This window comes from Sulfitobacter sp. 1A10359, assembly GCF_043558145.1.
Lineage (GTDB): Bacteria > Pseudomonadota > Alphaproteobacteria > Rhodobacterales > Rhodobacteraceae > Sulfitobacter > Sulfitobacter faviae.
The window spans coordinates 1-54,916 of the sequence record NZ_JBIFGB010000009.1 but is presented as its reverse complement, the minus strand read 5'-3'; the positions used below and the strand labels follow the sequence as shown (position 1 = coordinate 54,916).

The following is a 54,916-nucleotide window of genomic DNA, read 5'->3' as shown; positions in this document are numbered from 1 at the left end:
CGCTGACAGATGAAGACAGACATGAGCAGCCGGATGATGGCGCGATGCGCACCGGTAATTTCTTTTCTCGGGTGTTCGAGGCGCTAAGCCCATCGGACAGTGAGGACGACACGCCAGAGACCTCGGCAGAGGCTGAGCGGCCCACGGGCCACGGCATGATGAACCTGCGCCGGATGCGGGTCGATGACGTGGCGATCCCAAAGGCGGATATCACCGCCGTGCCGGTCAGTGCCACGCTGGATGAGCTGGTCTCGGTCTTCAAGGAAAGCGGCATGACCCGCCTGCCGGTCTACGATGGCACGCTCGATACGCCCGTGGGCATGGTCCACCTCAAAGACCTTGCGCTAAACCACGGTTTCAATGGCAAAAACACCAAGTTTGATCTGCGCACCCTGCTGCGGCCCTTGGTCTATGTGCCGCCGTCGATGACCATCGGCGTGCTGCTGACCAAGATGCAGGCCGAGCGGCGGCATATGGCACTGGTGATCGACGAATATGGCGGTGTCGACGGGCTGGTGACCATCGAAGATCTGATCGAACAGGTCATAGGTGAGATCGAAGACGAACATGACGTCGACGAGGGCACCTATTGGACGGTCGAAAAGCCCGGCACTTATCTCGCGCTCGCCAAGACCCCGCTGGGGGATTTTGAGGCTGAGATTGGCCATTCCCTGACCGACCATGAAACCGTCGACGAAGAAGAGATCGACACGCTTGGCGGCTTGGTCTTCATGCTGTCGGGCCGCGTGCCTGCGCGGGGCGAGGTGGTCTTGCACCCCGACGGGCCGGAGTTCGAGGTGATCGACGCCGATCCGCGCCGTATCAAACGGTTGCGGGTCCGCACCCAAGGGGCCGGGGGATGAGGCAACGGCTGGCGATGCGGGGCCGGTTGCTGCTGGCCCCCCTCGCCGGGGCCATCGCAGCCTTCGGGCAAGCGCCTTATGAACTGCCTATTTTGCTCTTTGCCGGGCTGGTAGCCGCGTTCTGGCTGTTTCGCGCGCAGGCGGGCGGGCCGGCGCGGGCGGCGCTTTTGGGCTGGGGCTTTGGCTTCGGCTACTTCCTACATGCGCTGCAGTGGATCGTCTCGCCCTTCATGGTCGATGTGGCGCGGCATGGGTGGATGGCACCTTTCGCGCTGATCCTGCTGGCCGCTGGCATGGCGCTGTTCTGGGGGGTGGCTTTTGGCCTCGCCCGCTGGATCGCGCCGAAGCGTGGGCTGGCGCTGACTTGGGCGGCGGTGGAACTGCTGCGCGCCTATATTTTCACCGGCTTTCCATGGGCCATGCCTGCGCAGGCGCTCGTCGGTGTGATGTCCGGGCAGGGGCTTGCTTGGGTCGGCCCCTATGCGCTGAACCTCTGGCTTTTCGCCATCGCCGCGATCTTGCTGCTGCGCGGCCCTTTGAGCCTGCGGTTGGGGCAGGGGGCGTTGGCCTTGTCGACGGTGCTGCTGTTGCTGCTGCCCCCGCAAGCGCCGCCTGCGGTGCTGACCGAGAACGTGGTCCGTTTGGTGCAGCCCAATGCCGCGCAACGCGATAAGTGGAACCCCGATACCTTTGAATTCTATTTCTCCCGCCAGCTCGACTACACTGCCGCTGCGCCGCAAGACGAAGGCGCCGCCCCCGATCTGGTGATCTGGCCCGAGACCGCGATCCCATGGTCGTTGGACATGGCGGGCAGCGCCTTGGATGAGATCGGCGCAGCCTCGGACGTGCCGGTGGTGCTTGGCGTGCAGCGCCGGTCGAACATGCGCTATTACAACTCGCTTGTTGTGTTGGACGAAGGCGGCGCGGTCGATCAGCTTTATGACAAACATCACCTCGTGCCTTTTGGCGAATACATGCCCTTGGGGGATCTGATGGCGCGTTTCGGGATCCACGGCCTCGCCGCGCAGGAGGGGAACGGCTTTTCCAGCGGGCCGGGGGCGCAGGTTTTGGATCTGGGGCCGCTCGGCGCCGCATTGCCGTTGATTTGCTACGAGGCCGTCTTTGCCCATGATGTGAACGCCGCGCCAGCGCGGCCCGCATTCCTGATGCAGGTCACCAATGACGCATGGTTCGGCAAGGCCGCAGGCCCGCGTCAGCATCTGGTCCAAGCGCGGATGCGCGCGATTGAGCAGGGGCTGCCCATGGCCCGGGCGGCCAATACTGGCATCTCGGCGATGATCGACCCGCAGGGGCGGGTGATCGCTTCGCTGCCGCTCAATTCCGCGGGCTTCATCGACGCGCCGCTGCCTGCGCCATTGGCACCAACGCTCTACAGTCGCAGCGGTGATTTGCCTTTGATCCTGCTTCTGACCCTCTGCCTTGCCGGGCTTGCCGTGGCCCGCCGTCGCAGCCCGGGGAATGCCGATTGACCATCCACCAGCGGTTGTCTAAGCCGTTGGGAGAGCACCACAACGGCTTCCTGACGTGGTGCGTAATTTTTATTGGAGCACTACATGTCCCGTCAGAACTATACTTTCACTTCGGAATCCGTTTCCGAGGGGCACCCGGATAAGGTCTGCGACCGGATTTCCGATGCCATCCTCGACGCTTTCATCAGCGAGGAACCCGAAGCGCGGGTCGCCGCCGAAACCTTTGCCACCACCAACCGCGTCGTGATCGGGGGCGAGGTCGGGTTGGCCAACAAGACCAAACTGGACGAGTACCTAGCGGGTGTCGAGGACATCGCCCGCGCCTGCATCAAGGACATCGGTTACGAGCAGGATGAGTTCCACCACGCGACATGTGAGATCACCAATCTGCTGCACCCGCAGTCGGCGCATATCGCCCAAGGCGTCGATGCCGCCGATGGCAAGGAAGAGGGCGCAGGCGATCAGGGCATCATGTTCGGTTTCGCCACCGATGAGACGCCCGAGTTGATGCCCGCGCCGATCCACTACGCCCATGCGATCCTGCGCCGTCTGGCCGAGGTGCGCAAAGACGGGACCGAGCCGACCCTGCGGCCCGATGCGAAAAGCCAACTCTCGGTGCGTTACGAGAACGGCAAACCGGTGGGCGTAAGCTCCATCGTGCTGTCGACCCAGCATGAGAGCGAAAGCCAGACCAGCGCCGATATCCGCGAAATCGTGGAGCCCTATATCCGCGAGGTGCTGCCCGAGGGGTGGATCGACGCCGACACCGTTTGGCATGTGAACCCCACCGGCGTTTTCGTGATCGGCGGGCCGGATGGCGACGCGGGCCTCACGGGCCGAAAGATCATCGTCGACACCTATGGCGGGGCCGCTCCGCATGGCGGCGGTGCGTTCTCGGGCAAAGACCCGACCAAGGTTGACCGTTCGGCGGCCTATGTGGCACGCTATCTGGCGAAAAACGTCGTGGCGGCAGGGCTGGCGAACAAATGCACCATCCAGCTGAGCTATGCGATTGGCGTGAGCGAGCCGCTGTCGATCTATTGCGACACCCATGGCACCGGTGACGTGCATGACGCCGCGATCGAAAAAGCGATCCGCCAGATCATCGACCTGACCCCGCGCGGCATTCGTGAGCATCTGCAGTTGAACAAGCCGATCTACCAGCGCACGGCGGCCTATGGCCACTTTGGCCGCGCGCCCGACGCGGATGGCGGTTTCAGCTGGGAGCGCCGTGATCTTGTCGATCAGTTGAAAGCGGCTGTGTAAGTATTGAGGGGGTGGGCGACAGCGCCCCCCCTTTTCGCGGCGGGGGTCAGCCCCGTTTCGCCTCGACCAAGGCCACGGCGGCGGCCACCGCATCTTCAATCGCCATTTCCGTCGTGTCGATCTGCTTGGCATCCTCGGCAGGTTTCAGCGGTGCTTGGTCCCGGCTCATGTCGCGCAGGTCGCGCTGGCGCACGTCTTCCAACACATCTTCATAGCTGGTCTCGATCCCTTTGCCCGACAGTTCGGCGAAACGGCGCTGTGCGCGCACTTCGGGGCTGGCGGTGATGAAGAGTTTGACCGGCGCGTCGGGGCAGATCACCGTGCCGATGTCGCGCCCGTCGAGCACCGCGCCGCCCGCGCGGGTGGCAAAGCTGCGCTGGAACCGCACAAGGGCGGCACGCACCGCGGGGATCACCGCCACTTTGCTGGCCTCTTGGGCAACCTCGGGGCTGCGCAGAGTAGGGTCTTCCAGATCGACGGGGGCGAGGGTCTGGGCCGCTTCTTCCGGGTCCATCCCGGTGAGGGTCTTGGCCGCGACCGCGCGGTACAAAAGCCCGGTGTCGAGATGCGCAAAACCAAAATGCGCCGCCACCGCCTTGGCCACGGTGCCTTTGCCCGCCGCGGCGGGGCCGTCGATGGCAACGGTGATGCCGTTGGTTTTGTTATCCGTCATCGCAAATTCCTTTTGTTCCGGGCCCGCAGGCCAAGCAGCAGGGCCGCCGTGAAGCAGCCCGCCAGTATCACCCATTTCGCCTTTGTGAACAGGCTCGCCGTAGCGACGGCCTGCGCGGTGATCCGGTCCGGCCCCAATTCGACCAGCCGCCCGATCAGCATGTTTTCGGTGTAATCCGCCCCCAGATACAGCGCCACGGCCAGCGTCAGCCCCAAGCGCAGCCCGCCCACCGACCAGCGCCGGAACCACAGCAGGAGGGCCAGTGCCAAGAGGGCGGGAAAGGCGGTGTCGGCCAGCCGGAACTGGCCCAGATACAGCGCCGTCTGCTCGGGGCTGAGTGCTGACAGATAGGCGCGCGCCCCGGGCAGATCATAGCCCAGAAGCCGCCCGTCCAAGACGCCGATGCCCGCCGCGCGCAGATGTGTCTCGGCAAAGCCCGCAAGGGCTGCAAAGGCCAGTGCAGCGCAAAGGCTGAGCCAGATCAGCCGGTCGCCTGTCACGCAGGCAACCGTTCGACCTGCGCACCCAAGGAGGCCATCAGCGGCTCGAAGATCGGGAAGGAGGTGGCGATGGGTCCGCCGTCATCCACCTGTACCGGCTGTTGCGCGACCATGCCAAGGATCAGGAACGACATGGCGATACGGTGGTCGAGATGGCTCTGACAGGTTGCACCGCCGGGGATATTGCCGTGGCCCAGACCTTTGACGGTCCACCAATCCGGCCCGTCTTCGACCGCGACCCCATTGGCGCGCAGCCCGCTGGCCATGGCCTCAATCCGGTCGCTTTCCTTGACGCGCAGTTCCTTGACGCCGCGCATCACGGTCTCGCCCGTCGCACAGGCTGCCACGACCGAGACCACTGGGTATTCGTCGATCATGCTCGCCGCGCGTTCGGCGGGGACTTCGATGCCCTTGAGGTTGGGCGAGAATTTCGCGCGTAGATCGGCCACAGGCTCGCCGCCTTCGGTGCGTTCGTTTTCATAGGTCAGGTCCGCGCCCATCTCGCGCAGGGTGGTGAACAGCCCCGCTCGCGTGGGGTTCAACCCGATGCCGGGCACCAGCACGTCCGATCCGGGGACGATCAGCGCCGCGCAGACAGGAAAGGCGGCGGAGGAGGGGTCGCGCGGCACGTCGATATGCTGCGGCTTCAACTCGGGCTGGCCGGTCAGGGTGATGACGCGGCCCTCGTCGGTCTCTTCAACCGTGATCTCGGCGCCAAAGCCCGCCAGCATCCGCTCGGTATGGTCGCGGGTGGCCTCGGCCTCGATCACCACGGTTTTGCCGGGGGCATTCAGCCCGGCCAGCAGCACTGCGGATTTGACCTGCGCCGAAGGCACAGGCACGGTGTAGCGCACTGGCACAGGCTCGGCCGCGCCGACCAGCGTCATCGGCAGGCGGCCCCCGGCGCGGCCCACGGTTTGCGTGCCGAACAGCGCCAGCGGGTCAGTCACCCGCGCCATCGGGCGGCTGTTGAGGCTGGCATCGCCCGTGAAGGTGACCGAGATCGGAGAGGTCGCCATCGCCCCCATCAACAGCCGCACGCCGGTGCCGGAATTGCCGCAGTCGATCACATTGTCCGGCTCGGCAAAGCCGCCGACACCCACCCCGTGCACGGAATAGGAGCCGCCGCCGTGGTCGACGACCTCGGCCCCGAAAGCGCGCATGGCTTTGGCGGTGTCGAGCACGTCTTGCCCCTCCAAAAGCCCGGTGATCGTGGTCTCGCCCACGGCCATGGCGCCAAGGATCAGGCTGCGGTGCGAGATCGACTTGTCGCCGGGCACTTCGGCGGTGCCGCTAAGCGGCCCGCAGGCGCGCGATGACATGGGAATGGGGCTGCCGTGACTGGACATGAGGTACCTCTGATCTGCTCAAGGTTCCTATTATCGCAGGCGGGCGGCAGCGTCCATCGCCACGCGTGCGATGGATTGGAAACGGGGTGGTATCAGGCGCAAATACTTAGCGTTTGCGGAAGGTCAGGTAATGCGGGGTGCGCCCTTCGCGCAGCGCCTTTTGCTCATAGCGGGTCGAAATCCAGTCATCCCAAGGCGCGCGCCAATCGTCAGGCCCTTCGGCCAGCCAATCAAACCCATGCTGCGGCACCTGTTCGAGCGTCTGGCGAACGTAGTCCTCGATATCCGTCGCCACGCGGAAGATCGCGCCGGGTTTCAACACGCGGGCCAGCGGCTCCAGATGCTCGGGCGTGACAAAACGGCGGCGGTGGTGGCGGGTTTTCGGCCAAGGATCGGGATAGAGCAGGAACGCCCGGTCGATGGAGGCTTCGGGCAACACGTCGAACATATCGCGCACGTCACCGGGGTGAATGGCAAGATTGTCCACGCCCGCGCGCCGGATTTTGCCCAGCAACATGGCGACGCCGTTGATGTAAGGCTCGCAGCCGATGATGCCTACATCGGGGTTCTGCCCGGCCTGATACACCAGATGCTCACCGCCGCCAAAGCCGATTTCCAGCCAGACCTTGCGCCCGCCAAACAGCGTATCAAGGTCAAGGGGCCTTCGGTCGGGATTGCTCTCCCAATCGACGGCCCCCGGCGACAATGCGTCGAGGTCTTCGTCGATATAGGTCTTTTGCGACTTCTTCAGCGCTTTGCCTTTGAGGCGGCCATAGAAGTTGCGGCGGGGGCGTGTTGTATCACTCATGGCGGCTCATGTAGCGGCCCCGCCGCGCCACCGCAACATTCCTCTGCAAGGCTGGCGGCGAATAGGGGCGGGTTAACCATTTGTTAGGCTCCGTGGGTCTAAATGCCGAGGCAAAGCAGGGGGACGGCTGATGAGCGTGGCAAGGCGCGGAAGCGGTGCAGGCGATAGGGCGAATGGCGCAGCTGAGCCTTTGGCGGCGGCGCGCATCCTGATCGTAGATGACCAGCGCTTTGACCGGATGCGGATCAAACGGCTCTGCGGCGGGCTGGACTTTCCTGTCTCTTTGACAGAGGCGGAGAGCCTCGCCGCCCTCGGCCAGCAGTTGGATGAGGGGGCGTTTGACCTGATCTTGCTGGACTACAACCTGCCCGACGGGGATGGCCTGCGCGGCTTGCAGATGATCCGCGCCCATCCACACAACGGCGGTGTGGCCACGGTGATGGTCACCGGGACGGAGCAGAGTGACGTCGCGATCGAAGCGCTGCGCGGCGGTTGTAGTGACTATATCGCCAAGGATGAGCTTTCGCAAAGCACACTCAGGCGTTCTGCCTTTCACGCGCTTCACAAGACCGCTCTGCAACTGAGCGTGGCCACGCAGGAGCAAAAACGGACTGAGCTGCAAAGCGTTCTACGGCGGTTCACCGAGGAATGCGCGCAGGATATCAAGCCGATGGTGAATGAAAGCATGCGCGCGCTATGCGCCTTGGACCGGTCGAACCCCGCCGCCGTGGCGGAGGCGTTAGGAAAGGTCGACTACACTTTCTTGCGTCTGTGGGAGTTCGTTGAGGATCTTGCCAGCTATCAGGGCAGTGACCTTGCCGAACGCGATCTTGCCGATCCGCCGAAACCCGCGCCGGGGCTGGGCGCGGGCTGGGGCGGGCGAGCGGCGGCTTACCGCGGCAGGGGCCGTGCAGATCGCTAGGAAAAGGTTGCAGCGCCGCGATGGCTCTGATGCATTGTGGTGCCCTCTATCCCCGGGCGCGCTACGGAACCCTCGCCCGGCAGAACCCCGCATATCCCCCGGCCAGCACGCCATAGCCCTTGCAGGAGCGCCAAAATTCGCCTATACGCGCCTTGTCTAAGGGGCGGTTACAGCTTCGGACGCGATATAGCGGGCAGGGTCGGTACTAACCGGCCCTCTTTTGTTTGCGTTCGGCTGCGGGTCAACCGCTGTGCTTTTATGTCGGAGCTTCTCTGACAAGATCGGCACGGTGCCACCACAACGACCAATTGCAACTCCAGACCGGCGGAGACAACCGCGCGGCCAGAAACATTTGATAAGGATACGAAAAGCTACATGACCAAAGCAATGGACGAATTCGAAGCGCTTCTTAACGAGAGCTTTGAAATGGACACGCCCCAAGAGGGCACAGTCGTCAAAGGCAAGGTGATCGCTGTCGAAGCGGGCCAAGCCATCATCGACGTCGGCTACAAAATGGAAGGCCGCGTTGAGCTGAAAGAATTTGCTGATCCCGGCGAATCCCCCAAAATCGAAGTTGGCGACGAAGTCGAAGTTTTCCTTCGCCAAGTCGAAAACGCGCGTGGCGAAGCCGTCATCAGCCGCGAAATGGCCCGCCGTGAGGAAGCCTGGGATCGTCTGGAAAAAGCCTATGCCGCAGAAGAGCGTGTCGAAGGCGCGATCTTTGGCCGTGTCAAAGGTGGCTTCACCGTCGACCTCGGCGGCGCAGTTGCATTCCTGCCCGGCTCCCAAGTCGACGTGCGCCCCGTACGCGACGCAGGCCCGCTCATGGGTCTCAAGCAGCCGTTCCAAATCCTCAAGATGGACCGCCGTCGTGGCAACATCGTTGTATCGCGCCGTGCGATCCTCGAAGAGTCCCGCGCCGAACAGCGTGCCGAAGTCATTGGCAACCTGACCGAAGGTCAGACCGTCGATGGTGTGGTCAAGAACATCACCGAATACGGTGCGTTTGTTGACCTTGGCGGTGTCGACGGCCTGCTGCACGTCACCGACATGGCATGGCGCCGCGTGAACCACCCGTCCGAAATCCTGTCGATTGGCGAGACCATCAAGGTTCAGGTCATCAAGATCAACAAAGAGACCCACCGCATTAGCCTCGGCATGAAGCAGCTGCAGGAAGATCCATGGGATTTGGTTGGCGCGAAATACCCGCTGGGTTCCGTGCACAGCGGCCGCGTGACCAACATCACCGACTACGGCGCATTTGTTGAGCTGGAGCCCGGCGTCGAAGGTCTGGTCCACGTCTCCGAGATGTCCTGGACCAAGAAGAACGTGCACCCCGGCAAGATCGTGTCCACAAGCCAAGAAGTCGAAGTCATGGTTCTGGAAATCGACAGCGCCAAGCGTCGCGTTTCCCTTGGTCTCAAGCAGACCATGCGCAACCCATGGGAAGTCTTTGCTGAGACCCACCCCGAGGGCACTGAAGTCGAAGGCGAAGTCAAGAACATCACCGAATTCGGTCTGTTCGTTGGCCTGCCCGGCGACATCGACGGCATGGTTCACCTCTCCGACCTCAGCTGGGACCAGCGCGGCGAAGAAGCGATCCAAGACTACCGCAAAGGTGACGTGGTTCAGGCCGTTGTCTCCGAAGTGGACGTTGAGAAAGAGCGCATCTCGCTCTCGATCAAGAACGTCGGCGGTGACAAGTTCGCCGAAGCCGTGGGCGGCGTGAAGCGCGGCTCGATCGTGACCGTGACCGTGACCTCCATCGAAGATGGCGGCATCGAAGTCGAATACGAAGGCATGAAGAGCTTCATCCGTCGTTCCGACCTCAGCCGCGACCGTGCCGAACAGCGCCCCGAGCGTTTCTCGGTCGGTGACAAGGTCGACGTGCGCATCACCAACGTTGATGCGAAAGCACACCGTCTGGGCGTTTCCATCAAGGCACGCGAGATCGCGGAAGAGAAAGAGGCGGTACAGCAGTACGGTTCCTCCGACTCCGGCGCGAGCTTGGGCGACATCCTTGGTGCGGCGCTGAAAGGCGACGACGAGTAAGCATATTCCACGTTGAAGATGTGATCTTAGCGAAGGCCCCGCATGGCCACATGTGGGGCCTTTTGCTGTTCAGGGGGCGGGGTCGAATCGCGAAGCGGGTTTTGACCCTTATGCCCAATCCCTACGCGCCGTGGCCTTCAGCGGCGGCAGGCGGCGGAAAAGGGCCGAAATAACAGAGGTTTCGCTGCGAAAAATCTATCGCGGCGTTGGTGGAACACCTTCCCGTGTGGGGCGTTATTTCCTATAGTCGGATAAGACATCAATAAATTCTCGGGGGACGTGCCATGATCCGGTCGGAACTGATCCAGAAGATCGCTGACGACAATCCGCATCTTTATCAACGTGATGTTGAGCGGATCGTAAACACGGTCTTTGATGAGATCACGGGCGCCATGGCGCGTGGGGACCGGGTTGAATTGCGCGGCTTCGGTGCTTTTTCCGTTAAAAAACGCGATGCCCGTGTGGGGCGCAACCCGCGCACCGGTGAGACGGTGAATGTCGAAGAAAAGCATGTACCCTTCTTCAAGACGGGCAAGCTCTTGCGTGACCGGCTGAACGGGAAAAGCTGATGCGTTACATTCGTTATGCCTGCATCGCGCTTTTCGCGATTGCGCTGGTTTCCGTTGCTCTGGCGAACCGGAATATCGTGACACTTCAAGTGCTTCCGACCGAGATTTCAGGTTGGTTTGCCGTGAACCCCTCTATCGAACTGCCGCTCTTTATCGTGATCCTTGGCGGGATCATCGTAGGGCTTTTGGTGGGCTTCGTTTGGGAATGGATCCGCGAACATGGCCACCGGGCCGAACTGGCGCGGCAGGCGCGTGAGCGTCGTCGGTTGGAGCGTGAGGTGATCCGCCTCAAGGAAGAGAAGCATCAGGGCAAGGATGAGGTGCTGGCGCTGCTCGACGAAGCAGGCTAAACCCCACCCATGCCTGAGAACGTTAACGTAAAAATCTGCGGTTTGACCGACCCTGCCGATGTGCCCGCCGCCCTTTTAGCGGGCGCACGCACCTTGGGGTTTGTCTTTTTCGAAAAATCCCCCCGCCATCTGTCGCTGGAGGCCGCGGCGCATATGACCGAGGCAGTGCCTGACGGCATTTGCAAGGTCGCGCTGACCGTCAATGCCGACGATGCGGCGCTAGATGCGTTGCTGGCTGCGGTGCCCTTTTTGGACATGCTACAACTGCACGGCAGCGAAAGCCCTGCGCGGGTGGCCGAGGTCAAGGCGCGCTATGGGCTGCCGGTGATGAAGGCCGTGGGCGTGGCGGATCGCGATGATTTGGCGCTGCTGAACGACTATGTCACAGTCGCGGATCAGCTTTTGGTTGATGCCAAGCCGCCCAAGGATGCGGTGCTGCCGGGGGGCAACGGTTTAGCCTTTGACTGGCGGCTGATCGCTGGGCGGCGCTGGCCCAAGCCTTGGATGCTCGCCGGGGGGCTGAACGCCGAGAATGTGGGGGAGGCGATTGCCCTCACCGGGGCGCGACAGGTTGATGTCTCTTCGGGGGTCGAGAGCGCGCCGGGGGTGAAGAATGCCGAGCGCATTCGCGCCTTCTGCGAAGCGGCGCTGAAGTAAACTCTTCTAGTTCAAAAAAAAGGCCCGGTGGCGATGCCCCGGGCCTTTGTCGTTCTGGTGCCGTAACTGGCGATCAGATCGATTGATCGTAATCGCCGACGCCCGGCTCGGTGCGGATCACCGCATCGATATCGGCGAAGATCGCGCGCATTTCGGCGTCAGATTCGGGGCTTTCGCAGACCACGACCAGGTTCGGCGTGTTGGAGGAGGCCCGCACGAGGCCCCAGCCGCCGTTGTCGAGCATGACGCGTGCGCCGTTGACGGTAATGACCTCGGCAATCGCGCGGCCGCCGATCTTGTCCCCGGCATCGGCCTTGGCGGTGAGCTTCTCCACGATCCGGTCGAGGATGTCGTATTTCTCGGTGTCCGAGGCATAGGGCGACATGGTGGGCGTCGAATAGGTCTGGGGCAGGGCGCGGCGCAGGTCCGACATGGATTTGTCTGGGTTGCGGTCCATCAGCTTGCAGATTTCCACCGCGACGCGCATGCCGCAGTCATAACCCCGGCCAATCGGCTCGGCCAAGAAATAGTGGCCGGACTTTTCGAACCCCGCCAGCGCGCCCAGTTCTTTGACACGGCGTTTCATGTGGCTGTGGCCGGTTTTCCAATAGTCCGCCTTGGCCCCGTGTTTTTGCAGCTCAGGGTCCGAGGCGAAGAGCCCGGTGGATTTCACATCTGCGACGAAAGTGCTGTTTGGGTGCAGTTTGGCCAGATCGCGGGCCATGATGACGCCCATCTTATCGGCGAAGATTTCTTCGCCCTCGTCATCCACCACGCCGCAGCGGTCCCCGTCACCGTCGAAACCGAGCGCCAGATCAGCGCCGGAGGCGCGGACGCTGTCGGCCATGTCGTGCAGCATCTCCATGGCTTCGGGGTTTGGGTTGTAATGGGGGAAGGTGTAGTCGAGCGTGTTGTGGCTATCGACGACCTCGACCCCCAAGCGGCGGAACAGCTCGGGCGCGAAGGCCGACGCGGTGCCATTGCCGGTGGCGCAAACGACTTTCAGTTTGCGGGTCATTTTGAAGTCACCCACAAGGTCATCCAAATAGGCTTCGCGCACGCCGTCGACGAACTCATAAGCCCCGCCCGGACGCCGTTCACCACGGCCATTCAGGACGATGTCGCGCAGCTCGGCCATCTCGTCCGGGCCGTGGGTAAGGGGGCGCTGAAACCCCATTTTGACGCCGGTCCAGCCGTTCGGGTTGTGGCTCGCCGTGACCATGGCAACGGCAGGGGCATCGAGGTGGAACTGGGCGAAATAGGCCATTGGGGAAAGCGCCGGGCCGATATCCTTGACCGTGATCCCGGCCTGCATCAGCCCCAGCATCAGCGCATTTTTGATCGAGAGCGAATAGTCGCGATAGTCATTGCCCACGGCGATGACAGGCTCGATCCCGCGCGCATGCATCTGTGTGCCAAGGCCGAGGCCGAGGGCGGTGATGCCGGGCAGGTTGATGTCGTCGGGGTATTTCCAACGCGCGTCATATTCGCGAAAGCCCGTCGGGGTGATCATCGCATCGCGCAGAAATTCCCAAGTGTTCGGGGTCACGGTGGAGGCCGGTTTACTCACGTCAAATACTCGCTTTTTAAGATAAATTTAGAAAGTCAGCGGATGGCTTTTGGCCAGCGCGTCGAATTGCATCAGCAGGTTGATCAGCCCCGGCATCTGGTCGAGGTAGATCATATTGGGCCCGTCACTAGGCGCGCGGTCGGGGTCTTCGTGGGTTTCCATGAAGATCGCCGCAACGCCAATCGCCGCAGCACCGCGGGCCATGACGGGGGCAAACTCACGCTGGCCGCCCGAAGAGCCGCCCTTGCCGCCGGGCTGGGCCACGGAATGGGTCGCGTCCATCACCACCGGATATCCGGTTTGGGCCATCTGCGGCAGGCTGCGCATGTCGGCGACCAGCGTGTTGTAGCCAAAGGTCGTGCCGCGTTCGGTCAGCAGGATGTTGCGGTTCCCGGTGCTTTCGATCTTATCGACGATGTTCTGCATCTCCCAAGGGGCGAGGAACTGCCCCTTCTTCACGTTCACCGCCTTTCCGGTCTCCCCGGCGGCGAGCAGCAGGTCGGTTTGGCGGCAGAGGAAGGCGGGGATTTGCAGCACGTCGACCACTTCACCGACCTGTGCGCATTGCGCCTCATTATGCACATCCGTTAGCACCGGCACGTCATTGGCGCGGGCCACAGATCGCAGGACTTGCAGCCCCTTTTCGATGCCCAAACCGCGCTTGCCCGAGAGGGAGGTGCGGTTGGCCTTGTCATAGCTGCCCTTGAAGATGAACTGCGCGCCTGCGGCGTCACAGGCCTCTTTCAGAATGCCCGCCACCATCTGCGCGTGGTCTTCGCTCTCCAACTGGCAGGGGCCAGCGATCACGGTGAGGGGACGATCATTGCCGACGGTCAGATTGCCAATGCGCAGCTGGGTCATGAAGTTACCTGTTCTCTTAGAATGGACGCTGTCAGGGACAACATCAGGTAGATGCCTGCAAAGATAAGGAAAGCCAATATCGTGTTTTCGAACTTGCGGGGGTAGGTCGCCTCGTCCGGGGCCACGGGGTTGACCGCCACGGTGAGGTAGCGGACTTGCCGCCCGGCCTCGGTTCGGGCCTGTTCCATTGCGGTTTGCGCGCTTTGCAGCACCATGTCGGCAGAGGCCAGATCGGCCTGCGCAAGCTGTGCGGCGACCGCCTGTTGCGCCAGCGAGTTTTCGCCTTCGTTGGCGGCGGTCATCCGCTCGCGCAGTTTGGTGAGCTGTTCGCGCAGCCGTCGCACATCCCCGCGCGCGCCATCGACCTTGGCTTGGTTCGGGCGCTGGTTGTCGAGCAGGGCGGCGAGTTCGAGTTCCTTTTCGATCAAAAGGGTCTCGTAATTGGTGATCTGCGTGCGGATCGAGGCGATCATCGCCTCGGGGTCGACGTTGTTGTCGACCTGCAGTTTGATCAGCGCCTCCTGCGCCGCGCGGCGGTTCTCCAGCGCGGTTTCATAACCCTCCAGCGCGTCGCGCATCCCGTCTTCGCGCTTTTGCTTGCTCAGGTCATTCACCCGCTCTTCGGCATAGGTGAGCAGACGTTTCGAGAATTCTTCCGAGACCTCGGGATCGGCGGCAATCACCTCCATCCGGATCACGCCTTCGGTCGGGTCGTAGCCGATTTTGACGTTCTTCTTGTAGGTCTTATAGGCTTCTTCGTTGCTGGGATTTTCCGAAAGCCGTTGGATCGCGTCGATCTCAGGGTCGGCGAAATGGGCGCGAAACCCTGCGTCTGCGTCGAGCCGCAGCATCGCGTCTTTCGATTGCAGATAGGCCTGCGTTGCGATGCTGTCGGCGCTATTGGCGAATTGCGTGGGCAGAAGCCCGCCAAAGGGGCTGGAGCCGCCGCCACCTTCGTTCTGAATGATCAGAAACTGGCTTTCGGTGGCATACATCGGTGTGGCGATTTTGTAGAAATAATAGCCGGCGGCGATGGTCGGCAGCATGACGAAAAAGGCCAGCCGGACCAGCAGCATGGCCGCTTTGCGGCGGCGGCGGCGGGTGATGTCGCGCTGAATGTCCGAGATCTCGCGCTGGCGACGTTCGGCGGGGCTGACATCGGTCGAGGGCAGGCCGCGCGGGCCGCGGGGCGTGGTCTGGGGCAGTTGCACCTTCGGGTCGCCCGGCTGACCGCGGGTGGCGGGCAGGCCGCTGTCCGCCGGATCGCCCGACTGCGGCACCACGAGTTCCAGCATGTTGGACCGCTGAAACGGGTCGATCCCCTTGGCCCGCAAAAGGCGCACCGCGTCAAAATCCGAGGTCGGCGCCAGCCCGTGTTTCTGCGCCACCCGCCGCGCCATGCGCAATTGCCGGCCTGTCAGCCCTTCGCGGCGGATCGCGTCGATGTCCTGCTCGGCTGAGACTTCATTGGCGGAAGACACCTCGCCCGAGCGGGCGCTTTCGGAATGGGGGGCTTTGCCGCTGCGGGCGGCATGCTCCAAGGCTTCCTTGCTGTGCGAGGGTTCCACCTCGGTCGCATCGGCGACGGCGCGCAGTTTGGCCTTGCGCGCGGCCTTTTCGGCGTCGGTCTGGCCCGCCTGCGCCTTCTCGGCGCTGCTCGGCGCGGCGCTGCTGCCCGAGGGGGGCGGCGCCTTGCGGATGCGGAATTTTCTAGCCTTGGGTTTCGTAGTCATAGAGCTGTTTCGCTTCTTCCAAGGTATCGAACATATGTAGTTTGCCGTCCAAAAGGACAGCGGCGGAGCGGGCAAATTTCTCAAGCGTATGGGCCTGATGCGAGACGATGATGATCGTCGTGGTCCGCAGCCGTTCTTTCAGAATATCACCCGCCTTGCGGTTGAATTCCACGTCTGTCGTGCCGGGCATGCCTTCGTCAATCAGATAGATATCAAAATCCAGCGCCAACATCAGCGCGAAAGAGAAACGCGCCCGCATCCCGGCAGAATAGGTGCCGAGCGGCTGGTCAAAATATTCCCCCAAACCGCAGAGCCAGCGGCAAAAGCTTTCCACGTAATCAGGGTCAAGCCCATAGAGCCGCGCGATATAGCGGGCGTTCTCCATGGCTGAGACTTTATTGACCACGCCGCCCATAAAACCCAATGGAAACGAGATGTTGCAGCCCCGCCTAATCTCTCCTTCGTCGGGTTTTTCCAGTCCCGCCATCATGTTGATCAGGGTCGTTTTGCCGGTGCCGTTGGGGGCCAGAATGCCCAAGGAGTTGCCAAGCTCCACGCGAAAAGACACCCGGTCAAGAATGACCTTGTGCTGCGATCCCGTCCAAAAGGACTTGGACACATTTTCAAATTCCAGCATTCGCTGCTCCGGTTGGTGCTAAGCGGGGCGTCGCGGCGCCTCTGGTATCAGAGGTATCTTAACCGTTTATTCACGGAATTTGACCACAATATGTCGAAACGCGGGCGTTCGCTGGGGCAGAGTGCCGCGTGGGGCTGTTTGGTGGCGTTAAAACCTGCTGCCCGCAGGACGGGTATCCTGCGGGGGGGGGGGGAGCAAGACGGCAGGGCATATCAGTCTGCGCCCGTGCGGGGGTCAGTGCAACGTGTGGGTGCTCTCGGTCGGGGCCATCTCGCCGATGTAGCTGACGTTCATCAAGGCCGCCTGCGTGCGGTCACCGTCGATGTTTTGCACCGGACCTACCGGCACGGCGCTCATCAGGCCAAGCCGGGTCATCCAGCGGCTGAAGGTGGCGGGCACGATGCCCAGAACATGGCTGGCGCCCATGGCATAGGCGGCACCGGCCATCTGGTTCATCAGCATACGTTGTACGGCAATGCGGCGTTGGGCAGGAACGGCGCTGGTGAGGAACAAGCGGGTGGCTTCCCAGATGTCGTCGCGCACGGGCGCTTTGAAGAACAGCACGTCCTGCGGAATGTCCGGCAGCATCCCCAGTTGCGCATCGCGCAGCATGTAGCTGTATTGCGCGCAGGTCGAGGTGGTGGGCATCAGGCGGACCCCGCCCATGACCTCCCCATATTCATGCAAAACGATCCAGCGTGCGCGGGGCGTGTCGTATTGGTCAAACTCCATCCCATCAACCTGAGGGAGATCCCATTGCTTGTCGTCGATGAAGATTCGGCGCCGCGCCCGGAGGAAGTTAACGAATAATTCCCCGTGCTGATGCATGTTCAAAAATGACAAAGTTGTGGCACGCATATAGGGGTTGGCCCGCGCAAGGGCTTCGGGGCTATAGGGGTCAGTCTCTGTCGATTTGCTGCCAAGCAGCTTTCGCGGAAAGCAATTGTTCTTTACTTCCAACGCCTTAGCGTCCTGTGGGGTCAGTTCGGGAAGAACATCCTGCCAAGATTTTCCACTGAAGCTCCGTCCTTGCAGACTCATGTTGGACCTCAAAAATTCGCTGTAAAAATACCTCTTATCAAGAGGCTAACCTCTAGTTGCATGAAATGGCCATACTTATGTCCCATTTCCGGGTGTAGAAGGGAAGATGATCGCGTCTAACATGTGCTTCGATGCCGAAATGCAACATGTTAAGAGCGTTTGTCGGCAGAATGCCGACATTCGAGCAGCCGACCGAAGAAAACGAGAGCGATGTCGCAGGAAAAAGTAACATACGGCCCGATTCATACGCCGCATCTGGCAGACGCGACAAAGGTGCAGCAGATGCGGGATTATTCCCAAGTCGGCGTTAACCTGTTCTGGCAGCGGCAGATGATCTTTGCGGCGGCCATTTGCCTATCTGCGTTCTACTATGATCTGTGGCTGTCGATCTCGACCGTGATCCTGATCGCGATTTCCGAGACTTTCGACTATCTGCTTTTCCTGCGCATCACGCGTTGGCGCGGACGCAGCCCCCGTTTGGCGCGGCTGTTCATGAACCGCATCTATATTGGCACGGTGCTGAGCGCCGGGGTGATCAGCTATTTCGCCCTTGGGATCGCGCTTCAGCAGGGGGCGACAACGCATTTCCTGCCGCTGTTCTTCCTTTTCGCGGCCGCGCTTTTCGCCTCGATGAACAACCACCATATCCTGCCGGTGCTGATGCTGCGGCTTGCGATCTATGGCGCGACATTCCTCTTCATCCCGATCTGGGACATCGTGCGCACGGGGGCGAGCATCGAATCCGAGCTTTGGACCCAGTTGTTCACCGTGGTCTTCGTCCTCTATTTTATCGTCGATTGCTCTCGCATCTTCCTCAAGATGTACCGCACAAATCTGCGCCAACTTGAAGAGCTGAAGGTCGAGCATGAGAAAACCAAGATCGCGTTCAAGGTGAAGACCGAATTCGTCTCGACCATCAGCCATGAGCTGCGCACGCCGATGACCTCGATCAAAGGGTCGCTCGATATGGCCTGCGCCGGGGTTTTGGGTGAGATGACCCCGCAGATGGAGAAAGTTCTAAAGATCGCGCAGCGCAATTCGGCGCGGCTGACGTCGATCATTAACGAGATTCTCGACCTGCAAAAGTTCGAGGCGGGCAAGATCAGCTTTGATATCGAACCGCTTGAGGTGCAGACCATCATCGAAGACGCGATCGAGCTAAACCAATCCTTTGCAGGCAACCTTGGCGTGACGCTGCGCTATGCCAAACCGTCGGAGCCTGCGGGGATCGCCACGGATGAAAAGCGCCTGCAACAGGTGATGTCCAACCTTCTGTCGAACGCGGCCAAATTCTCGCCCGCCGGGTCGACGGTCAAGGTCACCTCGGTCAACCTTGGCGACAAGGTGCGGATCAGCGTGATCGACGAGGGGATCGGCCTGGCCGAATCCGAGCGCGAAAAGGTTTTTGACGAATTCTCGCAAATCGATTCCTCGGACCAGCGGGCCGTCGGCGGCACCGGGCTGGGGATGAACATCTCGAAACGGATCATCGAAGCCTTGGGCGGGCAGATCGACTATTTCAAGAACGACGGCCCCGGCACGACCTTCTATATCGATATGCCCTTGGGCAATGGTACGGGGAAGGAATTGCCCCATGGGATGGCCGTCAAAGACATGGTGAATGGCGAGGGGCCGATTGGGGATGAACCCTCCGAAAAGCCAGACGGAGAGCGCGCGGCGGCGTAAGTCGCGAGCGCCTCGCTGCCCGGCCTCTCGGCGCGGGCGACATCTGCCCTCACCCCAAAGACAATCTCAAACGGAAAAGGGGGCGGCATTTCTACCGCCCCCGCATTCGGGTCGCCAGTTTGATGCGGTCACGCGACCAACTGCCAGATCACACCCGCAAAGATCGCTCCGACGAAGGCAAAGCCGATGTAGGCGGCGAAAACACGCGGTTTGACCAGGGCCCAGACCGCGATGGCCGCCGGAATGCAGCTTACCCCGCCCGCCACGACAAAGGACATGGCCGCGCCTTGGGTCATCCCTTGCGCCAGCAGCGCGTCGATCAGGGGCACGGCGGCATAGCCATTCAGGTAGGCCGGTGCGCCCACGAATGCGCCCAGAATGATTGGCATGATCCCGGTGCCCCCCAAGACATTGGCGATCCATTCCGCGGGCACATAGGTCAGCATGAGGGCTTCGACCACATAGGCGAGGGCCAGCCATTTGACGAGGAACAGCGCGTTGGTCAGTGCGGTATCGGCAAAGCTCGCCCGGCGGTCGGCCTCTTGCCAGAACTTCCAAACCGGCGCGCCGGAGAACGGTTTGGCCGAAGAACAGCAGCTGCTTTTCGCGGGCTGGGGGCGCAGGGGGTCGTTGAAAATCGGCGTGCGGGACAGGGCCATGACGGTGAAACCCCCGAACATGCCGACGCCAAGCGCCGCGATGGTTTTCGCCAGGGCAAAGTCGAAGCCGAGCGTGCCTGAGGTGATCGCGAACATCGCCGGGTCCATCAGCGGGGAGGCCAGCCAAAAGGCCATCACCGCGCCGAGCGGGGCGCCGACGGCCAGCAGCGCGGCGATGAAGGGGATCACCTCACAACTGCAAAAGGGGGACAAGCCGCCAAGCGCCGCCGCCATCACCACCATCCGCGCCGGGTTGCCCTCAAACGCGCGGGCAAGCAGGCTCTCCGCCCCGCTGGCTTTGAGATAGGCCACGGCCAGCACCGCGAAGGCGATGAAGGGGGCGGTGTGCAAAAGCGCCTCAGACGCGAAGATGACCGTCGGCATGACCTGTGGCGGATCCAGCAGCGCGATCAGCGCCAAGAGCGCCAGCGTGATGCCCCAAGCGCCTTTCAAAAAGGCCAAGCGGTGCAGCGCGGGGAGGGTTTGTGTGGTATCAGCCATGGTTATGCTCCGTGCAGCCTTCGATTGCGTCTGCGCAGCATTCGGTCAGCAGGAAATTCGCCAACGCCTGCACCTCTTCATAGGCGACGGCGGCGCAGATGGTGCTGCGGCCTTGCTTTTCCTGTTTCACCAGACCGGCAGAGGCCAAGAGTTTTAGATGATGTGTCAGGGTCGAGCCGGTCACGCCGGTGCGTTCGCCCAGCGTGCCGATGTTCAGCCCCTCTGATCCGGCGCGCACCAGCGTGCGCAGCACCAGAAGGCGTTGTTCCGATCCAAGCGCCGCAAAGCTGCTGGCGGCGAGGGTGAGGGCGGGGGTTGCGGATTCTTGTTTCATGATTCTAGAAATATCGAAACGTCAGCGCGATGCAAGGTTTATTTCGATAATTGTCGAAGTGATGGCCCGCCGCCCTTTATCTTTTGGCCCTACCGCTTATCTCCTGCTCATGAAGGATATCCGAGATGATCTGGCGGCCTGCCGCCTTTGTGCCGAGCGTTTCGCCGTGACCGCGACCCAGCATCGCCCGCGGCCCATCGTCTGGTTCAAACCCGGCGCGCGGCTGCTGATCGCCAGCCAAGCGCCCGGTAAACGGGTGCATGAGGCGGGCAAGCCGTTCTGGGATATGTCCGGCACCCGCCTGCGCGACTGGCTGGGGCTGGATGAGGCGACATTCTATGACCGCGATAGGGTCGCCATCGTGCCGATGGGCTTTTGCTTTCCGGGCTATGATGCAAAGGGCAGTGACCTGCCACCGCCGCGTATCTGTGCGCAGACTTGGCGCGAACCGGTGCTGGAAATGCTGCCCGATCTGCGGCTCACGGTGTTGATTGGGGCCTATGCGATGAAATATCACCTCCCCGGATTTCGCAATGTGACCGAGGCCGTGGCGGGCTGGCGGGATCATCCGCCGGGGGTCTTTGCCTTGCCTCATCCGTCGTGGCGCAATACCGGATGGTTGAACAAGAATCCCTGGTTCGCGGAAGAGGTCTTGCCCCGTCTGCGCGCCGCCGTGTCCGAGGTGATGAATGACCGACCGCCAAACTGACCCCAAGACCGAGCCGACCCCGCTCGACCAAGCTCATGCTTCGATGACCTCCGCCCCCGACGACGACGCGGCGCGGCTGCGATTTTACGAACGTATCGCGGATGTCGAGCTTTTCATGCTGCTTGAGGATGAGCCGCAGGGCGATCAGATCAGCCCGGTGCTGCTTGATGATAGCTATGTCATGGTCTTCGACCGCGCGGCGCGGCTCTCGGCTCACGTGGGGGAGGCGTCTCCTTACGTGGCGCTCTCGGGCCGTGCGATTGCCGCGATGTTGGAGGGGCAGCCATTGGGCATGGCGGTGAACATCGGTGTGGCCCCGTCCGAGATCCTGCTGCCTGCCGAGGCGATGGACTGGCTGCGCGACACATTGGCCCATGCGCCGGGCGAGGTGGAGGCGGGCATCGACCGCGTGTTCCCGCCGCAGGGCTTGCCCGAGACGCTGATCGCCGCGATTGATGCGAAATTGGCGACGGCCACCGGCATGGCGGCGGGGGCCTTCCTTGTCGGTGTCGAATACAGCGGCGGCGGGCGCGGGCATCTGCTGGCCTTCGTCGGTGCGATCCCCCGCGCGCAAGACGCGCTGGTGCGCGCGGCGTCTGAGGCGCTGACCTTTTCGGGGATCGAGGCGGGGGCGATGGATGTCGGCTTCTTCGGCCCCAATGACGCGGTGGTCGAGAAGCTGGCCCGCATCGGCCTGCGTTTTGACCTGCCGCAGATGGAGCCTTTGCAGAATACGCCCCGGATGGCCCCGGGCAGCGATCCGGCGAAACCGCCGAAACTGCGCTGATCTAGGCCTCAGGCAAAGAAAGAGGCGGGCAGGGCACTCAAGCCCGCCCGCCTTTTTTTGTTTATCCTGACAGTCTTAGCGGCGGCGGTCGCGCCGGGCGCTCATCGGTTGGAAGGCGACGCCGACATGGGCCTCGCAATAGGGTTTGCCCTGCTGCACGGGCAGGCCGCAGAACCAGAAATCATCGGTCGCCGGGTCGCCCACGGGCCATTTGCAGGTGCGTTCTGTCAGTTCCATCAGGCCGATTTTTTTGGCCTTCTTCTCCACTTCGCTGACCTTGGCGAGCGCCTCTGGGCTGATCTCATTGGCCGAAGGCTGCGGCGGCAGGGGCTGGCCTGCGGGGATGATCTGCTTGCGTGCGGGCAGGTTGGGCTTGGGTGCCGGGGCTGCGGCGGGCTCTTCGGCTTCGGGCGCGGGGGCGGCCTCGGCCTCCGGCGCGGCTTTGGCGGCGGGCTTCGTCTTGGCCTCGGCCTTGGGGGCTGCGGGCTTGGCCTTGGGCTCCGGCTTGGCAGTCGCCGCCGCCGCGGCGGCGGGCGCGCCCGCGGTGCGGTTCGACAGGCCCAGACGGTGCACCTTGCCGATCACGGCGTTGCGCGTCACCCCACCCAGTTCCTTCGCGATCTGGCTGGCGGACTGGCCTTCGCCCCACATCTTTTTCAGTGTCTCTACGCGCTCATCAGTCCAGGACATACGGGGTTCCCCAGTTAAAAAGCGGCCCCCTAGCCCGGACCGCTTTGTCAGTGTATTGGCCCCCATTTTATCTTCTGGGGCCGCAGGTGCAAGCGCCGATGCCCCCCTCGGGGGCGGCGCAAGGCGATTGGGGCTTTACGTGGGGGATGAAGGGCGGCTATGCAAGAGCCATGATCAAATCTGCCGCATATTCCATCCGACGACGCTTCGTCCGATAACATGGTGCCCCCCCTTGGGGCGGCGTGATGGCCTGATCTCTCAGCCTGCGTGCTGCATCCTTTCAAAAACAAGCAAATCCCATTGACCCTGCGCCAGCCCCATGCCCTTTTACCGGCGTGACACGGCCCTCTTTCAAGGACAAACAGATGATCCCTTCCGTTCTGCCAACCTATAATCGCGCTCCTTTGACCTTCGTCAAAGGCGAAGGCACTTGGCTGATCGAGGCGGATGGGCGACGTTTTCTTGATCTGGGCGCGGGGATCGCGGTGAACGCGCTTGGCCATGCGCATCCGGCGCTGGTGAAGGCGCTGACCGATCAGGCGCAGGCGCTATGGCATACGTCGAACCTCTACCACATTCCGCAGCAAGAGGCGTTGGCCGACCGGCTGGTGGCCGAGACCTTTGCCGACACCGCCTTCTTTTGCAATTCGGGGACCGAGGCCTGCGAATTGGCTGTGAAGATGGCGCGCAAGTATTTTTACGAGGCAGGCCAGCCTGAGCGGGTCGAGATCATCGCCTTTAACGGGGCCTTTCACGGCCGCTCTTCTGCCGGGATCGCGGCGGCGGGGTCTGAGAAGATGACCAAAGGCTTCGGCCCGCAACTGCCGGGTTTCGTGCATCTCGACCTTGGCGACAGCGCCGCACTTGAGGCTGCCATCACCGACAAGACCGCCGCCATCATGGTTGAGCCGGTGCAGGGCGAGGGCGGTATTCGCGCCGTGCCGGATGCCGAGTTGCAGCAGATGCGCGCGCTTTGCGACGCCCACGGGCTCTTGCTGATCTGCGATGAGGTGCAATGCGGCGTCGGCCGGACCGGACGGCTTTTTGCCCATGAATGGGCAGGGGTAACTCCCGACATCATGATGGTGGCCAAGGGCATCGGCGGGGGCTTTCCGCTCGGCGCCGTGTTGGCCACGGAGAGGGCCGCATCGGGCATGACCGCAGGCACCCACGGGTCGACCTATGGCGGCAACCCGCTGGGCTGCGCCGTGGGCTGCGCTGTGCTGGATGTGGTCGCCGATGCCGCCTTTCTGGCCGAGGTGAATCGCAAATCGGGGCTGCTGCGTCAGCGTCTCGAAGGGCTGGTGGCTGAGCATCCGGAGGTCTTTGAGGAGGTGCGCGGCGCGGGGCTGATGCTGGGCCTGAAATGCAAGGTGGCGAATGCCGATGTGGTCGCCTCGGGCTATGCCCATGAGCTGATCACCGTGCCCGCCGCCGACAATGTGATCCGCCTGCTGCCGCCGCTGACCATTTCCGACGATGAGATTGCCGAGGCGGTGACCCGGCTCGACGCCATCGCGCGTGACCTGACCCCGGCCTGAGCGCCATTCACCCCAAAACATTCCTCGGGCTTTCAAGGCCGTGGCCTTGGACCCCGCAAGACAGAGACGACAGATGAACCATTTCCTCGATATCCACCAAACCGACCCCGCCGATCTGCGGCAGATCATCGACAATGCCGCCGCCATGAAAGCCGCGCGCAATGGCCGCCCGCGCGGCGCGCCGGATGATGACCAGCCGTTGAAGGATCACATGGTCGCGCTGATCTTTGAGAAACCCTCGACCCGGACGCGTGTCTCTTTCGACGTGGGCGTGCGGCAGATGGGTGGGCAGACCATGGTGCTTTCGGGCGCCGATATGCAGCTCGGCCATGGTGAGACCATCGCCGACACCGCCCGCGTGCTGTCGCGCTATGTCGATATGATCATGATCCGCACTTTCGAAGAGCAGACCCTGCTGGAGATGGCGGAATATGCCTCCGTTCCGGTGATCAACGGGCTGACCAACCGCACGCATCCCTGTCAGATCATGGCCGACATTCAGACCTTTGAGGAACACCGAGGCCCGATCAAAGGGCGCAAGGTGGTCTGGTCGGGCGACGGCAACAACGTCTTTGCCAGTTTCGCCCATGCGGCCAAGCAGTTCGACTTCGACCTTGTCTTCACGGGGCCTGAGCCGCTCGACCCCGAGCGCGCGCTCGACGGGCTTTATACGACCGAGCGCGACCCCCAGAAGGCCGTGGAGGGTGCCGATCTGGTGGTCACCGATACTTGGGTCAGCATGCATGATCCGCAATCGGCGCGCGAGCGGCGGCACAACCAGTTGCGCGGCTATCAGGTCAACGATGCGCTGATGGCGCTGGCCAAGCCCGACGCGCTCTTCATGCATTGCCTGCCTGCGCACCGCGATGACGAGGCGACAAGCTCGGTCATGGATGGGCCGCATTCGGTGATCTTTGACGAGGCCGAGAACCGTCTGCACGCGCAGAAAGCTGTCATGCGCTGGTGTCTGGGCGCATGAGCGACGACCCCCGCATCGTTGTTGCGGGCGCGGGGGCGGTGGGCTGCTTTGTCGGCGGGCTGCTGGCCGGGGCGGGCCATGCCGTGACCCTGCTGGCGCGGCCCCGCATTCAGGCTGAAATCCGCACCCATGGGCTGACCCTGACGGATTTCGGCGGCATGGCGCGCTACCTCTCGCCGGATGATCTGAACCTTGCCGGGGGTGAGACCTGCCTGCGCGATGCCGATATCGTGCTGGTCACGGTCAAATCGCGCGACACCGAAGACATGGCCCGGCTGATCGCCCGCCACAGCGCGCCCGGCGTGCAGGTCATCAGCCTGCAAAACGGCATGGGCAACCGCGCGGCCTTGGCCGAGCAACTGCCGCAGCATGATCTGCGCGCGGGGCTGGTGCCGTTCAACGTCGTGGCCATGGGGCAGGGCTGCTACCACCGGGCAAGCTCGGGCGATCTGGTGATCGAGGCGGGCCCGGCTGATCTGGCCGCGCGCCTGTCGCTGCCGGACCTAAAGGTAGAGGAACGCGCCGATATCACCGCCCTGCAATGGGGCAAGTTCCTGATGAACCTCAACAATGCCCTGAACGCTTTAAGCGGTCTGCCGTTGCAAGCGCAGTTGCAGGATCGGGCGTGGCGGCGTCTGATGGCCGATCAATGGGCCGAGGCGCTGGCGGTTCTGCGCGCCGACAAGATCCGGCCCGCCATGACCACGCCGATCCCGGCGCGGCTGGTCCCGACGTTCTTGCGCCTGCCGACGCCGATTTTTACCCGCGTCGCCGCCACCATGTTGCAGATCGACCCGCAGGCGCGGACCTCGATGGCGCAAGACCTCGCCGCGCGCCGCCCGACCGAGATCGACGCGCTCCAAGGCGAGGTGCAGCGCCGCGCAAGGGTGCTTGGCCGCGCGACGCCGGTGACGGATATGGTGCTGCGGGTGATGGGCTGGGCAGAGCTTGCGGATGAAGGGCTGCCGCATCTGCCGGTCACCGCCCTTCGGGCCGAAATGGCGGCAGGGCAGGACCGGCAAGAGGGGTGAGGCGCCCCCGCGCCTGACCTTAGTTCACAAAGGCGTTCAGCACCCAAAAGACGATGCCAGAGAGCAGCGCCGCTGCGGGCACGGTGATCACCCAAGCCGCGACGATCGTCATGAAATGCGAGCGGCGCACCAGCTTGCGGCGGCGGCGCTCTTCCTTGGCGATGCGCTTGACCTCACCGGTCTTGGCCCCGATCCGGCGCAGGCGCCGTTCCATATGCCATTCACGGTAAAAGCCCACGCCAAAGACCCCGCCCACGGCGATATGGGTCGAAGACACGGGCAGGCCGAGCCAGCTTGCCACGATCACCGTGATCGCCGCCGAAAGCGCCACGCAATAGGCGCGCATCGGGTTCAGCTTGGTGATCTGGCTGCCGACCATGCGGATCAGTTTCGGCCCGAACAGGAACAGACCGAAGGAGATGCCGAAGGCCCCGATGATCATCACCCATGTGGGGATGCTCACCTTATCCTCGAAACCGCCGAACTCGGTCGCATGGACGATCGCCGCCAGCGGGCCGACCGCATTGGCCACGTCATTGGCCCCATGGGCAAAGCTGAGAAGCGCGGCGGAGAGGACCAGCGGCAGGCCAAAGAGCGTTTTGACCGAACGGTTGCGGTTCTCCATCCCTTCCGAGGCGCGGCGGATCAGCGGGGCGGAAATGGCATAGACCACAAGCCCCGTCACAAGCCCGATGATCAGGGCGACCGGCATATCGATGCTGATGATCTTTTTCAGCCCCTTGAGCGCCAGATAGGCGGCAAAGACACCGGCCATCAGCCCCACCAGCACCGGCACCCAAGTGCGCGAGGCGGCGATTTTGTCGTCTTGGTAGAGGATGCGCGCCTTGATGAAGGCCAAGAACATCGCCGCCACCGCACCGCCCAGCACGGGCGAGATCACCCAGCTTGCGGCGATCATGCTCATCGAGCTCCAGTTCACCGCGCCAAGGCCCGCTGCTGCGATGCCCGCGCCCATGACGCCGCCGACGACCGAATGGGTGGTCGAGACCGGCGCGCCGACCCATGTGGCAAGGTTGACCCAGAGCGCGGAAGAGACCAGCGCGGCCATCATCGCCCAGATGAAGATGCGCGTGTCCGCGACACTCGCCGGGTCGATGATGCCCTTGGAAATGGTCGAGACGACATCGCCCCCCGCCAGCAAGGCCCCGGCGGATTCGCACAAGGCCGCGATGACGATGGCGCCGCCCATGGTCAGCGCATTGGCGCCGACGGCGGGGCCCATGTTGTTGGCCACGTCATTCGCGCCGATGTTCACCGCCATATAGGCGCCAAAGACCGCCGCGGCGATCACGACAAAGCTGGAGGGCTGTTGCCCGAAGATTACCGCCGCAACGGCACCTGCCACCACGATAAAGGCCAGCGCGATGCCCGGCGCCACGAGGGGGCGGGCGACATAGGTCGCGGCCAGTTCGACTTGCGAAATACGGTTGAGGTCCTTGTCCAGTGTCTTCCACTGGCTGCCCTGCGGTTCCGTTGCCATTCCTGTATGATCTCCGATCCTAACGTTCAGCGGGGGGTGACATAAGGCTACCGAGGGCGCAAGTCACCCTGTCACAAAATTGTAACATCCCGAAACGGGCAGGGGCGGCAATGGGGCAGGGGGGAAATGGCACCGGACAGCGGCCCGGCGCCGAAGGGGCTTAATGGAAGGCAGATAAGATTGCTTTAAGATCAGGCTCATCCACGAGTTCCGATGCCTCTTGCGGGGTGAACCACGCGCGTTTGCGCATGCCCGCTTCGGGGTATTCCTCGCTCAGATCGCGGACGCGGGTGAGGTAGACCTGTGTGGTCACGGGCACGGTCAAACCTTCGCCGAGACCCTTGTCATAGTCGAAAATGCCCATCGGATCGGATTCGATATCCGCATTGGTCACCCCGGCCTCTTCCCATGCTTCCTGCAAGGCGGCCCCGGCACCGTCCAACCCGTCGATCGGCCAGCCCTTGGGCAAAATCCAGCGGCCCGTATCGCGGCTGGTGATCAGCAGGACCTTTTTGCCCGCCTCGGTGTCGCGGTAGCACAGGGCGGCAACCTGCACACGGCGGGGACGTTTGAAAATAGGAAGGACCATATCCTCCCATGCGCGTCTAAATACTTGTGTCATTACAGAACTATGCCTCGGTCGGGTGTTTTTCTTGTTATCCGCACATTATATAGTCTTCCCGAACGCAAATCAAACTGCGGCCCGCCGGATAGGTGGGCTTGGCAGTATGACAGGCTAGAAATGAGGCATGATCGTTATGGCAACTGGCACGCAGGCGGACGGGGGCGCGGCACAGGGCGCAGGCGCCGATATCGGGGTATACGGTCTGGGGACCATGGGCTCGGCACTGGCGCTGAACTTGGCCGACAATGGATTTACCGTGGCGGTCAGTAACCGAGAGGCCGATTGGATCGCGCCGTTCCTTGACGAGGCCGGACCGCTGGCCGAGCGCCTGATCGGGACGGAGCGGCTTGAGGATTTCGTTGCCGCCATCGCCCGCCCGCGCAGCATTCTTTTCATGATCCCCTCCGGCGCGCCGGTCGATGCGATGATCGAGGCGATCAAACCGCTGCTGGATGAGGGCGACACTTTGATCGACGGCGGCAACGCCGATTTCCACGACACCCGCCGCCGCAGTGCCGAACTCGAAGGCACGGGGCTGCATTTCGTCGGCATGGGCGTGTCGGGTGGCGAGGCCGGGGCGCGCAATGGCCCGTCGATGATGGTCGGCGGCAGCGCGCATTCTTGGACCCAGTTCAAACCGATGGCCGAGAAGATTGCCGCGCAATTCGAGGGCACGCCTTGCGTGGCGCATCTCGGCCCCGACGGAGCGGGGCATTTTGTCAAAACGGTGCATAACGGCATCGAATATGCCGACATGCAGATGATCGCCGAAGTCTACGGCCTGCTGCGCGATGCGGGCGGGCAGGGCGCGGTGGAAATTGGCAATCTCTTTGCCGACTGGCGCAAGGGGCCGCTGAACTCCTATCTGATCGAAGTCTCGGCCGCGGCGCTTTTGTCGGTCGATACCCAGACCGGCACGCCGATGGTCGATGTGATCCGCGATCAGGCCGGGCAAAAGGGCACCGGGCGCTGGACCTTGATCGAAGCGCTCAAGATGGGGCAATCGGCCAATACCATCGAAGCCGCCGTCGGCGCGCGCGGTTGGTCGAGCGAGAAGTCTGTGCGCGAAATGGCCGAGCCGCTGTTGCCCGAAGGCGTGCAGGACGCGCCGCTGCCCGAAGAGGCGGATCTGGAAATGGCGCTTTTGGCGGGGCGGATCATCGGCCACGCGCAGGGCTTTCGCATCCTGTCGGCGGCGTCGGAGGAGTTTGACTGGTCGCTCGACATGGCGCGGATCTCCGAGATTTGGCGCGCGGGTTGCATCATCCGTTCGGCGTTGTTGGACGAGTTTGCCGATGCCTTCCGGGGCGAATTGCCCGGTGGACATCTGATCCTCGCCCCCGCCATGCGCAAACGCTTGGAAGAGAGCATTCCGGCGCTGCGCCGGGTGGTGGCGGCGGGCGCATTGCTCGGTGTTGCGTTGCCCGCGCTGTCGGCGGCGCTGGCGTGGTATGACAGCATGCGCCGGGCGCGCGGCACGGCGAATATGATCCAAGCGCAGCGGGATTTCTTCGGTGCGCATGGGTTTGAGCGGATCAGCGAAGAGGGAAAATTCCACGGGACGTGGACGCCTCTGCCGTAAGAGGGCTTATAGGTCCGGAAACAAGCCAAAGGCGCCGGACCATCGCCTGCCCGCCCGGTCGGGGAGGCGATTTCGCCAGGGGCGGTGTCCTCTAGGTAACGCGCTCCTGGGCTGCACGATAAAGTGGCACGAACCGACTGAAGCATCGCCACCCCCCGGGCAGCTGATGTTCCTCGTCACGCCTTAGCGAACGGGTCCACCGGATAGCTCACATGCGCCAAATATAACCCCTGCGGCGGGCAGACCGGCCCGCAGGCGGCACGGTCCTTTGCCGCGAGTGCTGCACCCATATCCGCCACGCTCCAAGACCCCGCGCCGACACGCTCGAGCGAACCGACGAAACTGCGCACCTGATTGTGCAGGAAGGACCGCGCGCGCACGTCGAAATGATACTCCGTCCCGGCCATGGTCTCGACCTGCGAAACCTGTAACCGGTCGAGTGTTTTCACCGGGCTTTCCGCCTGACAAACGGTCGAGCGGAAGGTGGTGAAATCATGTTTGCCCACCAAAAGATCCGCCGCCGCCTGCATGGCTGCGACATCTAGGCGGTGTTTGATCTGCCAGACCAGCCCCGCTTGATGCACCGCCGGGGCACGGCGGCTGAGAATGCGGAAGTGATAGCGCCGCTCAAGCGCCGAAAAGCGGGCGTGAAAATCCTCGGGCGCCAGCACGCAATCGGTGATCGCGATGGGCTGCGGCTTGAGGTGATAGTTCAGCGCCTCGCCGAGCCGGAAGGGCGACCAATCGCGGGACATGTCGCAATGCGCAACCTGCGCCAGCCCATGCACCCCGGTATCGGTGCGCCCGGCGGCGGCGATGGTGTGGTCACCGGGTTCCAGCTTGGCCAAAGCGGCCTCGATCGCGCCTTGCACTGTGGACTGGTCAACCTGACGCTGCCACCCGTTGAAGGGCGCGCCGTGGTATTCGATTTTCAGGGCATATCTGGGCATGACCGGGGCCTTAGCGCGGGCGGGCGCTTCTGGCAATCCCTGCCTGCCGACCCTATGTTGAGGCCAAAGAAAGAAGGACGGGCGCAGCTTTGGGTATCACAGGCATTGCCGACGGGATTTGGCGGCAGTTTGAGAATGTCACCGACACGGTGGGCGAGACGTTTTTCGAGCCGGTAATCCGGCTTGGGGTCACGGGGCTTGCGCGTTCGGGCAAGACGGTTTTCATCACCTCGCTGGTGGCCAACCTGCTGGACCGGGGGCGGATGCCGGGGCTGCTCGCGGCCTCTGAGGGGCGGATCGAAGCGGCGTTTCTGCAGCCCCAGCCCGACGATACCGTGCCCCGGTTCGAGTATGAGACCCACCTTGCCGCGCTGACCGGAAAGACGCCCCATTGGCCCGAAAGCACGCGGGCGATTTCGGAACTGCGGCTCTCGCTCAAGGTGCGGCCCAATGGGTTGCTGGCGGGCTTCCAAGGGCCGCGCACCTTGCATCTGGATATCGTGGATTACCCCGGCGAATGGCTGCTAGATCTGGCGCTGATGGATGTCACCTATGCCGAATGGTCGGCGCAGGTGATCGAACGGATCGCAAGCCGGGAGGAGGCGGCAGGCTACCGCGCGCTGGCTGAGCGGACCGATCCCCATGCCGAGTTGGAGGAGACCACCGCCCGCAGGCTTGCCGACAGCTTTGCCGACTATCTGCAAACCGCCCGTGCTAATGGCTATTCCGACTGCACGCCGGGGCGCTTCCTGCTGCCCGGTGACCTTGCAGGCTCACCGGTGCTGACCTTCGCGCCGCTGCCGGGATCGGAAGGCGCGCCGCGCAAGTCGCTGATCCGCGAGATGGCGCGGCGGTTCGAGGCCTATAAGAAACAGGTGGTGCAGCCCTTCTTCCGCGATCACTTTTCGCGGATCGATCGGCAGGTGGTGCTGGTTGACGCGCTTGGCGCGATCCACCAAGGGCCGCAGGCGGTCGAGGACCTGCGCGGCGCGATGGCCGATATTCTGGGCGCCTTCCGGCCGGGGACGAACAACTTTCTGACGACGCTGCTGCGGGGCAAACGGGTCGAGAAAATCCTTTTTGCCGCGACCAAGGCCGACCATCTGCACCACAGCCAGCATCCCCGGCTGAGCGGTATCATGCAGGCGCTGATCCGCGAGGCGCGGGACCGGGCGCAATATGCGGGCGCGGGCACGCGGGCCATGGCCATCGCCAGCCTGCGCGCCACGACCGAAGACGTGATGACCCATGGGGGAGAGCCGCTCGACGTGGTGCGCGGCACGCTTTTGAACGAGGATGAGACGCGCGGGCGGCAGGCGGCATTCTATCCCGGTGAACTGCCCGAAGACCCGGCCCATCTGCTGACCCCCGCACGGCAGGGCGCGCAGGAATGGCTGGGGGCGGATTATCAGATCATGCGCTTTGCCCCTGCGGTGTTGGACCTGCGCCCCGGCGATGGGCCGCCGCATATCCGGCTCGACCGTGCGGCGGAATTCCTGATTGGGGACCGGCTGTGAGTGCGGTTGTGACAGGCCCCGCCACCCTGCGCCCGGCGCAGCCCCTCGACGCAGGCGCCGTGGGCGGCATCATGAGCGATTTCGCCCGAAACACAGCGTGGTTGCCCCGCATTCATACCGGTGCCGAGGATATCGCCCATGCCGATGCGATGATCGCCCGGGGCTGGATCACGGTGGCCGAGCGGGAGGGCCGCGTGGCTGGTTTCGCGGCCTGCGAGGGCGGCGCATTGGACGCACTATTTGTGGCGCAATCGGCGCGGGGGCAGGGCATCGGCTCGGCCCTTCTGTGCGCGTTAAAGACGCGGCATAAGTCGCTGACCTGCTGGACCTTTCAGGCCAATGCGCGGGCCATCGCCTTCTACCGCCAACACGGGTTTGCCGAGACCGCGCGCAGCGATGGCAGCGCCAATGACGAAGGGCTGCCCGATTTGACATTGCACTGGCAAAGGGAGGCCGCCTGATGGCCCGCGGACCGATCCTGTTCGACCTTGAGGAAGACGCCAAGCCGCAGCCCTCGGTCGCCGATGCGCCGGCGGTGCCCGAGTTGGACGTCGAGGCTCCGCCGCCCAAGGGCCAAGCGATGCAGATCGCCGCCCGGCTTGCCGCGCGCAAACCGTCGCGCTTGGTGCGGCTGTTCTGGGCGCTGGCGGGGGCATTGGTCACGGCGCTGGTGTCGATCGCGGCTTGGACTTTTGTCACCGACCTGATGGCGCGCTACCCGCTGCTGGGCTGGGCGATGACGCTGCTGATCGGGGCGTTTTTGCTGGTCCTGCTGCTGCTGTCGCTGCGCGAAATGGCGGCTTTCGGGCGGCTGGCGCGGCTTGACGGGCTGCGCCATGATGCGGGCGAGGCGTTGGCGCAGGGGGATCTGACCGCCGCGCGCAGCGTCACGGACCGGCTTGAGGCGCTCTACAAGCACCGTGAGGATACCCGCTGGGGCCGCGACCGGCTGACGGAGCTGCGCGGCGATCAATTCGATGCCGAAGCGCTTTTGGGGCTGGCGGAGAGTGAGGTTCTGGCCCCGCTAGACCGTGCCGCCACCCGCGAGGTCGAGGCCGCCGCCCGGCAGGTCGCCGCCGTGACCGCGCTGGTGCCTCTGGCGCTGGCCGATGTCGCCGCGGCCCTTAGCAGCAACCTGCGCATGATCCGACGCATCGCCGAAATCTACGGCGGGCGCTCGGGCTTTTTCGGCTCATGGCGGCTGACCCGCGCGGTGCTGTTGCATTTGGTGGCGACGGGGGCCGTGGCCGTGGGGGATGATCTGATCGAGCCGCTCTTGGGCGGGTCCATCGTCGCCAAGCTGAGCCGCCGTTTCGGCGAGGGGCTGGTGAACGGGGCGCTGACCGCGCGCGTTGGCGTGGCCGCGATCGAGGTGTGCCGCCCGTTGCCCTTTGCCCGCGAGAAACGCCCCGGCGTGCGGGGCATCATCAAACGCGCGCTGACCGGGGTGCTCGGCGAGGGTTAACCGATCACGCTGCCTCAACCGCTTCGCGCACCGCGCGCAACGGGTGCTGGATCAGGCCGGGCCAAGGCGAGACCTGCAACCCGGGGGCATAGCCCCATCGCGCGCCCTCGGCCGCATGTGCCTTCGTCATCTGTGTGGCCCCGGCGTGGGTTTGATTTCCATCCGCAATGCCCTCGGGCAATGCCGCCTCGGGCAGATCGGTGAAACGCGCGATCCGGCGCAGGGCGCGGGAGGCGTCGGCAACGATATCCTCATAACGCAGAACCATCACCGCATGCAGATAGGGCAGGTCATCCAGCATCTGCACCTGTGCCGCGATCCAATGGTCGATCAACGCCTGCGCTGGCGCATGGACCCATGACGCGACCGAGGCGGCAACGGCCTCGGGGTGGCGCAGGACGACGATGAATTGCGACATGGGAAAGAGTTGCTGCATCAACCGCATGCGGGTCAGGTTCACCGGTGATTTTTCAACCCGCCAACGCAGGTCCGGGGCAAACCACGGCGCCCAGTCCTGCGCCAGCCGGGTCTTCGTCTCCAAACTGTTGAGCGGATGCGCCTCGGTCAGATGTTCCTCAGGGTTGGTCGCGAAATGCATGGGCCGCCCGGATTGCGCCGTATGGGGAATGGCCCCTTGCAGGTAGACCCCCTCATTCTCGGGCGCCGCCGATCCGGTGATGCCACCCGCGCCGGGCAGGGCATTGGCCAAGCGGTTGACCAGCGAGGTGCCTGAGCGGTGCAGCCCGCCGATGAACAGGTAGCGCGGGGGGATTTCTGAGGGCATCACGACGGCTCTGATTGGGGGAGAGAGAGGCGGGGTTCAATGGCAGGCAGCTAGGACGTCCAACCGCGCTGTCCAGCGATGTATGCATTAACATTTGTTATCGGAACGGATGGGCTGTGAGGGGGGTCACCCCTCCATAAGGAGACCCATTCATGTTCATTTGTCACATTGCCCTCGGGGGCTGCCTCACGGCGCCGTCTGTCAACTATGGCGTGACCGAAGATACCGGCGGTCACATCGCCTATATCTTGGGGGCGGCCCGCGCGCAGGCGGCGCGGGGCGATGTGGATGCGGTGCAGATCGTGACCCGTGCTTTCGATGAACCAAGCCTTGGGGCCGTGCACGCCCAGACCGAGCAGCAGGTCAGCCGCAGCCTGTCGATCCGGCGGCTTTGGACGGCGGAGCGGGGGTATCTGAGCAAAGAAAACCTCGCCGCGGAAATTCCCGCGCTGGTGGAGGCGTTCCTCGACGATCTGGCGCAGGCCAAACGGCTGCCGGATGTGATCCACGCGCATTTCGCCGACGCGGCGCAACTGGCGCTGGCGGCGCGGGCGCGGTTCGGCATTCCGGTGATCTATACCCCCCATTCGCTGGCCCTGAGCAAGTCAGGGGCAGAGGTGGATGCCGCCCGTGTCGCGGCAGAGCGGCGCGCGCTGTTGGAGGCGGATGCGGTAGTGCTGTCTTCGCGCGATGAGGCCGAGGTGCAGGTCGCGGCCTATGGGGCGGATGCGCAGGCGCGGGTGCACCGGGTCTCTCCGGGCGTATCGCTGCGCCGCCCGGCTGAGGCCGGGGCGGGCCGTGCGCTCTTGGCCGGTCAGTTGAGCGACCCCGACCGCCCCACGCTGCTCGCCGTGGCGCGCCCCGTGGCCCGCAAGAACCTTGCGACCTTGGCGCGGGTCTATGCGCAAAGCCCCGCTTTGCAGGCGCGGGCGAACCTTGTGATCCTCGCCGGCCAGCATGGCGATGCGCTGCAGGCGAATGCAGAGGCCCGCGCGGAGCTGATCCGCCTGCGGGAGACGTTAGAAGTGCCGGAACTGCGCGGAAAAGTGGCGCTGCCGCCGAGCCATACGCAGGGCGATGTGGCGGCCCTCTATGACCGCGCGGCGCAGACCGGTGGGGTTTTTGTTAACCTCGCACTGCATGAGCCCTTTGGCCTGACCATGTTGGAGGCGGCATCGCATGGCCTGCCGGTGGTGGCCACGCGCGAAGGCGGCCCTGCCGATATCGTGGCGGACCTTGGCCATGGTCTCTGTGTGCCGCCCTGCGATGGCGCGGCCATTGAGGCGGCGCTGTTGAAGCTGTTGGACGATCGCGCATTCTGGACTGAGGCATCGGAAGCCGGGCGTGCCAATGTTGGGCGCTACGACTGGTCGAAATGGGCCGAAGAGGTGCAGCACATCTGCGAAGATATCCGCCACGCCGCGCCCGTGACGACGCCTGCGCCTGTCCTGCTGGCCAGCGATATCGACAACACGCTGACGGGCTGTGCGCCATCCGCCGCCCTGTTCAACGCATGGATCGCCCGGGACCGACCGCTTTTTGCCGTGGCCACGGGGCGCAGCCTGCCGGAAGCACGCCGCATCCTGCGCGATTGGAACCTGCCCAGCCCGCGCGTCTTTATCACCTCTGTTGGGACCGAGGTCTATCTGCCCGATGCCGAGGGGCGGCTGTGTCTGGATGAGCGTTTCGCCCAAAAGCTTGACGCCGGATGGGACCGGGCCCGGGTGGAGCGGGCGCTGAAGGACTTCGGCTTTAACTGGCAAGCGCCGGTTGAGCAGCGGCGGTGGAAGCTCAGCGGTTTTGGTGACATGCGCACCGCGCGCCGGTTGGAGCGGCATCTGGCGCGGCGCGGTGCTGCGGCGCAGATTGTGGCCTCGCATGGGCGGCTGATCGATGTTCTGCCCTTGGCGGCGGGCAAGGGGCCTGCCGTCTGTGCCGCCGCGCGGCGGTTGGGCATGCCGATGGACCGGGTTGTCGTGGCCGGGGACAGTGGCAATGATTTCGACATGTTGCAGGCGGTGGAGGATGGTCCGGGCCGGGGCATCTTGGTGGGCAATGCGATGGACGGGCTGCGCGAACGTCTGAGCGGCAAACGGCTCTACCACGCCCGCGCGGCCCATGCGGCTGGGGTCTTGGAGGGGTTGGAGACTTTCGGCTTTGCCCTCAACGCGATGGAGCCGCCGGTGAAGATGGTGGCGCAATGACGCGGCCCATCGGTTACTTCGTCCACCATCAGGGGCGCGGCCATGCGGAACGCTGTGCTGCGGTCGTCAACGCGCTGCCCGAGAGCCAGCCGGTGACCGTTTTCTGCGCGAAACCGGATATTTTCCCCGCCTTCACCCGGGCGGTGGAAGTCATCACCCTGCCATCGCTATTCGAGGCGACGGGGGCCGAGGACATCAACGACACCACCAGCGCGCCGGATACGGTGCATTGCGCACCGCTTGGCTGGCCCGGCATCCGGCAGGCCATGGCGCAACTGGCCGCTTGGTTCGCCAGCGCCAATCCGGTGCTGATGATCAGCGATGTCTCGGCAGAGGTGGCGCAGCTTGCGCGGATCTGTTCGGTGCCGCATGTGAAGGTGCTGCAACACGGTCAACGCGGTGATCCGGGGCATCAGGCGGCCTATGACGGGGCGGTCGGGTTGCTTTGTCCCGCCGCCATGGCGCTGGCGCAGCCGGATTGGCCCGCGCGGCATATGGAAAAAACGCATTTCGCCGGCGGCTTGGGCGTCGATGTAAAACGCCCCGATCCGGCGCGGCGCGCGATGTTGCGCGAAAGGCTTGGCGTCGGGCCAGAGCAGCGCATGGTGCTGGTCATGTCGGGCGGGGGCGGCACGGGTTTCGCCTCCGCCCCCTTCGGCATCGCGGCGCGGGCGATGCCCGAGACGGCTTTCATCACCATCGGGCGCATGGCGCGCGATTGGCATGCGACCGAGCCTGCCAACCTGCGCCATCACGGCTGGGTTGATAACGCGGCGGATTATCTGGCGGCGGCGGATATGGTCGTGGCCTCGACCGGGAACACCACCTGCCACCAGATCCTAGCGGCAGAGACACCATGGCTCGCCGTGCCGGAGTGGCGCTATTTCGACGAACAGGTCGAAAAGGCCGAGGCGCTAGCGCGGGCGGGGGCGGCGCATCACCTGCCGCATTTCCCGTCTTCCGTCGCGGCATGGCGCCGCGCGATTCAAGACACCTTCGATGCCCATGACCCCGCCCTGCAACGTGCCTTGGTCAATGAGGATGCCGCCACAGAGACGGCCAATTGGCTGATCGGCCTGACCGAGCAGCTGCTATCAGAAACACCCGAAGATACCGGAGACTTACATGACGTCGTTCACCCCATCCGTGCCTGAGAATACCACAGTTAGCGCGCTGACGCTCGCGCGGGGGCGGGCGGCGCATCTGCGCAATGTGATCCTTGGCCTGACCCGTCAGACCCGGCAGCCGGATGAGCTGGTGATCGGGGTCATGCAGGACACGCTTTACGACGACCTGCCGCAGACCGATTTCCCGATCCGGCAGGTTCAGGTGACGGGCAGCGAATTGCCCCTCTCACGCGCGCGCAATACCGTCGCGGCAGAGGCCAAAGGCGACTGTCTGGTCTTTCTCGACGTGGATTGCATTCCGGCGCCGGAGCTGATCGCCGATTATATGGGCTATGCGGTGCCGGGCAACGGGCTGATCATGGGCGAGGTCAACTACCTCCCGGCGGGAACCGCCACCGAAGGTTGGGATTATCCCAAACTGGAAGCCGTCGCCGTGCGCCATTCCGACCGTCAGGGGCCGCCTGCCGAGGGGCTGAAACGCTGCAACGATTACCGCTGTTTCTGGTCGCTCAACTTTGCCATCCACCGCGAAGATTGGGACCGCTCCGGCGGCTTTGACGAGCGTTTCACCGGCTACGGGGGGGAGGATACCGACTTTGGCCGAGAGTTGGACGAACGCGGCGTGCCGATCCACTGGGCGAAGGGCGCGAAGGTCTTTCACCAGCATCACCCGCATTGCATGCCGCCGATCCACCACATCCCGTCGATCCTGCGCAATACCGAGATTTTCGCCGATAAATGGGGCCATCGCACCATGAACCACTGGCTCACCGCCTTTCGCCTGATGGGGCTGGTGGGGAGCGACGGCGACGCGCTGGTGCAGTTGCGCGAGCCGGATGCGGATGACTTCGCGCTCTGCGAGCAGCAGTCGGACCAGCCTTACGCCAATACCGCTCGGGTGTTGCGTTATCTGCGCGGCGAAGAGCGGATCGCGGCGGAATGACCCTGCGCACCGCCATCGTCGGCCATATTCGCCACCCCATCGCCGCCCCCTTCAAGGGCGGCATGGAGGCTTTTACCCACGGTCTTGCCCGGATCTTGGCCGAACGCGGGCATGAGGTGACCCTATTGGCCAGCGAGGACAGCGCGGCGAGCCTGCCGGCGGGGGTGAAGCTGCTGCCGATCTGTGACGCGCATTATGACGCGCGTTTTCCGTGGCATGATTTTCACGGGACCGACGCGCTGAACGACCACCTCGACGCCTGCTATGCCCGCGCCGCGCGGCTCTTGCTGGAGGGTGGCTTTGACGTGGTGCACAACAACGCGCTGCACCGCTTCCTGCCGCGCCTGTCGCGGGCGGAGCGGCTGCCGATGGTGACCTCGCTGCATATCCCGCCGTTCAAAGTGCTGCGGGGCGCGCTGATGGATGGGGCGGCGCCATGGCATCTGTCCTCTGTCGTCTCGGCCCGGCAACGCGGCATCTGGTGGCCCGAGGGCGCGCCCGACACGGCGCATGTGGTGCACAACGGGATTGACCTTGACGAATGGCCACAAGGCGGGCCGGGAGATGGCAGCGCCGTTTGGGCGGGGCGGATCACCCCGACCAAGGGCACCCATCTGGCGGCAGAGGCGGCGCAGATCGCAGGGGTGCCCCTGCGCATCTACGGGGTGGTCGAGCATCAGGACTACTTTAACGATATGGTAAGACCGCATCTTTATGGCGATGTGGCCTATGTCGGGCATCTGGAAACGGCGGCGCTTGGGGCGGCCTATGGGCGGGCCTCGGTGGCGCTCTTCACCCCACAGTGGGAGGAACCTTTTGGCCTCGCCGCGGTGGAGGCGATGGCGACGGGCCTGCCTGTTGCCGCAACCCCGCATGGCGCAGTTGAGGAGGTGCTTGGCGAGGCAGGTGTCATCGCGGCGGAAGATAGCGCAGTTGCCTTGGCGCGGGCCTTGCTACAGGCGCGCGATATCCCCGCCAAGGTGCCCCGCGCCCGTGTGGCACGGCTCTTTGATGCGCAGGCGATGGTGACGAAGTTCGAACGGCTCTATCACGCGGCCCGGGCGCAGAGGGATGTCGCGCTGCCGCGTAAAACCTATCCGGCGATTGCTTTGCAGGTGGAAGGTGCGCCGCAGCCTCTGGCAGAGGCGGGTTAAAGCGCCGCTTCGGCTTGGGGCATATAGAGGTAGGCAGGCTCGAACTGGCCGACCTTATGCAGCCCCGCGCGGTCGTTAATCAGAAGTTTGCCGCCCGTCACAGCACAGCAGCCATGTTCGCGCAGCTCACGCAGGGTGCGGCTGACATGGACCGAGGTGAGGCCGGTGGCATCGGCGATATCGGTCTGGCGCAGGCTGAAGGGCAGGCTCTGACGCTCCATCCCATGGGCGGCGGTCATGCGGGCATCGAATTCGCTCAGGAAATTCGCTACCCGCGCCAGCGCGCGCATGGCGCTGTTGCGCATCACCCAATGGCGGTGGATGGAGGCATCGACCAAGGTCATCAACCAGAGTTTCCGGGCCATCTCAACATCGCCATTGAGCAATTCGCGCAGCGGCTCATGCGAGATGATGGCGACATGGGTATCGGTCAGCGATATCACATCATGGTCGAGTTGCTTTAGCGGGAAGGCGTGCAGATCGACAAACTCGCCGGGGAATTGGAGGGCGACGAAGGTGCTGCGGGCACGCTGTCCGCGCGGCACGCTGCGGGCGATCAACCCATCGAGCAGCAACAGGCTGTGATCCAGAAAATCCCCCCTGCGACTGATCACGGTTCCGGGCGTGAAACGCTCGTGCTGGGTCATCAGCGGGGCAAGCTTGGCCCATTGCGCGCCGCTTAGATGGTCGACCATGCCTGACGGTTTTACGGCCATATCGTGATAAAAGGTGTCTTTGATGGTCACACGCAGGTCTTTCTGCCCATTAGAATTGTCGCGGGTTCCCCAAAACGGAGCCCGCGGAAATAAAGCTTTGTCGAATACCTTATGATGCTGTTTTCGCCGAAAAATTCAAGCGAAGGCCGGGGATCATAAAAAATGTTAAGTCCGGCGGGCGGCGACTCTGGCGGTGTTTTCAGCCCGATTGTCGCGCGTCTTCCGGGGCTTGTCGGGGCAGGGGGGGCTGTTTATAAGCGGGCCCATGACACGCCTCACCGCGATCATTATTCGAATTATATTCCCGGCGCTCTGAGCAATTGAGACGCCGGGCCGAGGTGCTTGAGCCATTCGCACCGACCGAGATTGAATAACCCCCCAAATGCCTAAAGGACGCCCCCCATGTGCGCCGAGACCCCCGACTACAAAGCCACGCTGAACCTGCCCAAGACCGATTTCCCCATGCGCGCCGGATTGCCCAAGCGCGAGCCCGGCTGGCTGGAGCGTTGGGAAAAGATCGGCGTCTATGACCGCCTGCGCGAGAAAGAGGGGCGGGAGCCTTTCACCCTGCATGACGGCCCGCCCTACGCCAACGGCAACCTGCACATCGGCCACGCGCTGAACAAGACGATCAAGGACATGATCGTCCGCTCCCACCAGATGATGGGCTATGACGCGCGCTACATCCCCGGTTGGGATTGCCACGGCCTGCCGATCGAGTGGAAGATCGAAGAGCAGTACCGCAAGAAGGGCCGCGACAAGGATCAGGTGCCGATCAACGAGTTCCGCGCCGAATGCCGCGACTTTGCCGCCAAATGGGTCGACGTGCAGCGCGAGGAATTCAAGCGGCTTGGCATCACCGGCAACTGGGAAAATCCCTATCTGACCATGGATTTCCATGCCGAGCGGGTGATCGCCGAGGAATTCATGAAGTTCCTGATGAACGGTACGCTCTATCAGGGCTCCAAGCCCGTGATGTGGTCGCCTGTCGAGAAGACGGCGCTGGCCGAGGCCGAGGTCGAGTATCACGACAAGGAAAGCTTCACCGTCTGGGTCAAGTTCAAAGTCGTGGGCACCGACAGCGAGTTGGATGGCGCCAAGGTGGTGATCTGGACCACCACGCCTTGGACCATGCCCTCGAACAAGGCCGTGGTTTACGGCGAGGGCATCTCCTATGGCCTTTACGAGGTCACCGGCACGCCTGACGAATGCTGGGCCAATGTCGGCGACCGCTACCTTCTGGCCGATGATCTGGCCGCCGACGTGCTGGGCCGGGCGCGGCTGGAAGATGGCATGTGGCGCCGGGTGCGCGGCGTGAGCAATGACGAGCTGGCCAAGGTCTCGCTCCAGCACCCCTTCGCGGGGGCCGAGGGCGCAAACGGCGAATGGGACGACCTGCGCGATTTCCGCGCCGCCGATTTCGTGACCTCGGACGAGGGCACGGGCTTCGTGCACTGCGCACCCTCTCACGGTCTGGAGGAATACGAGCTCTACCGCGATCTCGGCATGCTGCCGCAGGTCATCACCTACAACGTCATGGAAGATGGCCGCTTCCGCGACGATCTGCCCTTCTTCGGTGGCAAGGCGATCCTCAAGCCGAACGGCAAGGAGGGCAACGCCAACAGCGCCATCATCGACAAGCTCGTGGAGGTCGGCGGCCTGCTGGCGCGCGGCAAGATCAAGCACAGCTATCCGCACAGCTGGCGCTCCAAGGCGCCGGTGATCTACCGCAACACGCCGCAGTGGTTTGCTGCCATCGACAAGGAGGTCGGTGACGGTCTGGACCAGAACGGCAAGACCATCCGTGAGCGCGCGCTCACTTGCATCGACAAGGTCAATTGGGTGCCGAAATCCGGCCGCAACCGTCTCTATTCGATGATGGAGGCGCGGCCCGACTGGGTGCTGAGCCGCCAGCGCGCCTGGGGCGTGCCGCTGACCTGCTTCGTGCGCAAGGGCGTGGCGCCCACGGACGAGAACTTCCTACTACGCAACGACGCGGTGAACCAGCGCATCGTCGAGGCTTTCGAGGCCGAAGGCGCGGATGCCTGGTATGCCGAAGGCGCCAAGGAGCGTTTCCTTCAGGGCATCGTCGATCCGGCGGAATTCGATCAGGTGACCGACATCCTCGACGTTTGGTTCGACAGCGGCTCGACCCATGCCTTCACCCTGCGCGACCGCGAGGACGGCACCGAGGATGGCATCGCCGATGTCTACATGGAGGGCACCGACCAGCACCGCGGCTGGTTCCATTCCTCGCTGCTGCAATCCGTCGGCACCACGGGCCGCGCGCCCTATCGCAACGTGGTGACCCACGGCTTCACGCTGGACGCCAAGGGCATGAAGATGTCCAAGTCCATCGGCAACACCATCGTGCCCGAGAAGATCGTGCAGCAGTATGGCGCCGATATCCTGCGGCTCTGGGTGGCGCAGACCGATTACACCGCCGACCAGCGCATCGGGGATGAGATCCTCAAGGGCGTCGCCGACAGCTATCGTCGCTTGCGCAACACCATGCGCTACATGCTGGGCGCGCTGAGTGACTTTTCCGAGGCGGACCGGGTGGATCCGGCGGAGATGCCGGAACTGGAGCAGTGGGTGCTTCACCGGGTGGCGGAACTCGACAAGGTCGTGCGCGACGGTTTCGCGCGTTTCGACTTCCAAGGCGTGTTTCAGGCGGTGTTCACCTTTGCCACAGTCGATCTCTCGGCCTTTTACTTCGACATCCGCAAGGATGCGCTTTACTGCGACGGCGACACCCTGCGCCGCCGCGCCGCGCGGACGGTGCTGGATATCCTCTTCCACCGTCTGACCACTTGGCTGGCCCCGGTGCTGGTCTTCACCATGGAAGAAGTCTGGCTGGAGCGCTTCCCGGGCGACGACTCCTCGGTGCATCTGGTCGATATGCCCGAGACGCCCGAAGCATGGTTGAACCCGGAACTGGCGGCGAAATGGGCCAAGGTCCGCGCCGCGCGCCGGGTGGTGACCGCAGCGCTTGAGGTGCAGCGGACCGAGAAGGTGATCGGCGCCTCGCTCGAGGCGGCCCCCGTGGTACATGTCGACGACGTGGCGCAGCGCGAGGCGCTGGAGAGCGTGTCCTTCGAGGATGTCAGCATCACCTCAGACATCACTGTGACCGGCGATCCGGCACCTGCGGAGGCTTTCCGCATGCCGGAGACCGATGGCGTGGCCGTGGTGTTCGAAAAGGCCGAAGGCGCGAAATGCGAGCGCTGCTGGAAGGTGCTGCCGGATGTCGGCACGCATGAATATCCCGGCGTCTGCGGGCGCTGTGATGAGGCGGTGCGCGAGGCGCTGGCGGAAGCCTGAGGCTTTCTAAGAGACTGATAAAACGGGCGTCGGGAAAACCGGCGCCCGTTTTTCTTTGTCAGGTCGCCAAAGCCCCGCCCGTGGGAACCACGGGCAACGCCCTCCCTCCCCCCGGAGGGCGATTTTGCAGCGTTTGCGCAATTCGCACCTTTAGCGTCTCTTGCAAGTCCACACCCGCAAGATAGGGCGTATCGCCCCCCAGGGAGGGCGATCCCCTCAGCGCTCTTTCGCAGGCGTGAATTCTGGCGCAGAGTAGGGCGATGAAACAGGCCTCTCTCTCCACGCCCTTCGGCGATCTAATCGTCACTGAAAAAGACGGCGCGATCACGGCGCTCGGCTGGGGGCTGGCGGCGGGGCAAGACCGCTCGGAGGTGCTCGACACCGCTCTAAGGCAGATTAACGAATACGCCACAGGCCAACGTCAGCACTTTGACCTGCCGCTGCGCGTCACCGGTAGTGACTTCCAGCGTGCGGTCTGTGCTGCCATCGCGGCCGTTCCCTTCGGCCACACCCGCACCTACGGCGAGATCGCTCGTGACCTCGGCGTGCCAGCGCAGGCCGTGGGTGGGGCCTGCGGCGGCAATCCGATCCCGATCCTCGTCCCCTGCCACCGCGTCATGGGCGCCAAGGGGCTCACTGGCTTCAGCGGCGCGGGCGGGGTCGAGACCAAGGTCGCCCTGCTGCGCCATGAAGGCGCGGCGGGGCTGTTGATTTGAGGAGCTAAGGCGGGTTCAGTCGTCGCCCGAAGGGATCAATTGCTGCGCGGCACCGGCGCAGATCAGGTAGACCGAGGTGATCACCAGACCCCAATGCGCCCAGCTTTCGGGGTGGAAGTTCACCCAAGCGGACCAGCCTGCAAAGAAGGTCCATGCCAGCGCCATGGGCAGCGTCGCGGGACGCCAACGCTCGGTCCGGACGGGGTGGACGAATTTGATCGGCAGAAACATCGCTGCGGCAAGGATCGTGACCACGATCAGGCTGATCCACCACTCGGGCTGCAAGGCAAAGAGCACCAGCACCAGCATGTTCCAGCAGCCGGGGAAACCTTTAAAGGAATTATCCTTTGTTTTCATTCGCGTGTCAGAGAAATACATGACACTGGCGAAGGTGATGATAATGATCATCGCCCAACCGCTCCAGCCGTCCATCAGCCCCGAGGTAAAGAGCGCGAAGGCCGGGATGAAGACATAAGTCAGATAATCGATGATCAGATCCATCAAGACGCCATCAAACTCGGGCGCGTTGGTCTTCACGTCATATTTGCGCGCCAGCGGCCCGTCGATGCCATCGACGAAAAAGGCGATCACCAGCCATAGAAACATGAGGTCCCATTTCTCTTCCACGGCGGCAAGCATGGCGAGCATCGCCAGCACTGCTCCGGTGGCAGTGAAAAGGTGAACGAAAAGGGCGCGCATCTGTATGGTCATGCGTCTGCATCGCAAATCCATCGAGGGGATGCAAAGGAAACTCTGGCCCGAGCGGCAAAAACCAGCGTAGCAAAGGCGGCGCAGGGGCGGGGCGGTTGACGCGATCGGCGGCGGGCGCAGGAAATATGACCAAGTCCCGCGCTTCGGGTTGACGGCTACCGCGATTCCCCTTAAAGCCAGCGAACCAATTCAGGGTCGGCTCTGCGCGGCCCCCACGTTATGTGTGTTTCCGGATCGCTGGAAGGACACAACAGCAAAAGGATGAACCCATGTCGCGCCGTTGCGAATTGACCGGAAAAGGCCCGATGACGGGCAACAACGTAAGCCACGCCAACAACCGTACACGCCGTCGGTTCCTGCCGAACCTCAACGACGTGTCGTTGCAGTCCGAAGCACTGGGCCGCGCGTTCAAGCTGCGCATCTCTGCCGCAGCCCTGCGCAGCGTTGACCACCGTGGTGGTCTGGACAAGTTCCTGGCAAAAGCCAAAGACGTTGAACTGTCCGACAACGCGCTGAAAATCAAAAAGGCCATCGCGAAATCCAGCGCGACTGCCGATGTGCTGAGCTAAGGCTTACCGCATAGAGATTGGGGCCTCGATCCGAAAGGATCGGGGCCTTTTTCGTTTTGGTCTTAGGAATTTGTTAGGGTTTCCGGCCTATCAGGGGCTAGGGCCGTGGCGGCTCGGGGTAATTTTCTTGCGCAGGGGCATGTTTTTATTCGGGAAACCTTAGACAGGCGCGCTAATTGATCTTCCGACAATTGTTGTTCTGGCCATGCTACCTGCCGAGCGGGGTTCAGACAGTGCATCAAGATCGGAGACTCCATGACCGACCCCACACCCGGCACGTCCAGTTCCACTACGCCACCCGATACGAATGAGATTGAGACTGATTTCGAGGTCGGCCAAGACAATATCGACGGATCCCTCGGCCCGTTGGGTTTTGACATTCATAACCCGGTCTTCATGGTCTCGGGCCTGACGGCGGTGGCCTTTGTGCTGCTGACCATGCTCTTCCCGGATCAGGCCGGGGTGGTCTTCCTCGCCGTTCGCGATTTCGCCACGACCAAGCTGGATTGGCTGTTCATGATCATCGTGAACGTCTTCGTTCTGTTCTGCATCGCGCTGATCTTCATGCCGATTTCGAAGGTCAGGCTCGGCGGGCAAGAGGCCGTGCCGGAATACTCCTATCTGGCGTGGTTCGCCATGCTTTTTGCCGCGGGCATGGGGATTGGCCTGTTGTTCTTCGGTGTGCTCGAACCGGTGTACCATATGAACGTCTCCGGCCCGCTGGGGGTGCCCCTGCCGATTGCCGAGGATGGGTCGATCATCCCCGAGAATGTGGAGGCTGCCCGCGCCATGGGTCTTGCGGCGACCTTTTATCACTGGGGGCTGCACGGTTGGGCGGTCTATGCGATCATGGCGCTGGCCTTGGCGCTCTTCACCTATAACAAGGGGCTGCCCTTTTCGATCCGGTCGTGCTTCTACCCGCTGCTGGGTGATCGGGTCTGGGGCTGGCCGGGGCATATCATTGATATTCTGGCGGTTTTCGCGACGCTCTTTGGTCTTGCCACATCGCTTGGCCTTGGTGCGCAGCAGGCCAATGCGGGGTTCAACTTCGCCTTCGGGCTCGAGATTTCGACCAATGTGCAGGTGATCATCATTCTCTTGGTGACCGCCGTGGCGCTGGTGTCGGTCTGGCGCGGGCTGGACGGCGGGGTGAAGGTCCTGTCGGAGGTGAACATGATCGTGGCGGTCCTATTCTTCCTCTTCGTGCTTTTCGTCGGCCCGACGCTGGTGGGGCTCGACGGGTTCTGGACCGGTCTGTTGGCCTATACGCAAGAGATCATCCCGCTCTCCAATCCCTTCGGTCGGGAGGATGATTCCTACCGCGAAGGCTGGACCGCGTTCTATTGGGCGTGGTGGGTCTCTTGGGCGCCTTTCGTGGGCATGTTTATCGCGCGGGTCTCGCGCGGGCGCACGGTGCGGGAGTTCATCATCTGCGTGTTGTTGATCCCGTCGCTGATCATCTTCATCTGGATGGGCGTCTTTGGCGGCATCGCGATTGACCAGATCCTTGCCAGCCCTGAGACATCGCTGGTCAAGGCCAATGTGATCGACAGCTATTCGCCGGAACTCTCGCTGTTCGGGATGCTGAATGAGCTTCCCTTTACCAAGATCGCCTCGACCATCGCGATCCTTCTGGCGCTGGTGTTTTTCGTCACTTCCTCGGATTCGGGGTCGCTGGTTGTCGATACGATCACGGCGGGGGGCAAGATTGACGCCCCGGTGCCGCAGCGCATCTTCTGGTGCATCGTCGAAGGGTTGATCGCCATCGTGCTGCTGATCGGCGGCGGGTTGTCGGCGCTGCAGGCCGGGGTCACCGCGACGGGGGTGCCTTTTGCGATCCTGATGCTGTTGATGTGTTACACGATCTACAAAGGGTTGCGCAGCGAACCGCGCTGACGGCCCGTGGCGCGCCGGTGACTAGCGGCGCGCCTCAAGCACTTCGGCCACCCATTCCGGCACTGTCTGGCTGGCGGGCCCGATGCGATGTTCGGCGAACTGATTGCCCACGGCAGAGCGTTCGAGATTGAACTCAATCGTATGCGCCCCGGCACGGCGGGCCTCGGCGACGAAACCGGCAGCGGGGTAGACATTGCCCGATGTGCCGATGGCGACAAAGATATCCGCCTCGGCCAGATGATCGAAAAGCGCGTCCATCTCATAGGGCATTTCGCCGAACCAGACGATATCGGGCCGCGCGGCGGGGGCACCGCAGGCGGGGCAGGGATCGCCCGGTGCCATGACCATGGGCGCGGGCCAGCGGTGATCGCAAGCGGCGCAGAGCGCGCCTTTGAGCGCGCCATGCATATGCATGACCTGCTGCGACCCGCCCTGTTCGTGCAGATCGTCGACGTTTTGGGTAATCACCACCACCTCGCCGTGCAACTCGGCCTCCAGCCGGGCAAGGGCGCGGTGCGCAGCGTTGGGGGCCACTTCGGCGGCCTGCGCGCGGCGGGCGTTGTAGAAGTCGACCACCAGTTTGGGGTTGCGGGCGAAACCTTCGGGCGTCGCCACGTCTTCGACCCGGTGCTGCGCCCAGAGGCCATCTGAGGCGCGGAAGGTCTCAAGCCCGCTTTCGGCAGAGATGCCCGCGCCGGTGAGGATCACGATCTTGGTCATGGGGCATTATTCTCCGATAGGGTCCATGTCTTCAAGCAGGTGAAAGCCGTCGGCCAGCCAGGGCAATTGCGCGATGGCGGGGGCGATCATATGGGTCTGCATCAACTGCCGCAGGGTCTGGGCGATGTCGCGCGGCACGGGGCCGGACCATTCCGCGCCCGCGAAGAGAGAGATGGTGCGCGCAGGCGGTTGGGCCTGTGCCGCCGCGGGCAGGGGGTGCGCGGCGAGGCGGTCGTGAAAACGGGCGGCGCGCATGTATCCCAAGGGCGTGGTCATCGCCCAGCCGATGCCGCGGGCCACCATGGCCATCAGGGCCAGATGGCTGCCAATCTCGAAACGGGCGGGCAGGTTGTGTCTCTCTGATGCAAGATGCGCCTCGATCTGCCGCGCGATCAACTGATCGGCGGCATAGCGCAGGAAGGGCAGATCGGTGGCGCCGCGCAGCAGGGCGTCGGGATCGGCAGAGGTGCCCGCGGGGGTGACGAGGATAAACGGATCGCGGGCCAGCGGATATTCCAGAACCCCCGCCATCGGTTCGTCGATCTGCGCCGAGAGTGCCATATGCAGGCTTTTGTCGCGCAGTGCCCCGGCCAATTCATTGCTGCCCGCGGTGATCATCCGAAAGCGGCAGCCGGTCAGGCTGTCGCCAAGGATCGTGGCAAGGCGCGGGGTCAGGTCATCGTCGAAATCGTCGATCACGCCGAGGTTCAGCGCCTCCAGATGGGCCAAATCCATCACCGTGACTTCGCTCTGCGCTTGGCGCAATTCGCTGAGCGCCTGTTCGGCCCGGCGCAGGAACATCTGCCCGGCTGGGGTCAATCGCATGGGGCGGCGGGTGTGGTCGACCAGTTCCGCGCCGATGGCCGCTTCGAGGTTGCGCATCTGCTGGCTGACGGCGGGCTGGCTGAGCCCCGTGGCCTCGGCCGCCTGCGCCACCGACCCGCTCCGCGCCAGCGCCTCAAACACTTCGATGCCCCGCAGGGTGATGCCCTTGTTCAGCATATGGTCCCATCTCTTTCGGATCTTGTGAAACCCCGCGCGGGTCAGGTCAAGCCTTTGCCCAAGCGAGCGGCAGCCTCTCGGGCGGTTCCACGAAAGCGGTGCTGCCGGTCTTGAAGCCATCGGTAAAGCTGCGCAGACTGCGCGGAAACTAGGAGCCATTCAAATGAAGATCGCCACAGCCGCCTATCCGCTCGATGTTCTGACATCATGGGCGCAATACGAAGACAAACTGGCCCATTGGGTCGCCGAGGCGGCAGTGCAGGGGGCGGAACTGCTGGTTTTTCCTGAATATGCGGCGATGGAACTGGCGACGCTCGACGGGGCCGAGGTGGCGGGCGATTTGGAACGGTCGCTCTTTGCGGTGTCGGACAAGCTTGAGGAGGCGGAACGGCTGCATGTGAAACTCGCCGCCGAGCATAACGTGCATATCGTGGCCGGCTCAGGCCCCGCAGCGACTGAGAGCCGCCCGGTCAACCGTGCCCGGCTGATCACGCCCACGGGGCAGATCGGCGTGCAGGACAAGCAGATCATGACCCGTTTCGAGCGCGAGGAATGGGGTGTGATCGGGGGCAATGCGCTTCAGGTCTTTGACACGGCCATTGGCAAGATCGGGATTCTCATCTGCTATGACAGCGAGTTTCCCCTGCTGGGCCGTGCGCTGGCGGAATGTGATGTGATCTGCGTGCCCAGTGTGACCGAAACGCTCGCGGGCTATTGGCGGGTGCGCATCGGCTCCATGGCGCGGGCGCTTGAGAATCAGTGCATCACCGCCATGTCCTCGGTCGTAGGCAAGGCCGATTGGTCCGAGGCTTTGGGGCAATCCTATGGCGCGGGCGGGATTTTCTGCCCCCCGGATCGCGGCTTCCCGCCCACGGGGATTTTGGGCATGCGCGAGGTTAACGCCCCCGGCTGGACCGTGGCGGACGCCGATTTGGCGCAGGTCGCCGAGGTGCGCGCGGATGGCATCGTGCTTAACCGAAGGGACTGGCAAGACCAGATTGGCCGCGACGGAAAGGCGATAAACGTCGCTTTGCGCTGAATCCCCCTTGAAAAAGCGCAAAAATGCGCCCATTTAAGCCTGCGCCCTCGTTTTGGAGGGTTTTGTGCTCAAGGAGAGACCATGGCCAAGGAAGATACGCTCGAATTTCCCGGTGTCGTGAAGGAACTCCTGCCTAACGCGACGTTTCGGGTCGAGCTGGAAAACGGCCATGAGATCATCGCGCATACGGCAGGCAAGATGCGGAAAAACCGCATCCGTGTTCTGGCTGGCGACAAGGTTCAGGTGGAAATGACACCCTATGATTTGACCAAGGGTCGGATCAACTATCGCTTCAAGTAAGCGGCACCGCGTTCGCGCGTTGCGCGGCGCAGGCGGGGCCGTGCGCGGCCCCGACCGGGCCGCCGGCCTCAGGCAAAGAGGCCCATAAGATGCAATTCATTCTTGGATCAGGATCGCCGCGCCGGTTGGAGCTTTTGGCCCAGATCGGCGTGACCCCCGATGCCATTCGCGCCCCCGACATCGACGAGACCCCCCATAAGGCCGAGCTGCCGCGCCCCTATTGCGCCCGAATGGCGCGCGAGAAAGTGGCGGCGGTGCCCGCGGGGGCGGAGGATATCGTGCTTTGCGCCGATACCACCGTGGCGCTTGGCCGGCGCATCCTCGGCAAGCCCGAGGATGAGGCCGAGGCCGAAGCCTTTTTGCGGCTGATGTCGGGCCGTCGGCATAAGGTGGTCACCGCCGTCGCCGTGAAGCGCGGCGAAAAGCTCTGGCAGCGTGATGTGCAGAGCAATGTGAAGATGAAATCTCTGTCCGAGCCCGAAATTCGCCGTTACCTCGCCACCGGCGATTGGCGCGGCAAGGCGGGCGGCTATGGTATCCAAGGCCCCGCGGGCGCGCTGATCCCATGGATTAGCGGCTCATTCACTGCAATCGTCGGCCTGCCATTGGCCGAGGCTGCGAACCTGCTGCAAGCCGCAGGTTACCCATTTGACGGAAGGACGCCATGAAGGGCCGTACGATTATTCTCGACCATCTCGGTGATATCGAGGCCGCCGCCCTGATGGTGGACGGCAAGCTGGATGATTTTCTGATCGACAGTGACGGGCCGCGCGTCGGCACCGTTTACCGCGCGATTGCGGATCGTCCGGTGAAGGGGCAGGGGGGCATGTTCCTCAAGACCCCCGATGGCCCGGCGTTCCTGCGTCAGATCAAGGGGCTGGCCCCGGGTCAGACGATTCTCGTGCAGGTCTCGGGCCATGCCGAGCCGGGCAAGGCGATCCCGGTGACCAATAAGCTGCTCTTTAAGTCGCGCTATGCCATCGTGACGCCGGATGCGCCGGGGCTGAACATCTCGCGCAGCATCAAGGACGAGGAAGAGCGCGACCGGCTGCTCGAAATCGCCCATGAGGTGGCGGGCGGGGCCGATCTGGGCTTGATCCTGCGGTCCTCCTGCGCCGGTGCCGATGCGGAGGATATCGCCGAGGATATCGCCAATATGCTCAGCTTGGCGGATACCGTGGCCAATGATGACGCGCAACAGATGGAGGTGCTGAGCGAAGGCGATGGCCCGCATCTGCTCGCTTGGCGCGATTGGACCGCGCCCGCCGAGGTGGTGACCGAGGTCGGTGGTTTTGACGACCACGGCGTTCTGGAAGAGCTCGACCGCGTGGCCTCGGCGCAGGTGCCGCTCGGCGGCGGCGCGTCGATCTTTGTGGAGCCGACACGTGCGCTGGTTGCGGTCGATGTGAACACCGGCAACGATGCCTCGCTCGCCGCCGGGGTGAAGGCCAATATGGCCTGTGCCAAAGCGCTGCCGCGTGCCCTGCGTCTGCGCGGGTTGGGCGGGCAGATCACGCTCGACCTTGCGCCCATGCCCAAGAAGGACCGCCGGACGTTTGAAAGCGCCCTGCGCGCCGCTTTCCGCGCCGACGATGTGGATACGACGCTGGTCGGCTGGACGCCTCTGGGCCATTACGAGCTGCAACGCAAACGCGCCCGCCCGGTGCTGGCGGAGGTGCTGACAGGGGCAGGCCAATGAGCTGCCCGATCTGCAAAGCCGAAACCGTCAAGGCGCATCGCCCCTTCTGCTCGCGCCGCTGCGCCGACATCGATCTGGGCCGCTGGTTCAACGGCAGCTACGCCGTCCCCTCGCGCGACCCCGAAGACGTGGAAGCCGCCATCGACGCCGCCGAAGCGCCACAAGACCGCCCCGCAAAGCCCCATTAACACAGTAAAATTCGCGTTTTTTGAAAAGAAGTGGGTTTCAGGGCAAAATGGGGCTGGACACCCCGCGCCACAGGTCCTAGAACCCGCTCACCCGACCTTGAAAGAGGTGACCCGTGCCCGGGTAGCTCAGGGGTAGAGCAGTGGATTGAAAATCCTCGTGTCGGTGGTTCGATTCCGCCCCCGGGCACCATTTAACTCTCCAGATATTACTGATTGGCCCAATAAAATAAGGGACTTTGGCCTATTTCTGCCGTTGCAGAGGCCTGGTTTGCTACAGGAATTGCTACAGTAGGCGCTACGGTTACCAAGTCTTCTATAGCGAGGAATGGGAGGCTTTTTGGTCGCCTCTCGAAGTGGAACTGCTAAGTAGTCATTTGCAAGGACCTTCCAAGGGGGAGGGGCGTTCGGCCAGGCGGCCGGGCAAGAACCATTGCGGATCCGTCTGAAAGTCCGCGTAGATCCCGTGGTATCTGCACTGACCTCTGCGGTCCGGGGCAGATTTGGCTCGGCTGGTAGGGGCCCAAGAAAAAAGGGCCTCAACCTTCAGTGTACGAACGACAAAACCCCTTTGACCGCGGTCTGACCCCTCATGTGACTGTAGTTGTGTCACGCCTGTGACATCTTCAGTAAGTCTTTTGTGGCAGGCTTGAGTTGTATGTTCTCGGCCGTCTTTCGGAACGGCCAAGTAATGCTGCATTGCCTAATCTGGCGACACAGGTGTGCCAATCAGGTATATTCGCCGCGGAGGTCCGCAGCGATCCGTTCCCCTTCCAGCATGTTCTGGACCGCCGCTAACCGCGCGGCGAGATCCCTCAGACGGCTACGCAGGTCGATAGCCGCGAGACCGTAGGGAGCCACGACTCTCTCTTCGCTCGGTGGATTGATGTCCCATTCCTCGGCTGGGATGTAATGAACCGTCGTCGCAGCCAGGATGACCGGTTCGAGGCGCTCAGACAGCTCTTTCACAGCAAGATGTTCGCCCTTCTTGAAGATGGTGAGGCCTTCAATCCTGTCTCTCAACGCCAGCACATCGGCGAGCAGCAGTCCATCGAGCGCCGCGGTTACGTCAGCCCGGGTTATCGCGTCCAGCGTCTTAGCCGTGGTGTCGAGGGCAGCTTCGATTTGCGAGGTAAGGTTGTCCTGCAGCATAGGGGTCTCGTTCATTTTAGTTCCTCTTAGTGTTCGCCGGAGAAAGACTGATCCGCACAGGCCTCTTCGAAGGCCTGTCGGAGTTCATTCGCCAGTAAGGAGATTTCTTCGACCTGCGGTGATGCGGGGTCGAGTGCTGCGTAATAGGCAGCTTCGGGGCGGAGCGGATCATGCACATGTGCCAGAGTGAGAAGATCTTGGAGAGCGGACACTTCGCGACCGGCGCGACCGTGCAACGAGTTTTCGGTCCAGAGCGTCTCGAACAGACACTGAATCCGTTTAAGCCAGGGCCGCCCGCCCAGTAGGAGGGCCGCGTTCTGAAGAGCCTCGGCATTTTCTTGGATAAAATGGTGAACGCACGTAGGTCTGGTGGGGATATCGAACATCTTGTCTCCTCGGATAATGTCCTCAGCGGAGCGCCTCGGACGACAAGAGCCGGAGCTTCTGCATGCGGAAGAAGCTGTTCGACTGCCTCCCGGAAGTTGGGGGAACTCAAGGATCTGATACGAGCTCCCTAATCTTCGGTGTTGGCAAAGAAGACATTGGCCAAAAGCTTTAGAACCGAAGGGCTACATTGCAAATTTTTAAAATTTTTTCTGCAATTGTCTGAAAAATTATGATTTTTTGATCATAAGTTAGCAAGTATAGGTGTGAACCAGTTTTGGTTCCTGAAGACTACAAACTATCAGGGGTTGCGCGGTGTTGATTGTCACTGAGAACTGACCCGGTAGCCCCATAAATTGTCACTGAGAATTGACCCATGTGAACACACTTCCC

52 protein-coding genes, 1 tRNA gene, 1 pseudogene and 1 riboswitch (1 of these 55 cut by a window edge) are annotated in these 54,916 nt (G+C 63.2%); of the genes and pseudogenes, 32 read left to right on the top strand and 22 right to left on the bottom strand.

Annotated features, from left to right (window positions below; translation table 11 throughout):
* From ACGYK2_RS15935 to metK, 3 genes are all read left to right on the top strand, one after another.
* Positions 1 to 863 carry the 3' portion of a hemolysin family protein gene (locus tag ACGYK2_RS15935; RefSeq protein ID WP_067261410.1) on the top strand. It extends 40 nt beyond the left edge of the window, so the window shows 863 of its 903 coding nt (coding positions 41-903); its start codon lies off the left edge, out of view; its stop codon occupies positions 861 to 863.
* On the top strand, positions 860 to 2,353 hold the full coding sequence (gene lnt, locus ACGYK2_RS15930) for an apolipoprotein N-acyltransferase (protein ID WP_271689433.1): 1,494 nt from the start codon (positions 860 to 862) through the stop codon (positions 2,351 to 2,353). Before ACGYK2_RS15935 ends, lnt begins: the two co-directional genes overlap by 4 nt.
* Before the next feature lie 31 nt (positions 2,354 to 2,384).
* Positions 2,385 to 2,433, top strand: a riboswitch (SAM-SAH riboswitch).
* Between the two features lie 4 nt (positions 2,434 to 2,437).
* Positions 2,438 to 3,619 carry a methionine adenosyltransferase gene (gene metK, locus ACGYK2_RS15925; RefSeq protein WP_271691856.1) on the top strand — a complete coding sequence of 394 codons (1,182 nt, stop codon included), beginning with the start codon at positions 2,438 to 2,440 and terminating at the stop codon, positions 3,617 to 3,619.
* 46 nt (positions 3,620 to 3,665) lie between these two features.
* Here metK and ACGYK2_RS15920 read toward each other — a convergent pair whose 3' ends face one another.
* The 4 genes from ACGYK2_RS15920 to ACGYK2_RS15905 form a co-directional block, all read right to left on the bottom strand.
* Positions 3,666 to 4,292, bottom strand: a complete 627-nt coding sequence (locus ACGYK2_RS15920; RefSeq protein ID WP_271689435.1) for a d(CMP) kinase — start codon at positions 4,290 to 4,292, stop codon at positions 3,666 to 3,668.
* Positions 4,289 to 4,792, bottom strand: a complete 504-nt coding sequence (locus ACGYK2_RS15915) for a hypothetical protein (RefSeq protein ID WP_271689436.1) — start codon at positions 4,790 to 4,792, stop codon at positions 4,289 to 4,291. The genes ACGYK2_RS15920 and ACGYK2_RS15915 overlap by 4 nt, the downstream gene beginning before the upstream one ends.
* The gene (aroA, locus tag ACGYK2_RS15910; protein WP_394374342.1) at positions 4,789 to 6,141 is read right to left on the bottom strand and encodes a 3-phosphoshikimate 1-carboxyvinyltransferase; all 1,353 of its coding nucleotides are present in this window, start codon (positions 6,139 to 6,141) and stop codon (positions 4,789 to 4,791) included. The genes ACGYK2_RS15915 and aroA overlap by 4 nt, the downstream gene beginning before the upstream one ends.
* Before the next feature lie 106 nt (positions 6,142 to 6,247).
* Positions 6,248 to 6,949: a tRNA (guanosine(46)-N(7))-methyltransferase TrmB gene (locus ACGYK2_RS15905; protein WP_271689438.1), complete on the bottom strand. Its 702-nt coding sequence runs from the start codon at positions 6,947 to 6,949 to the stop codon at positions 6,248 to 6,250.
* 130 nt (positions 6,950 to 7,079) lie between these two features.
* On the opposite strand from ACGYK2_RS15905, the gene ACGYK2_RS15900 reads away from it, so the two are divergent.
* The 5 genes and pseudogenes from ACGYK2_RS15900 (at position 7,080) to ACGYK2_RS15880 (ending at position 11,499) form a co-directional block, all read left to right on the top strand.
* Complete coding sequence (locus ACGYK2_RS15900) at positions 7,080 to 7,871, top strand: response regulator (RefSeq protein WP_271689439.1); 792 nt, start codon at positions 7,080 to 7,082, stop codon at positions 7,869 to 7,871.
* Positions 7,872 to 8,228: 357 nt separating this feature from the next.
* Positions 8,229 to 9,923 (top strand): annotated as a pseudogene (rpsA, locus tag ACGYK2_RS15895) (30S ribosomal protein S1); the annotation flags it as partial.
* A 284-nt stretch (positions 9,924 to 10,207) separates the two neighbouring features.
* Positions 10,208 to 10,492, top strand: a complete 285-nt coding sequence (gene ihfB / locus ACGYK2_RS15890) for an integration host factor subunit beta (protein ID WP_067261426.1) — start codon at positions 10,208 to 10,210, stop codon at positions 10,490 to 10,492.
* Positions 10,492 to 10,842, top strand: coding sequence for a lipopolysaccharide assembly protein LapA domain-containing protein (locus ACGYK2_RS15885; RefSeq protein ID WP_067261428.1), 351 nt, complete (start codon positions 10,492 to 10,494; stop codon positions 10,840 to 10,842). Before ihfB ends, ACGYK2_RS15885 begins: the two co-directional genes overlap by 1 nt.
* Positions 10,843 to 10,851: 9 nt before the next feature.
* A complete protein-coding gene (locus ACGYK2_RS15880) occupies positions 10,852 to 11,499 on the top strand; it encodes a phosphoribosylanthranilate isomerase (RefSeq protein WP_271689440.1) in 648 nt (215 codons plus the stop codon).
* A gap of 73 nt (positions 11,500 to 11,572) precedes the next feature.
* Here ACGYK2_RS15880 and ACGYK2_RS15875 read toward each other — a convergent pair whose 3' ends face one another.
* The 5 genes from ACGYK2_RS15875 to ACGYK2_RS15855 form a co-directional block, all read right to left on the bottom strand.
* Positions 11,573 to 13,069, bottom strand: coding sequence for a phosphomannomutase/phosphoglucomutase (locus ACGYK2_RS15875; RefSeq protein ID WP_271689441.1), 1,497 nt, complete (start codon positions 13,067 to 13,069; stop codon positions 11,573 to 11,575).
* A gap of 27 nt (positions 13,070 to 13,096) precedes the next feature.
* On the bottom strand, positions 13,097 to 13,930 hold the full coding sequence (gene kdsA / locus ACGYK2_RS15870; protein ID WP_271689442.1) for a 3-deoxy-8-phosphooctulonate synthase: 834 nt from the start codon (positions 13,928 to 13,930) through the stop codon (positions 13,097 to 13,099).
* Positions 13,927 to 15,663, bottom strand: a complete 1,737-nt coding sequence (locus ACGYK2_RS15865; RefSeq protein ID WP_271689443.1) for a capsule biosynthesis protein — start codon at positions 15,661 to 15,663, stop codon at positions 13,927 to 13,929. Before ACGYK2_RS15865 ends, kdsA begins: the two co-directional genes overlap by 4 nt.
* Positions 15,641 to 16,300, bottom strand: coding sequence for an ABC transporter ATP-binding protein (locus ACGYK2_RS15860; protein WP_067261436.1), 660 nt, complete (start codon positions 16,298 to 16,300; stop codon positions 15,641 to 15,643). Before ACGYK2_RS15860 ends, ACGYK2_RS15865 begins: the two co-directional genes overlap by 23 nt.
* Before the next feature lie 234 nt (positions 16,301 to 16,534).
* On the bottom strand, positions 16,535 to 17,128 hold the full coding sequence (locus ACGYK2_RS15855) for an acyl-homoserine-lactone synthase (RefSeq protein ID WP_271693841.1): 594 nt from the start codon (positions 17,126 to 17,128) through the stop codon (positions 16,535 to 16,537).
* A 495-nt stretch (positions 17,129 to 17,623) separates the two neighbouring features.
* Between ACGYK2_RS15855 and ACGYK2_RS15850 the strand changes: the two genes are divergently transcribed.
* Positions 17,624 to 19,027: a cell wall metabolism sensor histidine kinase WalK gene (locus ACGYK2_RS15850; protein ID WP_271689444.1), complete on the top strand. Its 1,404-nt coding sequence runs from the start codon at positions 17,624 to 17,626 to the stop codon at positions 19,025 to 19,027.
* Positions 19,028 to 19,155: 128 nt separating this feature from the next.
* Here the strand turns inward: ACGYK2_RS15850 and ACGYK2_RS15845 are convergent, their stop codons facing one another.
* Entirely contained in the window at positions 19,156 to 20,187 is a 1,032-nt protein-coding gene (locus tag ACGYK2_RS15845; RefSeq protein ID WP_271689445.1) for a permease, read from the bottom strand.
* Complete coding sequence (locus ACGYK2_RS15840; RefSeq protein WP_271689446.1) at positions 20,180 to 20,521, bottom strand: helix-turn-helix transcriptional regulator; 342 nt, start codon at positions 20,519 to 20,521, stop codon at positions 20,180 to 20,182. Before ACGYK2_RS15840 ends, ACGYK2_RS15845 begins: the two co-directional genes overlap by 8 nt.
* A 109-nt stretch (positions 20,522 to 20,630) precedes the next feature.
* Here ACGYK2_RS15840 and ACGYK2_RS15835 point away from each other — a divergent pair, with 109 nt between their 5' ends.
* Positions 20,631 to 21,230, top strand: a complete 600-nt coding sequence (locus ACGYK2_RS15835) for a uracil-DNA glycosylase family protein (protein ID WP_271689447.1) — start codon at positions 20,631 to 20,633, stop codon at positions 21,228 to 21,230.
* Entirely contained in the window at positions 21,211 to 22,017 is an 807-nt protein-coding gene (locus ACGYK2_RS15830; RefSeq protein ID WP_271689448.1) for an SseB family protein, read from the top strand. The genes ACGYK2_RS15835 and ACGYK2_RS15830 overlap by 20 nt, the downstream gene beginning before the upstream one ends.
* 75 nt (positions 22,018 to 22,092) lie before the next feature.
* Here the strand turns inward: ACGYK2_RS15830 and ACGYK2_RS15825 are convergent, their stop codons facing one another.
* A complete protein-coding gene (locus tag ACGYK2_RS15825; protein WP_271689449.1) occupies positions 22,093 to 22,707 on the bottom strand; it encodes a GcrA family cell cycle regulator in 615 nt (204 codons plus the stop codon).
* Positions 22,708 to 23,072: 365 nt separating this feature from the next.
* Here ACGYK2_RS15825 and ACGYK2_RS15820 point away from each other — a divergent pair, with 365 nt between their 5' ends.
* The 3 genes from ACGYK2_RS15820 (at position 23,073) to ACGYK2_RS15810 (ending at position 26,258) form a co-directional block, all read left to right on the top strand.
* A complete protein-coding gene (locus tag ACGYK2_RS15820; protein WP_271689450.1) occupies positions 23,073 to 24,248 on the top strand; it encodes an aspartate aminotransferase family protein in 1,176 nt (391 codons plus the stop codon).
* Positions 24,249 to 24,321: 73 nt separating this feature from the next.
* Positions 24,322 to 25,227, top strand: a complete 906-nt coding sequence (argF, locus tag ACGYK2_RS15815; RefSeq protein ID WP_067261450.1) for an ornithine carbamoyltransferase — start codon at positions 24,322 to 24,324, stop codon at positions 25,225 to 25,227.
* Entirely contained in the window at positions 25,224 to 26,258 is a 1,035-nt protein-coding gene (locus tag ACGYK2_RS15810; protein WP_271689451.1) for a 2-dehydropantoate 2-reductase, read from the top strand. Before argF ends, ACGYK2_RS15810 begins: the two co-directional genes overlap by 4 nt.
* Positions 26,259 to 26,277: 19 nt before the next feature.
* On the opposite strand, the gene ACGYK2_RS15805 is transcribed toward ACGYK2_RS15810, so the two are convergent.
* Together ACGYK2_RS15805 and ACGYK2_RS15800 are read right to left on the bottom strand one after the other, a co-directional pair.
* Complete coding sequence (locus ACGYK2_RS15805) at positions 26,278 to 27,759, bottom strand: inorganic phosphate transporter (RefSeq protein WP_067261454.1); 1,482 nt, start codon at positions 27,757 to 27,759, stop codon at positions 26,278 to 26,280.
* Between the two features lie 160 nt (positions 27,760 to 27,919).
* Complete coding sequence (locus ACGYK2_RS15800) at positions 27,920 to 28,348, bottom strand: NUDIX hydrolase (RefSeq protein WP_271689452.1); 429 nt, start codon at positions 28,346 to 28,348, stop codon at positions 27,920 to 27,922.
* Between the two features lie 169 nt (positions 28,349 to 28,517).
* On the opposite strand from ACGYK2_RS15800, the gene gndA reads away from it, so the two are divergent.
* A complete protein-coding gene (gndA, locus tag ACGYK2_RS15795) occupies positions 28,518 to 29,966 on the top strand; it encodes an NADP-dependent phosphogluconate dehydrogenase (protein ID WP_271689937.1) in 1,449 nt (482 codons plus the stop codon).
* Positions 29,967 to 30,142: 176 nt separating this feature from the next.
* On the opposite strand, the gene truA is transcribed toward gndA, so the two are convergent.
* Entirely contained in the window at positions 30,143 to 30,916 is a 774-nt protein-coding gene (truA, locus tag ACGYK2_RS15790) for a tRNA pseudouridine(38-40) synthase TruA (RefSeq protein WP_271689453.1), read from the bottom strand.
* Between the two features lie 89 nt (positions 30,917 to 31,005).
* On the opposite strand from truA, the gene ACGYK2_RS15785 reads away from it, so the two are divergent.
* The 3 genes from ACGYK2_RS15785 to ACGYK2_RS15775 are packed head-to-tail and all read left to right on the top strand — an operon-like array spanning position 31,006 to position 33,898.
* The gene (locus tag ACGYK2_RS15785; protein WP_271689454.1) at positions 31,006 to 32,433 is read left to right on the top strand and encodes a YcjX family protein; all 1,428 of its coding nucleotides are present in this window, start codon (positions 31,006 to 31,008) and stop codon (positions 32,431 to 32,433) included.
* Positions 32,430 to 32,894, top strand: coding sequence for a GNAT family N-acetyltransferase (locus ACGYK2_RS15780; RefSeq protein WP_271689455.1), 465 nt, complete (start codon positions 32,430 to 32,432; stop codon positions 32,892 to 32,894). Before ACGYK2_RS15785 ends, ACGYK2_RS15780 begins: the two co-directional genes overlap by 4 nt.
* Entirely contained in the window at positions 32,894 to 33,898 is a 1,005-nt protein-coding gene (locus tag ACGYK2_RS15775) for a YcjF family protein (RefSeq protein WP_271689456.1), read from the top strand. The genes ACGYK2_RS15780 and ACGYK2_RS15775 overlap by 1 nt, the downstream gene beginning before the upstream one ends.
* Positions 33,899 to 33,902: 4 nt before the next feature.
* Here ACGYK2_RS15775 and ACGYK2_RS15770 read toward each other — a convergent pair whose 3' ends face one another.
* A complete protein-coding gene (locus ACGYK2_RS15770; protein ID WP_271689457.1) occupies positions 33,903 to 34,682 on the bottom strand; it encodes a sulfotransferase in 780 nt (259 codons plus the stop codon).
* Between the two features lie 152 nt (positions 34,683 to 34,834).
* Between ACGYK2_RS15770 and ACGYK2_RS15765 the strand changes: the two genes are divergently transcribed.
* From ACGYK2_RS15765 to ACGYK2_RS15750, 4 genes are read left to right on the top strand one after another with little or no spacing between them, the layout of a single operon-like run.
* Positions 34,835 to 36,886 (top strand): HAD-IIB family hydrolase, encoded by a 2,052-nt coding sequence (locus ACGYK2_RS15765; RefSeq protein WP_271689458.1) that lies wholly within the window; start codon positions 34,835 to 34,837, stop codon positions 36,884 to 36,886.
* Positions 36,883 to 38,040 carry a glycosyltransferase gene (locus ACGYK2_RS15760; protein WP_271689459.1) on the top strand — a complete coding sequence of 386 codons (1,158 nt, stop codon included), beginning with the start codon at positions 36,883 to 36,885 and terminating at the stop codon, positions 38,038 to 38,040. Before ACGYK2_RS15765 ends, ACGYK2_RS15760 begins: the two co-directional genes overlap by 4 nt.
* Positions 38,012 to 38,956 (top strand): glycosyltransferase family 2 protein, encoded by a 945-nt coding sequence (locus ACGYK2_RS15755; protein WP_271689460.1) that lies wholly within the window; start codon positions 38,012 to 38,014, stop codon positions 38,954 to 38,956. Before ACGYK2_RS15760 ends, ACGYK2_RS15755 begins: the two co-directional genes overlap by 29 nt.
* Positions 38,953 to 40,110 (top strand): glycosyltransferase, encoded by a 1,158-nt coding sequence (locus tag ACGYK2_RS15750; protein ID WP_271689461.1) that lies wholly within the window; start codon positions 38,953 to 38,955, stop codon positions 40,108 to 40,110. Before ACGYK2_RS15755 ends, ACGYK2_RS15750 begins: the two co-directional genes overlap by 4 nt.
* On the opposite strand, the gene ACGYK2_RS15745 is transcribed toward ACGYK2_RS15750, so the two are convergent.
* Entirely contained in the window at positions 40,107 to 40,856 is a 750-nt protein-coding gene (locus tag ACGYK2_RS15745; RefSeq protein ID WP_271689462.1) for a Crp/Fnr family transcriptional regulator, read from the bottom strand. The two genes, ACGYK2_RS15750 and ACGYK2_RS15745, sit on opposite strands and share 4 nt — an antisense overlap.
* Before the next feature lie 372 nt (positions 40,857 to 41,228).
* Between ACGYK2_RS15745 and ileS the strand changes: the two genes are divergently transcribed.
* Both ileS and ACGYK2_RS15735 read left to right on the top strand, forming a co-directional pair.
* A complete protein-coding gene (ileS, locus tag ACGYK2_RS15740; RefSeq protein WP_271689463.1) occupies positions 41,229 to 44,150 on the top strand; it encodes an isoleucine--tRNA ligase in 2,922 nt (973 codons plus the stop codon).
* A 260-nt stretch (positions 44,151 to 44,410) separates the two neighbouring features.
* Positions 44,411 to 44,866 (top strand): methylated-DNA--[protein]-cysteine S-methyltransferase, encoded by a 456-nt coding sequence (locus ACGYK2_RS15735; protein WP_271689464.1) that lies wholly within the window; start codon positions 44,411 to 44,413, stop codon positions 44,864 to 44,866.
* A gap of 15 nt (positions 44,867 to 44,881) precedes the next feature.
* Here the strand turns inward: ACGYK2_RS15735 and ACGYK2_RS15730 are convergent, their stop codons facing one another.
* Positions 44,882 to 45,577: a phosphatidylcholine/phosphatidylserine synthase gene (locus tag ACGYK2_RS15730; RefSeq protein WP_271689465.1), complete on the bottom strand. Its 696-nt coding sequence runs from the start codon at positions 45,575 to 45,577 to the stop codon at positions 44,882 to 44,884.
* Between the two features lie 269 nt (positions 45,578 to 45,846).
* Between ACGYK2_RS15730 and rpmB the strand changes: the two genes are divergently transcribed.
* Both rpmB and ACGYK2_RS15720 read left to right on the top strand, forming a co-directional pair.
* Entirely contained in the window at positions 45,847 to 46,146 is a 300-nt protein-coding gene (gene rpmB, locus ACGYK2_RS15725; RefSeq protein WP_067268014.1) for a 50S ribosomal protein L28, read from the top strand.
* Between the two features lie 255 nt (positions 46,147 to 46,401).
* Positions 46,402 to 48,042 (top strand): BCCT family transporter, encoded by a 1,641-nt coding sequence (locus ACGYK2_RS15720; protein WP_271689466.1) that lies wholly within the window; start codon positions 46,402 to 46,404, stop codon positions 48,040 to 48,042.
* Between the two features lie 21 nt (positions 48,043 to 48,063).
* Here the strand turns inward: ACGYK2_RS15720 and ACGYK2_RS15715 are convergent, their stop codons facing one another.
* Together ACGYK2_RS15715 and ACGYK2_RS15710 are read right to left on the bottom strand one after the other, a co-directional pair.
* Positions 48,064 to 48,762 (bottom strand): NAD-dependent deacylase, encoded by a 699-nt coding sequence (locus ACGYK2_RS15715; RefSeq protein WP_271689467.1) that lies wholly within the window; start codon positions 48,760 to 48,762, stop codon positions 48,064 to 48,066.
* A gap of 6 nt (positions 48,763 to 48,768) precedes the next feature.
* Positions 48,769 to 49,764 (bottom strand): LysR family transcriptional regulator, encoded by a 996-nt coding sequence (locus ACGYK2_RS15710; protein WP_209273862.1) that lies wholly within the window; start codon positions 49,762 to 49,764, stop codon positions 48,769 to 48,771.
* 163 nt (positions 49,765 to 49,927) lie between these two features.
* Between ACGYK2_RS15710 and ACGYK2_RS15705 the strand changes: the two genes are divergently transcribed.
* The 6 genes from ACGYK2_RS15705 to ACGYK2_RS15680 all read left to right on the top strand — a co-directional run bounded on the left by ACGYK2_RS15705 (position 49,928) and on the right by ACGYK2_RS15680 (position 53,180).
* Positions 49,928 to 50,803: a carbon-nitrogen hydrolase family protein gene (locus ACGYK2_RS15705; protein ID WP_067268007.1), complete on the top strand. Its 876-nt coding sequence runs from the start codon at positions 49,928 to 49,930 to the stop codon at positions 50,801 to 50,803.
* 81 nt (positions 50,804 to 50,884) lie between these two features.
* Positions 50,885 to 51,103, top strand: coding sequence for a translation initiation factor IF-1 (gene infA / locus ACGYK2_RS15700; RefSeq protein ID WP_005978431.1), 219 nt, complete (start codon positions 50,885 to 50,887; stop codon positions 51,101 to 51,103).
* Positions 51,104 to 51,192: 89 nt separating this feature from the next.
* A complete protein-coding gene (locus ACGYK2_RS15695; protein ID WP_067268006.1) occupies positions 51,193 to 51,771 on the top strand; it encodes a nucleoside triphosphate pyrophosphatase in 579 nt (192 codons plus the stop codon).
* A complete protein-coding gene (locus ACGYK2_RS15690; RefSeq protein WP_067268004.1) occupies positions 51,768 to 52,802 on the top strand; it encodes a ribonuclease E/G in 1,035 nt (344 codons plus the stop codon). Before ACGYK2_RS15695 ends, ACGYK2_RS15690 begins: the two co-directional genes overlap by 4 nt.
* Positions 52,799 to 52,990 carry a DNA gyrase inhibitor YacG gene (locus ACGYK2_RS15685; protein ID WP_271689502.1) on the top strand — a complete coding sequence of 64 codons (192 nt, stop codon included), beginning with the start codon at positions 52,799 to 52,801 and terminating at the stop codon, positions 52,988 to 52,990. Before ACGYK2_RS15690 ends, ACGYK2_RS15685 begins: the two co-directional genes overlap by 4 nt.
* Before the next feature lie 115 nt (positions 52,991 to 53,105).
* A tRNA-Phe gene (locus tag ACGYK2_RS15680) sits at positions 53,106 to 53,180 on the top strand.
* Between the two features lie 536 nt (positions 53,181 to 53,716).
* Here the strand turns inward: ACGYK2_RS15680 and ACGYK2_RS15675 are convergent.
* Positions 53,717 to 54,154, bottom strand: coding sequence for a hypothetical protein (locus ACGYK2_RS15675; RefSeq protein ID WP_348160521.1), 438 nt, complete (start codon positions 54,152 to 54,154; stop codon positions 53,717 to 53,719).
* Positions 54,155 to 54,165: 11 nt separating this feature from the next.
* Positions 54,166 to 54,525, bottom strand: coding sequence for a hypothetical protein (locus tag ACGYK2_RS15670; RefSeq protein WP_394374341.1), 360 nt, complete (start codon positions 54,523 to 54,525; stop codon positions 54,166 to 54,168).
* Positions 54,526 to 54,916 lie beyond the last annotated feature (391 nt).

What these genes read in the sequence shown, in the direction of transcription:
- lnt (WP_271689433.1), top strand. Translation starts at nt 860, where the DNA reads ATGAGGCAACGGCTGGCGATGCGGGGCCGGTTGCTGCTGGCCCCCCTC.
- metK (WP_271691856.1), top strand. Translation starts at nt 2,438, where the DNA reads ATGTCCCGTCAGAACTATACTTTCACTTCGGAATCCGTTTCCGAGGGG.
- ACGYK2_RS15920 (WP_271689435.1), bottom strand. Translation starts at nt 4,292, where the DNA reads ATGACGGATAACAAAACCAACGGCATCACCGTTGCCATCGACGGCCCC.
- aroA (WP_394374342.1), bottom strand. Translation starts at nt 6,141, where the DNA reads ATGTCCAGTCACGGCAGCCCCATTCCCATGTCATCGCGCGCCTGCGGG.
- ACGYK2_RS15905 (WP_271689438.1), bottom strand. Translation starts at nt 6,949, where the DNA reads ATGAGTGATACAACACGCCCCCGCCGCAACTTCTATGGCCGCCTCAAA.
- ACGYK2_RS15900 (WP_271689439.1), top strand. Translation starts at nt 7,080, where the DNA reads ATGAGCGTGGCAAGGCGCGGAAGCGGTGCAGGCGATAGGGCGAATGGC.
- ihfB (WP_067261426.1), top strand. Translation starts at nt 10,208, where the DNA reads ATGATCCGGTCGGAACTGATCCAGAAGATCGCTGACGACAATCCGCAT.
- ACGYK2_RS15885 (WP_067261428.1), top strand. Translation starts at nt 10,492, where the DNA reads ATGCGTTACATTCGTTATGCCTGCATCGCGCTTTTCGCGATTGCGCTG.
- ACGYK2_RS15880 (WP_271689440.1), top strand. Translation starts at nt 10,852, where the DNA reads ATGCCTGAGAACGTTAACGTAAAAATCTGCGGTTTGACCGACCCTGCC.
- kdsA (WP_271689442.1), bottom strand. Translation starts at nt 13,930, where the DNA reads ATGACCCAGCTGCGCATTGGCAATCTGACCGTCGGCAATGATCGTCCC.
- ACGYK2_RS15865 (WP_271689443.1), bottom strand. Translation starts at nt 15,663, where the DNA reads ATGACTACGAAACCCAAGGCTAGAAAATTCCGCATCCGCAAGGCGCCG.
- ACGYK2_RS15860 (WP_067261436.1), bottom strand. Translation starts at nt 16,300, where the DNA reads ATGCTGGAATTTGAAAATGTGTCCAAGTCCTTTTGGACGGGATCGCAG.
- ACGYK2_RS15855 (WP_271693841.1), bottom strand. Translation starts at nt 17,128, where the DNA reads ATGCATCAGCACGGGGAATTATTCGTTAACTTCCTCCGGGCGCGGCGC.
- ACGYK2_RS15850 (WP_271689444.1), top strand. Translation starts at nt 17,624, where the DNA reads ATGCGGGATTATTCCCAAGTCGGCGTTAACCTGTTCTGGCAGCGGCAG.
- ACGYK2_RS15845 (WP_271689445.1), bottom strand. Translation starts at nt 20,187, where the DNA reads ATGGCTGATACCACACAAACCCTCCCCGCGCTGCACCGCTTGGCCTTT.
- ACGYK2_RS15840 (WP_271689446.1), bottom strand. Translation starts at nt 20,521, where the DNA reads ATGAAACAAGAATCCGCAACCCCCGCCCTCACCCTCGCCGCCAGCAGC.
- ACGYK2_RS15835 (WP_271689447.1), top strand. Translation starts at nt 20,631, where the DNA reads ATGAAGGATATCCGAGATGATCTGGCGGCCTGCCGCCTTTGTGCCGAG.
- ACGYK2_RS15830 (WP_271689448.1), top strand. Translation starts at nt 21,211, where the DNA reads ATGACCGACCGCCAAACTGACCCCAAGACCGAGCCGACCCCGCTCGAC.
- ACGYK2_RS15825 (WP_271689449.1), bottom strand. Translation starts at nt 22,707, where the DNA reads ATGTCCTGGACTGATGAGCGCGTAGAGACACTGAAAAAGATGTGGGGC.
- ACGYK2_RS15820 (WP_271689450.1), top strand. Translation starts at nt 23,073, where the DNA reads ATGATCCCTTCCGTTCTGCCAACCTATAATCGCGCTCCTTTGACCTTC.
- argF (WP_067261450.1), top strand. Translation starts at nt 24,322, where the DNA reads ATGAACCATTTCCTCGATATCCACCAAACCGACCCCGCCGATCTGCGG.
- ACGYK2_RS15810 (WP_271689451.1), top strand. Translation starts at nt 25,224, where the DNA reads ATGAGCGACGACCCCCGCATCGTTGTTGCGGGCGCGGGGGCGGTGGGC.
- ACGYK2_RS15805 (WP_067261454.1), bottom strand. Translation starts at nt 27,759, where the DNA reads ATGGCAACGGAACCGCAGGGCAGCCAGTGGAAGACACTGGACAAGGAC.
- ACGYK2_RS15800 (WP_271689452.1), bottom strand. Translation starts at nt 28,348, where the DNA reads ATGGTCCTTCCTATTTTCAAACGTCCCCGCCGTGTGCAGGTTGCCGCC.
- gndA (WP_271689937.1), top strand. Translation starts at nt 28,518, where the DNA reads ATGGCAACTGGCACGCAGGCGGACGGGGGCGCGGCACAGGGCGCAGGC.
- truA (WP_271689453.1), bottom strand. Translation starts at nt 30,916, where the DNA reads ATGCCCAGATATGCCCTGAAAATCGAATACCACGGCGCGCCCTTCAAC.
- ACGYK2_RS15775 (WP_271689456.1), top strand. Translation starts at nt 32,894, where the DNA reads ATGGCCCGCGGACCGATCCTGTTCGACCTTGAGGAAGACGCCAAGCCG.
- ACGYK2_RS15770 (WP_271689457.1), bottom strand. Translation starts at nt 34,682, where the DNA reads ATGCCCTCAGAAATCCCCCCGCGCTACCTGTTCATCGGCGGGCTGCAC.
- ACGYK2_RS15765 (WP_271689458.1), top strand. Translation starts at nt 34,835, where the DNA reads ATGTTCATTTGTCACATTGCCCTCGGGGGCTGCCTCACGGCGCCGTCT.
- ACGYK2_RS15760 (WP_271689459.1), top strand. Translation starts at nt 36,883, where the DNA reads ATGACGCGGCCCATCGGTTACTTCGTCCACCATCAGGGGCGCGGCCAT.
- ACGYK2_RS15755 (WP_271689460.1), top strand. Translation starts at nt 38,012, where the DNA reads ATGACGTCGTTCACCCCATCCGTGCCTGAGAATACCACAGTTAGCGCG.
- ACGYK2_RS15750 (WP_271689461.1), top strand. Translation starts at nt 38,953, where the DNA reads ATGACCCTGCGCACCGCCATCGTCGGCCATATTCGCCACCCCATCGCC.
- ileS (WP_271689463.1), top strand. Translation starts at nt 41,229, where the DNA reads ATGTGCGCCGAGACCCCCGACTACAAAGCCACGCTGAACCTGCCCAAG.
- ACGYK2_RS15735 (WP_271689464.1), top strand. Translation starts at nt 44,411, where the DNA reads ATGAAACAGGCCTCTCTCTCCACGCCCTTCGGCGATCTAATCGTCACT.
- ACGYK2_RS15730 (WP_271689465.1), bottom strand. Translation starts at nt 45,577, where the DNA reads ATGACCATACAGATGCGCGCCCTTTTCGTTCACCTTTTCACTGCCACC.
- rpmB (WP_067268014.1), top strand. Translation starts at nt 45,847, where the DNA reads ATGTCGCGCCGTTGCGAATTGACCGGAAAAGGCCCGATGACGGGCAAC.
- ACGYK2_RS15720 (WP_271689466.1), top strand. Translation starts at nt 46,402, where the DNA reads ATGACCGACCCCACACCCGGCACGTCCAGTTCCACTACGCCACCCGAT.
- ACGYK2_RS15715 (WP_271689467.1), bottom strand. Translation starts at nt 48,762, where the DNA reads ATGACCAAGATCGTGATCCTCACCGGCGCGGGCATCTCTGCCGAAAGC.
- ACGYK2_RS15710 (WP_209273862.1), bottom strand. Translation starts at nt 49,764, where the DNA reads ATGCTGAACAAGGGCATCACCCTGCGGGGCATCGAAGTGTTTGAGGCG.
- ACGYK2_RS15705 (WP_067268007.1), top strand. Translation starts at nt 49,928, where the DNA reads ATGAAGATCGCCACAGCCGCCTATCCGCTCGATGTTCTGACATCATGG.
- infA (WP_005978431.1), top strand. Translation starts at nt 50,885, where the DNA reads ATGGCCAAGGAAGATACGCTCGAATTTCCCGGTGTCGTGAAGGAACTC.
- ACGYK2_RS15695 (WP_067268006.1), top strand. Translation starts at nt 51,193, where the DNA reads ATGCAATTCATTCTTGGATCAGGATCGCCGCGCCGGTTGGAGCTTTTG.
- ACGYK2_RS15690 (WP_067268004.1), top strand. Translation starts at nt 51,768, where the DNA reads ATGAAGGGCCGTACGATTATTCTCGACCATCTCGGTGATATCGAGGCC.
- ACGYK2_RS15685 (WP_271689502.1), top strand. Translation starts at nt 52,799, where the DNA reads ATGAGCTGCCCGATCTGCAAAGCCGAAACCGTCAAGGCGCATCGCCCC.
- ACGYK2_RS15675 (WP_348160521.1), bottom strand. Translation starts at nt 54,154, where the DNA reads ATGAACGAGACCCCTATGCTGCAGGACAACCTTACCTCGCAAATCGAA.
- ACGYK2_RS15670 (WP_394374341.1), bottom strand. Translation starts at nt 54,525, where the DNA reads ATGTTCGATATCCCCACCAGACCTACGTGCGTTCACCATTTTATCCAA.